Source organism: Massilibacteroides sp., from assembly GCF_028705895.1.
GTDB lineage: Bacteria > Bacteroidota > Bacteroidia > Bacteroidales > Tannerellaceae > Massilibacteroides.
In genome coordinates this window covers 1-48,828 of sequence record NZ_JAQWCQ010000025.1, presented here as the reverse complement: position 1 = coordinate 48,828, position 48,828 = coordinate 1, and the positions used below count along the sequence as shown (strand labels likewise).

At 39.4% G+C, this 48,828-nt stretch carries 38 protein-coding genes and 1 pseudogene; 23 read left to right on the top strand and 16 right to left on the bottom strand.

The genetic code is table 11. The annotated features are described in order from the left end of the window. Positions 1-208 precede the first annotated feature (208 nt). From rseP to PHT93_RS08115, 6 genes are all read right to left on the bottom strand, one after another. Positions 209-1,537: an RIP metalloprotease RseP gene (gene rseP, locus PHT93_RS08140; RefSeq protein ID WP_300241623.1), complete on the bottom strand. Its 1,329-nt coding sequence runs from the start codon at positions 1,535-1,537 to the stop codon at positions 209-211. A 29-nt stretch (positions 1,538-1,566) separates the two neighbouring features. Next, positions 1,567-2,715, bottom strand: coding sequence for a 1-deoxy-D-xylulose-5-phosphate reductoisomerase (locus PHT93_RS08135; RefSeq protein WP_300241620.1), 1,149 nt, complete (start codon positions 2,713-2,715; stop codon positions 1,567-1,569). A 5-nt stretch (positions 2,716-2,720) separates the two neighbouring features. Further along, positions 2,721-3,593, bottom strand: coding sequence for a M23 family metallopeptidase (locus PHT93_RS08130; protein ID WP_300241618.1), 873 nt, complete (start codon positions 3,591-3,593; stop codon positions 2,721-2,723). Between the two features lie 71 nt (positions 3,594-3,664). Next, positions 3,665-4,186 carry a ribosome maturation factor RimM gene (gene rimM, locus PHT93_RS08125; RefSeq protein ID WP_300241617.1) on the bottom strand — a complete coding sequence of 174 codons (522 nt, stop codon included), beginning with the start codon at positions 4,184-4,186 and terminating at the stop codon, positions 3,665-3,667. Next, entirely contained in the window at positions 4,186-5,490 is a 1,305-nt protein-coding gene (murA, locus tag PHT93_RS08120; RefSeq protein WP_300241615.1) for a UDP-N-acetylglucosamine 1-carboxyvinyltransferase, read from the bottom strand. The genes rimM and murA overlap by 1 nt, the downstream gene beginning before the upstream one ends. Next, positions 5,487-6,092, bottom strand: a complete 606-nt coding sequence (locus tag PHT93_RS08115) for a DUF4290 domain-containing protein (protein WP_300241612.1) — start codon at positions 6,090-6,092, stop codon at positions 5,487-5,489. Before PHT93_RS08115 ends, murA begins: the two co-directional genes overlap by 4 nt. 174 nt (positions 6,093-6,266) lie before the next feature. Between PHT93_RS08115 and ahpC the strand changes: the two genes are divergently transcribed. Continuing rightward, positions 6,267-6,833 (top strand): alkyl hydroperoxide reductase subunit C, encoded by a 567-nt coding sequence (gene ahpC, locus PHT93_RS08110; RefSeq protein WP_300241611.1) that lies wholly within the window; start codon positions 6,267-6,269, stop codon positions 6,831-6,833. 81 nt (positions 6,834-6,914) lie between these two features. Next, the gene (gene ahpF / locus PHT93_RS08105) at positions 6,915-8,477 is read left to right on the top strand and encodes an alkyl hydroperoxide reductase subunit F (protein ID WP_300241608.1); all 1,563 of its coding nucleotides are present in this window, start codon (positions 6,915-6,917) and stop codon (positions 8,475-8,477) included. 226 nt (positions 8,478-8,703) lie between these two features. Here ahpF and PHT93_RS08100 read toward each other — a convergent pair whose 3' ends face one another. After that, positions 8,704-10,491, bottom strand: a complete 1,788-nt coding sequence (locus PHT93_RS08100; RefSeq protein ID WP_300241606.1) for a family 20 glycosylhydrolase — start codon at positions 10,489-10,491, stop codon at positions 8,704-8,706. 91 nt (positions 10,492-10,582) lie between these two features. Between PHT93_RS08100 and rluF the strand changes: the two genes are divergently transcribed. The 15 genes from rluF to PHT93_RS08025 all read left to right on the top strand — a co-directional run bounded on the left by rluF (position 10,583) and on the right by PHT93_RS08025 (position 32,633). Beyond that, positions 10,583-11,470, top strand: a complete 888-nt coding sequence (rluF, locus tag PHT93_RS08095; RefSeq protein ID WP_300241604.1) for a 23S rRNA pseudouridine(2604) synthase RluF — start codon at positions 10,583-10,585, stop codon at positions 11,468-11,470. Between the two features lie 142 nt (positions 11,471-11,612). Next, positions 11,613-13,271 (top strand): AMP-binding protein, encoded by a 1,659-nt coding sequence (locus PHT93_RS08090; protein ID WP_300241601.1) that lies wholly within the window; start codon positions 11,613-11,615, stop codon positions 13,269-13,271. Between the two features lie 15 nt (positions 13,272-13,286). Further along, complete coding sequence (locus PHT93_RS08085; protein ID WP_300241599.1) at positions 13,287-14,531, top strand: exonuclease SbcCD subunit D; 1,245 nt, start codon at positions 13,287-13,289, stop codon at positions 14,529-14,531. After that, positions 14,528-17,512 carry an AAA family ATPase gene (locus tag PHT93_RS08080; RefSeq protein WP_300241597.1) on the top strand — a complete coding sequence of 995 codons (2,985 nt, stop codon included), beginning with the start codon at positions 14,528-14,530 and terminating at the stop codon, positions 17,510-17,512. The genes PHT93_RS08085 and PHT93_RS08080 overlap by 4 nt, the downstream gene beginning before the upstream one ends. Before the next feature lie 139 nt (positions 17,513-17,651). Next, a complete protein-coding gene (locus PHT93_RS08075) occupies positions 17,652-20,669 on the top strand; it encodes a TonB-dependent receptor (protein WP_300241595.1) in 3,018 nt (1,005 codons plus the stop codon). Positions 20,670-20,690: 21 nt separating this feature from the next. Beyond that, entirely contained in the window at positions 20,691-22,145 is a 1,455-nt protein-coding gene (locus tag PHT93_RS08070) for a RagB/SusD family nutrient uptake outer membrane protein (RefSeq protein WP_300241593.1), read from the top strand. Positions 22,146-22,310: 165 nt separating this feature from the next. Further along, a complete protein-coding gene (locus PHT93_RS08065) occupies positions 22,311-23,555 on the top strand; it encodes an MFS transporter (protein ID WP_300241591.1) in 1,245 nt (414 codons plus the stop codon). A 13-nt stretch (positions 23,556-23,568) separates the two neighbouring features. After that, a complete protein-coding gene (locus PHT93_RS08060; protein ID WP_300241589.1) occupies positions 23,569-24,972 on the top strand; it encodes an endo-1,4-beta-xylanase in 1,404 nt (467 codons plus the stop codon). Between the two features lie 4 nt (positions 24,973-24,976). After that, positions 24,977-26,527: an endo-1,4-beta-xylanase gene (locus PHT93_RS08055; protein WP_300241587.1), complete on the top strand. Its 1,551-nt coding sequence runs from the start codon at positions 24,977-24,979 to the stop codon at positions 26,525-26,527. Positions 26,528-26,534: 7 nt separating this feature from the next. Beyond that, positions 26,535-27,896, top strand: a complete 1,362-nt coding sequence (locus PHT93_RS08050) for an endo-1,4-beta-xylanase (RefSeq protein ID WP_300241585.1) — start codon at positions 26,535-26,537, stop codon at positions 27,894-27,896. A 29-nt stretch (positions 27,897-27,925) separates the two neighbouring features. Further along, the gene (locus PHT93_RS08045) at positions 27,926-29,116 is read left to right on the top strand and encodes an enolase C-terminal domain-like protein (RefSeq protein WP_300241583.1); all 1,191 of its coding nucleotides are present in this window, start codon (positions 27,926-27,928) and stop codon (positions 29,114-29,116) included. A 57-nt stretch (positions 29,117-29,173) separates the two neighbouring features. After that, positions 29,174-29,932 (top strand): IclR family transcriptional regulator C-terminal domain-containing protein, encoded by a 759-nt coding sequence (locus tag PHT93_RS08040; RefSeq protein ID WP_300241581.1) that lies wholly within the window; start codon positions 29,174-29,176, stop codon positions 29,930-29,932. Between the two features lie 12 nt (positions 29,933-29,944). Further along, positions 29,945-30,718: an SDR family NAD(P)-dependent oxidoreductase gene (locus PHT93_RS08035; RefSeq protein ID WP_300241579.1), complete on the top strand. Its 774-nt coding sequence runs from the start codon at positions 29,945-29,947 to the stop codon at positions 30,716-30,718. Between the two features lie 16 nt (positions 30,719-30,734). Next, positions 30,735-31,478: an RraA family protein gene (locus tag PHT93_RS08030; RefSeq protein ID WP_300241576.1), complete on the top strand. Its 744-nt coding sequence runs from the start codon at positions 30,735-30,737 to the stop codon at positions 31,476-31,478. A gap of 96 nt (positions 31,479-31,574) precedes the next feature. Further along, positions 31,575-32,633, top strand: coding sequence for a lactonase family protein (locus PHT93_RS08025; protein ID WP_300241574.1), 1,059 nt, complete (start codon positions 31,575-31,577; stop codon positions 32,631-32,633). Positions 32,634-32,692: 59 nt separating this feature from the next. On the opposite strand, the gene PHT93_RS08020 is transcribed toward PHT93_RS08025, so the two are convergent. From PHT93_RS08020 to hypF, 9 genes and pseudogenes are all read right to left on the bottom strand, one after another. Continuing rightward, a complete protein-coding gene (locus PHT93_RS08020) occupies positions 32,693-33,901 on the bottom strand; it encodes a class I SAM-dependent methyltransferase (RefSeq protein ID WP_300241572.1) in 1,209 nt (402 codons plus the stop codon). 4 nt (positions 33,902-33,905) lie between these two features. Beyond that, positions 33,906-34,058 carry a hypothetical protein gene (locus tag PHT93_RS08015; protein ID WP_300241570.1) on the bottom strand — a complete coding sequence of 51 codons (153 nt, stop codon included), beginning with the start codon at positions 34,056-34,058 and terminating at the stop codon, positions 33,906-33,908. 21 nt (positions 34,059-34,079) lie between these two features. Next, positions 34,080-34,463, bottom strand: a complete 384-nt coding sequence (locus PHT93_RS08010; RefSeq protein ID WP_300241568.1) for a formylmethanofuran dehydrogenase subunit E family protein — start codon at positions 34,461-34,463, stop codon at positions 34,080-34,082. Further along, positions 34,435-34,941 (bottom strand): ECF transporter S component, encoded by a 507-nt coding sequence (locus PHT93_RS08005; RefSeq protein ID WP_300241566.1) that lies wholly within the window; start codon positions 34,939-34,941, stop codon positions 34,435-34,437. The genes PHT93_RS08010 and PHT93_RS08005 overlap by 29 nt, the downstream gene beginning before the upstream one ends. Positions 34,942-34,944: 3 nt before the next feature. Continuing rightward, positions 34,945-35,687 (bottom strand): annotated as a pseudogene (hypB, locus tag PHT93_RS08000) (hydrogenase nickel incorporation protein HypB). Between the two features lie 65 nt (positions 35,688-35,752). Then, positions 35,753-36,661 carry a CfrBI family restriction endonuclease gene (locus PHT93_RS07995; protein WP_300241560.1) on the bottom strand — a complete coding sequence of 303 codons (909 nt, stop codon included), beginning with the start codon at positions 36,659-36,661 and terminating at the stop codon, positions 35,753-35,755. Continuing rightward, entirely contained in the window at positions 36,658-38,037 is a 1,380-nt protein-coding gene (locus tag PHT93_RS07990; protein WP_300241558.1) for a DNA methyltransferase, read from the bottom strand. The genes PHT93_RS07995 and PHT93_RS07990 overlap by 4 nt, the downstream gene beginning before the upstream one ends. A 251-nt stretch (positions 38,038-38,288) precedes the next feature. Beyond that, entirely contained in the window at positions 38,289-38,630 is a 342-nt protein-coding gene (hypA, locus tag PHT93_RS07985; protein ID WP_300241556.1) for a hydrogenase maturation nickel metallochaperone HypA, read from the bottom strand. A 7-nt stretch (positions 38,631-38,637) separates the two neighbouring features. Next, positions 38,638-40,887: a carbamoyltransferase HypF gene (gene hypF / locus PHT93_RS07980; RefSeq protein ID WP_300241555.1), complete on the bottom strand. Its 2,250-nt coding sequence runs from the start codon at positions 40,885-40,887 to the stop codon at positions 38,638-38,640. Between the two features lie 454 nt (positions 40,888-41,341). On the opposite strand from hypF, the gene PHT93_RS07975 reads away from it, so the two are divergent. The 6 genes from PHT93_RS07975 (at position 41,342) to PHT93_RS07950 (ending at position 48,497) form a co-directional block, all read left to right on the top strand. After that, a complete protein-coding gene (locus PHT93_RS07975; protein WP_300241553.1) occupies positions 41,342-42,439 on the top strand; it encodes an efflux RND transporter periplasmic adaptor subunit in 1,098 nt (365 codons plus the stop codon). Between the two features lie 27 nt (positions 42,440-42,466). Continuing rightward, a complete protein-coding gene (locus PHT93_RS07970; protein WP_300241551.1) occupies positions 42,467-45,643 on the top strand; it encodes an efflux RND transporter permease subunit in 3,177 nt (1,058 codons plus the stop codon). Further along, positions 45,640-47,046: an efflux transporter outer membrane subunit gene (locus tag PHT93_RS07965; RefSeq protein WP_300241549.1), complete on the top strand. Its 1,407-nt coding sequence runs from the start codon at positions 45,640-45,642 to the stop codon at positions 47,044-47,046. The genes PHT93_RS07970 and PHT93_RS07965 overlap by 4 nt, the downstream gene beginning before the upstream one ends. A 98-nt stretch (positions 47,047-47,144) precedes the next feature. Further along, positions 47,145-47,378: a HypC/HybG/HupF family hydrogenase formation chaperone gene (locus PHT93_RS07960; RefSeq protein WP_300241547.1), complete on the top strand. Its 234-nt coding sequence runs from the start codon at positions 47,145-47,147 to the stop codon at positions 47,376-47,378. A gap of 26 nt (positions 47,379-47,404) precedes the next feature. Further along, positions 47,405-48,034 carry a hydrogenase formation protein HypD gene (gene hypD / locus PHT93_RS07955; protein ID WP_300241544.1) on the top strand — a complete coding sequence of 210 codons (630 nt, stop codon included), beginning with the start codon at positions 47,405-47,407 and terminating at the stop codon, positions 48,032-48,034. Next, the gene (locus PHT93_RS07950; RefSeq protein WP_300241542.1) at positions 48,009-48,497 is read left to right on the top strand and encodes a hypothetical protein; all 489 of its coding nucleotides are present in this window, start codon (positions 48,009-48,011) and stop codon (positions 48,495-48,497) included. Before hypD ends, PHT93_RS07950 begins: the two co-directional genes overlap by 26 nt. Positions 48,498-48,828 lie beyond the last annotated feature (331 nt).

The following is a 48,828-nucleotide window of genomic DNA, read 5'->3' as shown; positions in this document are numbered from 1 at the left end:
GTACTACTTTTTGTTGATCATGTAAATCTTTCAAAGAACTTTTTGCAACCCAACCTTCGTCCTGATTGCGGGTGCAAAAGTAGTGCTCTTTAACATACAATCCAAATATTATTACAACTATTTTTGAAGAAATAATCATTCCGAATTTCACAAATTCAAAAACAGTTATGATTTTCTAAGTAAAAAGCACTACCCCCTACTCCTAAAATTATTTTGCAAACATTCGAAGAATATCGTTCCCGTTAGCATAAAGAAGCAAACCTAACAGTAAAAACATTCCTGTAATTTGAGCGTATTCCAAAAACTTATCACTCGGTTTTCTACGCGTAACAACTTCATATAAAAGAAACATAACATGCCCTCCATCCAATGCCGGAATTGGTAAAATATTCATAAAAGCCAATATTATGGAAAGAAAGGCGGTTTGTTCCCAGAATCTTCTCCAATCCCATTTTGCTGGAAACATATTCCCGATCGTACCGAATCCGCCCAGGCTTGTTGCTCCTTCTTTTGAGAAAACATGCTTCATATCAGAAACATATCCTTTCAAAGTATTTACGCCCAGTTTTATTCCTGCCGGAAATGATTCAAGAAAACCATATGTTTGCGTTTCCAAAGGAAAGAAATCAGCCAACGATTTCACATAAACTCCCAACTTTCCTTCCTCCGTTGTAGTTAGCACAACCGTCTGTTTCATTCCGTTACGATAAAAACCAACCTCTACTTCCGCATTCTTATTTTGATCTAAGAATTCATTTGCTTCTACAAATGTCGGCACAGACACCCCATTAAAGGAGACAATACTATCATTAGCCATAAGTCCGGCTACTTTCGCCGGAGATTCTTCTTCATATAAAGAAGAGATCACCATAGGAAATCTATCAGCGGAAGCAAAATAGGTTTTTTCGCGCATCAAACGCTGCATCATGTCTTCCGGAATGGGAATAACAGTTTCGACACCATCTCTCAGCACTGTTACTGTTTTAGCATTAATAACTTTTCGAATCGAGTTTTGCTCATAGCGCTCCAAAACATCGTCATTGGCTTTATAGAGAAGGTCACCATCCTGAAATCCGATATTCTTAGCAGGTTCGCTGTAAGAAAGCCCCATCTTGAGATTTTTCATTGGCATATAGGAATCTCCCCAAGCTAAGAGAATCATCGAATAAATAAACAAGGCCAGTAGAAAATTAAACAGCACCCCTCCGATCATTATCAGCAACCGCTGCCCCGCGGGCTTAGAACGAAACTCATAAGGCTTCGCAGGCTCTGCCATTTGCTCCTTATCCATACTCTCATCAATCATCCCCGAAATCTTACAGTAGCCGCCAAGGGGGAGCCAACCTATTCCATATTCCGTATCACTGTTCTTCGGTTTAAATTTGAATAAAGAAAACCAGGGATCGAAAAACAAATAAAATTTCTCAACCCTTACTTTAAATAAACGTGCAAAAAGAAAATGTCCGAATTCATGAACTATTACTAATATTGATAAGCTAAGGATAAGCTGCAATGCCTTTATTAAAAATGTCTCCATCTGTCTTTATTTCTTTTTTTATTTTTATATCAAATCAATTCCGATGTTATCTTTCTTGTTTCTTCATCGGTCAATACATAATCATCATACGTCGGATTCTGTACAAAATCAACCTTCGTCATTACCTGCTCTATCAGATTACTCATTTGCAAAAAGCCTACTTTATCCTGTAAGAAAGCAGCAACGACCACTTCGTTTGCAGCATTCAGGACACAAGGCACATTTCCTCCGCGACGAACGGCCTCAAAAGCGAATCCAAGATTTCTGAAACGAGCCACGTCAGGTTCTTCAAATGTTAACGAAGCATAGTTCATAAAATCCAACCGGGGCATTTTGCTAAACAAGCGTTTGGGATAAGAAAAGGCATAACTTATAGGCAATTTCATATCCGGCAGACCCAATTGAGCCATTACGGCTCCATCCTCGAACTGCACCATAGAATGAATAATTGATTGAGGATGTACCACGATCTGAATTTGCTCCGGCGAGAGTCCGAACAACCATTTTGCCTCAATCATCTCAAATCCTTTATTCATCATAGAAGCTGAATCAATTGTTATCTTAGCTCCCATCGTCCAATTCGGATGTTTAAGCGCATCAGACTTAGTCACCCGAGCCAGCTCTTCTACAGAAAATGTACGAAAAGGCCCTCCCGAAGCTGTTAAAATTATTTTTTCAGCGGGATTCTGGTATTCACCAACTAAACACTGAAAAATAGCAGAATGTTCGGAATCAACAGGTATTACAGGAACTTTATACTCTGCGGCTAACGCTGTAATCAGTTCTCCGGCGACAACCAATGTTTCTTTATTGGCTAAAGCAATCGCCTTTCCTGCTTTTATCGCTGCAATCGTCGGTTTTAACCCTGAATAACCAACCATCGCTGTCAAAACCATATCTATAGGCTCCAACTGGACAAGTTGGGCGATAGCTTCTGCACCTGCCCAAACCTTAATAGGCAAATCCTCCAAAGCCTCTTTTAGTTCTGGATACTTTTGTTCATTTGCAATGGCGACAACTTCAGGCATAAATTTCCGGGCTTGATTTATCAGCAAATCAACCTGATTATTCCCTGTTATTGCATAAACCTCAAACAAGTCCGCATGTTCACTAACGACTTCAAGCGCCTGCGTTCCTATCGAACCGGTTGAGCCTAATATGGCTAATTTTCTTTTCATGAATTTTAAAAAACAATATATTCTTCCGGATTCACCGGTGTTCCTCTATACCACAATTCAAAGTGCAAGTGAGGTCCGGTAGATAATTTTCCTGTATTACCTACAAGCGCAATCGCCTCTCCGGCAACAACCACATCACCTTGTTGTTTTAAAATCAACTCATTATGTTTATATATAGATAAAAAACCATTTGTATGTTGAATCTGGATCACATTCCCAAAATTGGGATCAAATCCCGTAAACACCACTGTACCATCCAAAGTTGCCATCACACTCTCTTTTAGTTCCGCTGCAATATCCACCCCATAATGCCTGATATCGGCCTCATAATTCGCTGTGATAACTCCATTTACAGGCTTATAAAAAAACAGACCATCAGCAACAGACGCTGCAGGATTTAATACGGTAAGATTATACTTTTCCTCTTCTTCTAAGGATTTAATAAATTCAGTCTCAGTCTTTGAGCGAGGTATATCATAATTTACATCAGTCTGCGCCAGGGAGTCAATCCTTTTAATAGAATCAATAGGAAGAGTACCGGACAGAATACCGGTAACATTATTCAGATACAAAGACTGAATAGCCAACATACGTTCTAAAGAATCAGCACGCAATGCATTGTCGACTATTTCTTTACGGATTTCAACATCTAAATATCCAGGCAGATAATTCCTTATAGGTGTTTTTATGATAATAAATGCCGTCACAGCAATCAACAGAAAAGCAAACAGGGCTAATGATACAAAAGCAGACAACTGAGACAGATGGAAAGACCAAACCTCTTCCAACGTCGTCTCATTAAAAAAAGACAACTTATATTTAAATCGGATTCTGTGCCAGAATGATTTTGTCGTTTTATTCCGCTGTTTTCTTGCCATTCTAATTATTTGAAACGTAAAAGTAGTAAAAAGAGTATATGCCGGACAGCCCTTTTACGCTTATTAACTTGCTATAGCTCAAACAACCCCTCAGGGATTGTCATCGTTATACTTTTTTTATCCTGTTCGAGTTTGACAATAAAGTCTTCCACAGCCGGAACCAACAATGTCATTTGTTCATGAGTAATCTGAAAAATGACGTTTAACGTACTATCGTCGATATCTTCTATTTCTCCCAGATATCCACGTTGCGTATCAAACACTTTATATCCAATAAAATTATCCCACGTGATCCCTGAATCAATCGCTGTATTTTCAACCCAATCTTTAGGACAGTAAACATCCTTGTTTGTAAAAGGCTTTACATCTTCTTCCGAATCTAATGTCTCTAATTTCAACAACACAACCGAATCCGATTTATACCTGGATTCCTCAATAAAAAAAGGGACAAAAATACCGTCTAATTCGCAAATGATATATAAGTCACCATCCGCATCAAACAAATCAAAGGAAGTCACTAAAGCTATCTCACCTTTAATACCATGCGGTTTGGCAAACTGACCTATTTTTACAATATCTTCTTTTCTAATCATCACAGTCGGGTAATACGGGCTCCTAATTGATTCAGACGCTTGTCTATATCCTGATACCCACGATCAATCTGATCTATATTATGAATACAACTTGTCCCTTCCGCACTCATTGCGGCGATCAACAAAGCAATACCTGCCCGAATATCGGGAGATGCCATAGTAGCTCCTCTTAATTTGAACCTGTTCCCCAAGCCAATAACGGTTGCCCGGTGCGGATCACAAAGAATAATTTGCGCTCCCATATCAATCAGTTTGTCAACGAAAAACAGACGGCTCTCAAACATTTTCTGATGGATCAACACACTCCCTACTGCTTGTGTAGCCACAACAAGGAAAACGCTCAATAAGTCAGGTGTCAATCCCGGCCAGGGCGCATCTGCAATAGTCATAATAGAGCCATCTATAAACGTATCAATTTCATATGATTCATGAGTCGGGACATGGATATCATCACCGATTTGCTCTACTGTAATTCCTAAACGACGAAATGAGTCAGGAATAACACCAAGCATGTCATAGCGCGTATTCTTTATTGTTATATCAGAAGCGGTCATAGCAGCCATACCGATAAAACTACCCACTTCAATCATGTCAGGCAGAATCGTATGCATCGCCCCATGCAGTTCATCTACTCCTTCTATTGTAAGAAGATTAGACCCCACCCCCGAAATACGAGCGCCCATTGCATTCAACAGAATAGAGAGCTGTTGCAAATACGGTTCACAGGCCGCATTATAGATAGTTGTAACCCCTTCTGCCAGCACGGCTGCCATTAATATATTGGCAGTTCCCGTCACTGAAGCCTCATCTAAAAGCATGTATGCTCCTTTCAGACGCTTCGCATTTATCTCATAAACTAATCGCTGCGGGTCATATTTAAACTCGGCACCCAATTTTTGAATACCTACAAAATGCGTATCTAATCTTCTTCGCCCTATCTTATCTCCTCCGGGTTTAGGGATCAAAGCGGTTCCAAATCGTGTAATTAAAGGGCCAACTATCATAACCGAGCCTCTCAATGAAGCACTTTTACGGAGGAACTCTTCCGTTTTCAAATAATCCAGATCCACATCATCTGCCTGAAAACTATATGCATCAGAAGAAACACGCTCGACCTTGACCCGCATATCTCTCAGGAGTTGGATAAGATTATTTACATCCAGAATATCGGGAACATTCGCAATCTCCACTTTGGAGGCGGTAAGGAGAGTTGCACAGATCACCTGCAAAGCTTCATTTTTTGCGCCCTGAGGTGTAATCTCTCCCGACATGCGGTATCCACCCTCTATAACAAACGAACTCATCTTCCTTTGCGTGAATGATTTTTACGATTGGTATTCGTATTATTTCTGGCCAGGAGGTCACGGACTTCCGTTAGTTTATATTCGTCCGTAGAAAGTGAGATTTTCCCTTTGGATAATTCGTGTAAATCTTTAAAAATCTTTTCATCATCTACAGATTCTTTATTCCAGGCAAGAAAAGATTTTTTCATCTGATTAGCCAAAAGTTTAATCAATTGATCACGTTCTTCGCCTTCTTGCAATTCTGTTGCTTTCTGGATCATCTGCTCCAGCGTTTTTCCATAGTGGCGATAACGGATACGAGCATTTCCATAAGGAATTTTCGAAGGTCGTGAATGTAAATCTTCCTTTTTCACTATCTCGTAGGGATAATCTATATCCAGTTTGAAATCTGCCATAATGGCAAGATGATCCCACAAAATATGCTTAAAGTCATTCACATCGCGCAAATGGGGAAACATATTACCCATTATATTTATAATTGTATCTGCACAACGCTTGCGTTCCTGACGGTCTTCAATCGTGACACAATAGTCCACCATATTCTGAATATTACGTCCATACTCAGGCAAAGGCAGCGTTTTTTCTGCTGTATTATATTCCATACTAATAACTATATTTAGAATGCAAAACTACACATTATTATTGACTTATGAAAGTAAAGCTCTTCCATCTATCAGGCTATAGAATTTACCGATTGATAATTTTCTTCCTTCCGGATTATTGTGTATATTTTTGTGACAGATAAATCACATAAAAACATATAAAAAATCAAACGTATGGAACCAATTATTAATTCTCAAGTAACAGATTTTAAAGTACAGGCTTATCACAACGGAAGTTTCAAAACAGTAAGCAGCGAAGATATCAAAGGGAAATGGTCTATTTTCTTTTTCTATCCTGCCGACTTCACCTTCGTTTGTCCTACAGAATTGGAAGATATGGCTGACAAATACGCTAAATTCCAGGAGTTGGGTGTTGAAATCTATTCAGTAAGTACGGATACGCACTTTGTACACAAAGCATGGCATGACGCTTCTGAAAGCATTCGTAAAATCAAATACCCTATGCTTGCTGACCCAACAGGGGTTCTGAGTCGTGGATTCGGTGTAATGATTGAAGAAGAAGGCGTTGCTTATCGTGGAACATTCCTTGTAAATCCGGAAGGAAAAATTAAAGTTGCAGAAATACACGATAATAACATCGGACGTAACGCTGACGAATTGCTTCGTAAAACAGAAGCTGCATTATTCGTTGCAAGTCACGATGGTGAGGTATGCCCTGCAAAATGGAAGAAAGGTGATGCTACATTGAAGCCAAGTATTGACTTAGTCGGTAAAATCTAAATAACAGAAAAAAACAGGCCGGCAAACCATTATTGTCGGCCTGTTTTGTATCTTGTCTATAACAAACAAAAAAAACAGTCTATGTTAGAACAAGAATTAAAAGATCAATTGAAAAGCATTTTTGCCACTTTAGGGGCAGAATATATTTTTAATGTGACTGTTTCTCCTACTCATGAAAGCAGAGAAGAACTTGTCGGTCTTTTGAGTGATGTAGCTGATAGCAGTTCCCAGATAAAGCTACAGATAAATGATGGGGAAGGGTTACAATTTTCGATCCTTAAGGATGGAACGGATACAGGAATAAAATTCCGTGGAGTACCAAACGGGCATGAATTTACCTCTTTACTATTGGCTATTCTCAATGCTGATGAGAAGGGGAAAAACCTTCCGGATGAAACTATCAGCAACAGAGTTAAGGCGCTCAAGGGGCAGATTCATCTGACCACTTATGTATCCTTAACCTGCACCAACTGTCCGGACGTTGTTCAGGCATTAAATGCGATGGTGACTTTAAACCATAACATCACGCATGAAATGGTTGATGGAGCAATCAATCAGGCGGAGGTCGATGCGTTGAAATTGCATGGCGTTCCCGCTGTATTTGCTGATGGCGAATTGATTCATTCGGGGCGTTCTGATTTTGGAGAATTATTAGGAAAATTAGAAGCGAAATATGGTATTGACGAAAGCGCTATCGACATAACAGACAACACTGTAAAAGAATACGACGTGCTTGTTGTCGGTGGAGGTCCGGCCGGAGCTGCTTCAGCAATTTACTCTGCACGAAAAGGATTAAAAGTTGCTGTTCTGGCTGAAAGAATCGGAGGGCAGGTGAAAGACACGGTAAGTATTGAAAATCTGATCTCTATTACAGAAACAACCGGTAGTGCTTTAGCTGATAATCTGAAAACGCACATGGCGCAATATCCTATTGACATATTAGAACATCGTCAAGTAGGTAAAGTTGAGTTAGCGGATAATAAAAAAACACTTATCACGGTTAATGGTGAACGCTTTACAGCTCCGGCAGTAATCGTAGCAAGTGGTGCAAGCTGGAGAAAACTGAATATTCCGGGTGAAGCAGAACATATCGGGCATGGCGTTGCCTTTTGTCCTCATTGCGACGGACCATTTTATAAAGGAAAACAGGTTGCCGTTGTAGGAGGAGGTAATTCTGGTATTGAAGCAGCTATCGACTTAGCTGGTATCTGCTCTAAAGTAACGGTTTTAGAATTTTTAGATGAGCTTAAAGCTGATCAGGTCTTACAGGAGAAAGTAAAAAGTCTTCCGAATGTAGAAGTTTTCACAAGTTCGCAGACTCTGCAAGTTGTTGGAAATGGTGAAAAAGTAACAGGAATACAGGTGAAAGACAGAAACACGGAGGCAACACGGACTATAGAATTAGATGGAATCTTTGTACAGATAGGTTTAGCACCTAACAGTAGTCCATTCCGTAATCTGGTTGACACCAACCGTTCGGGAGAAATTGTTATAGACAATCATTGTCGTACCAATATTCCCGGAATTTATGCAGCAGGAGACGTTTCCACAGTACCGTATAAACAAATCATTATCGCAATGGGAGAAGGTGCAAAAGCTGCCTTATCAGCATTTGACGATAGAATCAGGGGAATTTTAGGATAACAAAAAAAATTATCCTACGTTTTAAATGTATTTTACTAACCGTTTTATATTTCCCCTTTATTTTTGACTGCGGTCAAAGATAAAGGGGAAATTTTGTAAACATTAGGGAGCATCGAAATTTAGAGGTAGGTCTAAATCAATTTTAAGGTAGGTCTAAATCAAATTAGAGGTAGGTCTAAATTTAAAAAGATTTCAACCTTGATTTTCAATTAACAAAAGATATACGTTATTCTCCGGATTGTACATGGTACACTCCGCTACTTCTGCCGGAAGGCAATGTTACAATACATTTTATATCCAGACCTTCTAACTTCAAAGGCAAACGAAGAGTACCGGTATAACGTGTACCTCCTGCAGCAGGGTCACTGCCGTCAGTTGTATAGTATATTTCAGCGCCTTCAACCGGGGCAACTAAATTAATCACGGCCTGAGCATTCTCAATCTTTACTTTATCCCATCCAAACGGCTCGGGAATACGGAACATAATACCGGCTTTATCCATTGAAGCAAGGCGTGCAGGAATACGCTTCAGAAAATCCGCATAATCTTTTTTATCAGCAGGCGACCAGCCGATTTCTGCTAAAGCTAAAGCGCGGGGATAAGTCATATATTCGACCATTGCGCCGGAATGTATATACTCCATCCAGATATTACCCTGTACACCCTTTATAAATTTTTGTTGTTCTTTGGTGATCTTTGGAGTATAAGGTTCATAGCTATAGACTTTATCTAAAGGCAAGAAACCTCCGATATTAATTGGCTCGTTTTGTTTATCGCGAGATTGATAATAATCAAAATAAAGATAAGTATTGGGAGTCATAATAACATCGTGATGCATATTCGCTGCAGCAATACCTCCTTCTTCTCCACGCCAACTCATAACTGTTGCATTCGGAGCCAAACCTCCTTCCAGAATTTCATCCCAACCAATAATGCGCTTCCCTTTACTATTCACAAAACGTTCGATACGCTGTATGAAATAGCTCTGCAATTCATGTTCATCTTTCAGTCCTTCAGCTTTAATGCGAGCCTGGCATTTCGGACATTCTTTCCAATGTTTTTTGGGAGCTTCGTCTCCCCCGATATGTATGTATTCACTGGGAAACAACGGTATAATTTCAGACAAGACATCTTCTAAAAAGGAGAACACCGCATCGTTTCCTCCACAGAAAATATCATTTTTAATCCCCCATGGCAAAGGCAATGCTATCGGCTTTCCGGAACAGGATAGTTCAGGATATACCGACAGAGCTGCAGATGCATGTCCGGGCATTTCGATCTCGGGTATAATCTCGACATGACGTTCAGCCGCATATTTCACCAATTCTTTCACATCTTCCTGCGAATAGAATCCGCCATGAGGAACTCTATCCTGCAACCCGCCTTCGCGCGTGTATTGAGAACTACTTCTCCAAGCGCCTTTTTTCGTTAATTCAGGATATTTTTTAATCTCAATACGCCAACCTCCATCTTCGGTCAGGTGCCAGTGAAAAACATTCAGTTTATAGTGTGCCATCTGATCAATAAACGATTTCAGATAATCTACGGTAAAGAAATAACGTCCTACGTCAAGCATCAGACCACGATAAGCAAAACGTGGCTCATCTGCTATTTTAAGACAAGGGATTTTGGTTCCCGTATTAGGAATCAATTGTTGTAAAGTATTGACTGCATAAAACAAACCGGCACCATTTCCTCGTATTGTTATCTCATCTTTAGTTATATCGATGCGATAGGCTTCATTCGGCAGTGATTTATCTGTAATCAGACGGATAGAGTTTTTTCCGGAACCGTTTTTCAATGTAAACCCAAAAGTATCCTTCAAATATTTATTAAGGAACGTCACGTTCTTTTTTGCATCTTCTCCCTGAGCGTTTATTCGGGTAGAAGAAGAAAAATCAAATTCTCCGGATGAAAGTTCCATCGTTTTAGGAGTCGGTATCAACGACGGCGATTGTGCCCATAAAGCACAGGAAAACAGAAATAGGACAGCAACAATAATACAATTTCTCATGTTGATATAGATTTAGTTAGTTAACTGACAAATATAGTGATAGTTTCTATATATTTCTTACTTATCTTTGCGGGCTAATATAAAACGACACATGGAATATAGATTAAACAAATATATCAGTGCTTCAGGATATTGCTCCCGACGTGAAGCAGATAGATTCATCGAGAGTGGCAATGTCACGGTTAACGGTAAACGAGCGGGAATAGGAACAAAGGTATTACCGGGGCATAAAGTGTATGTAAACGGCCATTTGGTCAGCGCTGATATTGAACCTGTCTATATTGCATTCAACAAACCTGTAGGTGTTGTTTCGACAACAGACCGTTCCGACAGAAACAATATTATTGACTTCATCAGTCACGAACAACGTATATTCCCGATAGGCCGTCTGGACAAGGATTCTCAGGGATTGATTCTGCTGACGAATAATGGAGATATCGTGAATAAAATATTACGGGCCGGGAATAACCATAAAAAGGAATATATTGTTTCTGTGGACAGACCTGTCACCAAAGAATTTCTGACGCAAATGGCCAATGGGGTTCCTGTTTTAGACCGGGTTACCCGTAAGTGTGAATTGGAAGAGATCAATCCTTATACGTTTAAGATAACTCTTATACAGGGATTGAATCGTCAGATCCGCAGAATGTGTGAATACTTCAACTATGAAGTAACCAAGCTTGAACGGTGTAAAATAATGAACATTCAATTAGGTAAATTAGGACAAGGCAATTTCCGTGAACTCACCTCAAATGAGCTGGAAGGCCTGTTTGATCTCCTTGATAAATCGGACAATCATGTTGATCCGGAAAAATCAGCCAAAAAGAGCAAATCGAAGTCGCCTCAACCCCGCATGTCGGCAAAAGCATCAGGCCCTCGCATAGGGAAACAGCGTGCAGACAAAGCAAAGAAGAGACAGATGAGTGATTTTGAGAAATATAAATTTAAACGGAATAAGAAAAAAGGAGAAAAGGAATAGCTCTCTCTTGTATTTCTGTTTCGATACAGTATTCAGGTTGTTACATCCAAGTCCTTTAGTACAGAGATATCATAATTTCTAACCTTTTATTATCTTTGTATAGTAAACAACAGTGTTATAGCTGTATAAATACCTATAAATCATGGACAATCGTTTTTTAGCACTGATAGAAAACAGCATAAAGAAACATAGAGACTTACCTGCCTTTTCTAACTATAATGGAGCCACATTTTCATTTACTGATGTAGCAATCAGGATTGAGAAATTCCACATACTCTTGGAGCATGCAGGAATAAAAAAAGGAGATAAAGTTGCGCTGGTAGGAAAAAATTCATCAGAGTGGGCAATCTGTTTTTTTGGAGCACTCTCTTATGGTGCTGTGATTGTACCTATTTTACATGATTTTGTTCCGGAAAATATACACAATATTATAAATCACTCTGAGGCAAAAGCTCTTTTAGTGGCTCAAAGTAATTGGGAAAATCTTCGTATCGAAGAGATGCCGGATGTTAGCCTTTTCATGTTACTCGATGATTCGTCGATTATTTCTGCTACAAATAAGTCTGTTTCGGAAGTTGCTAAAAATATTGATTCTTATTTTGATAAAAAATACGCAGGTGCATTCTCGGTTGATACCATTAAGTATCACGTTGAAGAGCCCGATGAATTGGCTGTGCTTAATTACACATCGGGCACAACCGGTTTTTCGAAAGGTGTAATGATCCCGTACAGAAGTCTTTGGAGCAATACTCAATTTGCGTATGACAAACTTCCTTTCATCTATTCCGGAGATAATGTTGTATGTATGCTGCCAATGGCGCATATGTATGGTCTGGCATTTGAGATATTAAACTCGTTCAACAAAGGTTGCCATGTTCATTTTCTGACGCGCACTCCAAGCCCGAAAATTATTATTGAAGCATTTGCAACGATCCGCCCAGCTCTTATTCTTGCAGTTCCTCTTATAATCGAGAAAATTGTAAAAAACAAAGTATTCCCGGAACTCGAGAAACCACTTATCAAGTTTTTGTGGAACACTCCTGTTCTTAAAGGGATTGTGAAAAAGAAAATTGCGGCTAAACTGAATGATGCGTTCGGAGGAAACTTCGGAGAATTAGTTATCGGAGGTGCTGCGATTAACAAAGAGGTCGAGACATTCCTGCAAACTATTAAGTTTAAATATACCGTAGGTTATGGTATGACTGAATGTGGTCCTCTGATTGCTTACGAACAATGGGATACTTTCAAACAAGGTTCGGTGGGACGTATAGTCGATCGCATGGAAGTCAAGATTGAAGATAAAAACGAGAAGGACGTAGGTGAGATACTAGTTAAGGGGATGAACCTGATGTTGGGGTATTATAAAAACGATGAAGCGACAAAAGCAGTAATGCAATCAGATGGTTGGATGAGAACTGGTGATCTGGGAACTGTTGATGAAGACGGGTTTATTTATATTAAGGGACGAAGCAAAACAATGATTTTAGGTCCGAACGGACAAAACATTTACCCTGAAGAGATTGAAGACCGATTGAACAATATGGATTTTGTTGGCGAGTCGCTCATCGTTTCCAGCCAGAGCAGGTTGTTAGCACTAGTCTATCCGGACTGGGAAGCTATCGACAGTCAAAAAATCAACCATGAACAAGTTGAGTCCCTGATGCAGGAAAATATTGATAAGCTAAATAAAGCGCTCCCTCCTTTTTCTAAAATTACAGGGGTAAATATTCAACAACACGAATTTGAGAAAACACCTAAAAGAAGTATCAAACGTTATCTTTACCAAGCTCCTGAAGCCTGATCCGAAAAGTGATTTATGGCCTTGAGAATATTACATACGGCAGACTGGCATTTAGGACAGACCTTCTTTGGTTTTGACCGGGAAGATGAACATGATTTCTTCCTGAACTGGCTAACGTACAAGTTAAAAGAGCAGCAAGCAGATATCTTGTTGATTGCCGGTGATGTGTTTGATGTAGCAAATCCTTCTGCAACGGCGCAACATCATTTCTTTCGCTTTCTTAAAGAGGTAAACAGTCTATGTCCCAATCTGCAGATTATTATTATCGCGGGGAATCATGACTCGGCAGCCCGATTGGAAGCACCGTCTCCTCTTTTGGAAGAATTGAATACAACTATTTTCGGTTTTGTAAGACGAACGGAAAATGGAGAGATTGATTACGATTCATTAATCTGTCCTTTATATAATAAAGACGGAGAGCGCGAAGGGTTATGCTTGTGTGTGCCTTATTTAAGACAAGGGGATTATCCTCCTGCGGAAAATGACGAAGAAGGCAGCTTTACGGCAGGTGTCTCACGGCTTTATCGAAAACTCACGGAACGGGCTAAAAAACAATTAAAGGCTGACGAGGCTCTTGTTAGTATGGGACATTTACATGCAACCGGAAGTGAACTTTCGGAGAATGACCGTAGTGAACGAGTGATTATCGGTGGCCTTGAATCTATTCCGGCAGATGCTTTCGATAGGGATATTGTTTATACGGCTTTGGGGCATATTCATAAGGCGCAGCGCGTAGGCGGACGTGATAATGTTCGTTATTCGGGAAGTCCGTTGCCTATGTCTTTTTCTGAAACGCGGTATAAACATCAAGTTGTTTCGATCCGTATTGAAAAAGGGAAAACAGTTGAGATTGAATCCATTCCTATCCCGTTAAGTGTTGAATTGTTAACAATTCCTTCTTCCCCTCAACTACCTGATGCAGTTATCGAAGCCTTGAAGGAATTACCGGACAAAGCAGACAGTGCGAATAATACGTTGCCTTATGTAGAAGTACGAGTATTATTAACGGAACCTGATCCCGGATTTCGCCATCGGGTAGAAGAAGTTATAAAAGAAAAAGCCGTCAGGTTGACTTCAATTATCACATCGTATCCTAAAGGAAGTGAGTCGGACAAGATATCTCCTCTTTCGTATGAAGAGTTTCAGCAGATTTCTCCTTTAGCCATGTTAGAACACGCCTTTTCAGCAAAATACGGAAACGAATTGCCGGAAGAGATAAGGAGCCTGTTTAATGATGTAGTACGGGAGGTTGAGCCATGAAGATATTAGCTATTCGCGGGAAGAATATTGCTTCGTTAGAAGGTGAATTTGCGGTTGATTTTACAACAGAGCCTTTAGTTTCTGCTAATATATTTGCCATCTCAGGCCCTACAGGTTCGGGAAAGTCTTCTTTACTTGATACGATGTGTTTAGCTTTATTTGCCAGAACTCCGCGAACGGATCAGGCTAAAGAACTTAATGTTCGATTAAAAGATGTAAGCGATGACGCATTGGTACAAAGTGATCCGCGATTTCTCTTGAGAAGAGGAACGGCAAGTGGATATGCGGAAACAGATTTTGTTGCATTGAGCGGTCAACGTTACCGCGCTCGCTGGTCGGTTAGCCGCGCAAGGGAAAAAGAAAACGGACGTCTTCAAAATCCCCGTGTCAGTCTTTTCAATATAGATAAGGAAGAAGAAGAACAAGGCACGCGTTCGGAACTGCAACAAAAGATAGCAGATTTAATCGGGCTTTCCTTTGAACAGTTCACTCGTTCTGTTTTGTTGGCTCAAAACGATTTTTCCACATTTCTTAAAGCAGAGCAGGGAGAAAAGGCTGCTTTGTTAGAGAAGCTGACGGGTACTGAATTGTATTCCCGCATTTCAAAACGTATTTATGAAAAGAATGCAGAAGCACGTACTGCTTTTGAAATTACACAAACACAAATTGCCGGTATTGAACTTCTCTCGGAAGAGGACGAACGAATATTGAACCGGCAAGCGAAGGAAACAGAGGCTTTATTAAAATTATTGGAGCAGTATAAAAAGGAATGGAATACATTAAATGAGGCAGTAAACAGCACTTCTTTATTGCTGAAGAAGAAAGAAACAGAAAAGAAAGAAGCAGAAGAAAGATGGTCAAAGGCATTGCATTTGCGTGAGAAAACAGAGATCGTGTTGGATGTCGAAACTAAAGCTGCTGCTGCATTAGAACAAAGTCTGAAAGAGTTGCAACCTCAACTGATCGAAGCACGCAAATTAGATACCGAACTCGTAAATGCAACGAAATTGCTGACAGATCATAGTAAACGTCTGGCTGAGTCTGAAAGGAAAAACAATGAGGCACAAAAGAAAGTGCAAACAATTACGTCCTCTCTTAAACAAGGAGAGACTGAAAGAGCATCCATTACAGACTGGTTTGTTAAATTCAAAAGCAAAGAAAAAATAGCGACTCAACTACCTTCTCTTTTACTACACTTAGATGCTGCTGAACGTACCCGCACGGTTATTGAAAAGGCAAGACAAGAAGAGAAAAAGGTCAAACAGGAAATCGAGAGATTAACCAAAGAGGCAGCATCGTTCAGTTCTTTATTAAAGAAAAGAGAAGAAGATATGGAGCAGCTAAATTTGCAACGTATCAAAACGGAAGAAGAATTGAACACTATTGATACGCTTCAGATCGAACAACAAAAAGAGTTAATACTCACTCAACGGGAACAGTTGCTGCAGGAGCAGTTGTTGTTTAGTTCGGTAGGTAATGATGCAAAAGAATTGCGCTCAAAATTAACGGATAACACGCCCTGTCCTGTCTGCGGAAGCATTGACCACCCTTTCGCAACGAAAGAAGTGCATGAAAGAATGCAGGAGATACAACTCCGGATTATTGCACTCACACAACAATCGAATACGATTGATAAGCAGTTAAAGGATATTGCAGAAAGAAGAAAACAATTAGATAAGCTTCGCGAATTATTAGTGAGAGTAACAAAAGAATTATCAGAGACAGAAAAATCACAAAACGACCTGAATAATAACATAACGGTTTTGAGTAATCGTTTACAACAACTCCTCGATGCACAAACAGAACAGAATGAAGAGTTAGACAGGGCACTCTCGGCAACTAATAATCTCTTTGACAATATTCACTGGCAGGAGAAGTGGATGGAAAATCCAGTCGATTTTCGTCAGCGTTTATCCCTTTTTGTTTCTGAATGGCAAAGTAAAGAAAAGAGAGTACGGGAACTTGAACAATTATTAAGTGGATTGAAGTCGGAACTGATTTCTTATACCACGTTCTCGGAGACCTTACAAAAGGAATTGTCTGTTGTTAAAGAAGAATTCAACAAGCAGAATGAGACTTGCCGAAGTTTACAGGAAAAACGCAATTATCTCCTGAACGGTAAAGCTGCAGACCAAGTAGAAACAGAACATCTGAATCTGATTGATGCTAAAAAGACACAAATAAAACAACTCCAACAAACACTGGCCGAGCAATCAGGAATAGCCGAACAATCTCGTGGTCAGAAGGAACAGATCAGCAAGGACTTACTGTCACTTACTGAAACGCTAAAAACTGCACAGACTTCTCTGGAGGACTGGTTGACGCGTTATCACGAGACATCAGAAGGGTTATTGCCGGAAGAACGTTGGTCAAAAACATTAGAATTAAAAACAGGAATCGATTTCCGTCTGAAGGCACAGGAAGCCAATAAGAAACGAATAGCAGGATTAAAAAAGGATGCCGACCAAAAACAAAAAATCAGCGACCAATGGGCAAAGCTCAACGAGCTGGCAGGTTCAGCAGACGGCGCAAAATTTCGAAGAATCGCCCAATCATACACGTTAGACATACTTCTCAGCTATGCCAACGTACAGCTACAATCGCTAACCAACCGTTACCGTTTAGAACGTGTTCCTGACACATTAGCCTTACAGGTGATAGATCGTGATATGTGCGACGAGATCCGTACCGTACACAGTCTATCGGGAGGCGAATCCTTCCTCGTATCACTCGCCCTCGCCTTAGGTCTGTCCTCCCTTTCCTCCAACCGGATGAAAGTAGAAAGCCTCTTCATAGACGAAGGCTTCGGCTCCTTAGACACAGAAACCCTACGTACCGCCATGGACGCCCTCGAAAACCTCCGCACTCAAGGAAGAAAAATCGGCGTCATCTCCCACGTACAAGAAATGACTGAACGTATCCCCACCCAAATACGTATCAACCGACTTGGGAATGGAAGAAGTGGGGTTGAGGTTATGTAGTTTAATCCCCAAAGTACGATCATCCCCTCATAAAACTATTAATAAAAAAAATCATCTTTTACTTGGATATGTAAAAAGCTTTTTCTATTATGCAATGATAAATCTAATTACACATTGTAAAATTAAAAACATGACTATTATGAGAGAATGGTTAACCCAAAAAACTCATTTCATTTTGTGTTTGCTTTTTCTGTTAGTCTTCGGGACATCACCTTCAATTGCCCAGAACAGAACAATTACAGGAACTTTATTTGATAAGCAAACAAACGAACCTCTAATCGGCGCATCAGTTGTTATTAAAGGAACCTCAATAGGTACAGCAGCTGACATCGATGGTAAATTCTCATTAGAAGTAAATGATCCAAACGCAATTTTAGTTTGCCGCTTCATTGGCTACAACTCGTTGGAATATCCTTTAAACGGACAAACGACAGTCTCAATCAGTCTTTCTCCTAATACGGAGGTATTGGATGAGGTGGTTGTTGTTGGATATGGGACGATGAGGAAAAGCGACTTGACGGGATCATTAAGCTCTGTTAAATCAAAAGATGTAACGGCATTTACTGTCGCTAATCCTATACAGGCGCTACAGGGACGAGCTCCCGGTGTCGTAATTACGTCAAACAGCGGATCTCCCGAAGGAAATTTCAGTATACGTATCCGTGGAACCAACTCTATTCGCGGAGACAATACCCCACTCTATATTATTGATGGTATCCCAAGTAATCCATCCTCTATCAACAATCAGGATATCGAATCTATCGAAGTATTGAAAGATGCCTCGGCAACAGCCATTTATGGGTCTCGAGGCGCAAATGGTGTTATCCTAATCACAACAAAAAGAGGTGAAACCGGTGCCACATCTGTTGTCTATGACGGCAGCTATGGGATCCAATCCCAAATAAAAAAATTAGACATGATGGATGCCACAGAATGGGCATTATACAACAACGAACAACAGCTAAACGACACAGGGAAAGAATACTTCACTGCGGAAGAAATTGCTGCTATGGGAAAAGGAACAGATTGGCAATCATTAGTTTTTAAAGATGCTCCTATTCAAAATCACAATTTGACCATTAGTGGAGGTAATGAAAAGACACAAATCCTAATTAGTGCATCCGCCATGCTTAGAGACGGTCTTATCCCGAATAGTTATTATAACAAGTACAATCTAAGATCAAATATAGACCATGCAATAAATGATTATTTTGACGTTGCTTTGACGTCATCGTATGCGAGAACTAATAAAAGTAACAAAAATAGTGGAGGGGGTAACCGAGGCGGTTCATTAATGGGAGGAGCAATCAGTTCACCACCCTCTCTCTCTCCGTATAATGAAGATGGCACATATCAGGATCTCAGATTGGCTTACCCGTTTATGTCTAATGCCTTGTTCAATCCAATCAATTTGATTAATGAGCAAAGCAACAAAACAGAAGCGGATCTATCAAATAACAATATCGCATTAACCTATAAACCAATTAAAGGATTATCAATCAAGTCTTCATTCGGCATTGAAAGTCTTGACTTTAGAGATGATAATTATACAACATCAAAATACCTATATGGTATGGCCAGTGCTAGCGTTGGTAATACAAGGCAAACTTCAATCATAAATGAAAACATTGCCAATTACAATATAACATTAGTAGAAAAGCACAGGATTGACGTAACTGGAGGTTTTACTTATCAGGACTATCTTGAAAAGAAGATGTCGGCGAGCGGCTCTGATTACATCAGTGATGCACCGGAGAGTCATCAACTAGGAGCAGCATCAACGTTTGGAACACCTTCTACTTCTTATACTGACTGGACAATCATGTCATATTTAGGGAGAATTAATTATTCATTTAATAGTAAATATTTAGCGACAGTCAGTTTTCGTGCTGACGGTTCCTCACGATACAGTAAAGGAGATAAATGGGGGTACTTTCCTTCAGTTGCATTAGCATGGAGAATATCCGATGAGAGTTTCCTAAAAAATGTGGAACAAATCTCAGATCTTAAATTAAGAGTAGGCTATGGAGAAACCGGATCAACTGCTATCAGTCCTTACACAACGCTCAATATGCTAAGTCAAGGAAAAACGCCTGTTAACGGAGACCTATACACCTATTATGCCGCAAGCACAACTCTTCCGGCAAATCTAAAATGGGAGACTACCGCACAATACAATATCGGCCTTGATGCCTCTCTTTTTAACCAAAGGTTAAGACTAACAGCTGATTACTATAACAAAACAACCAGAGATTTGCTCAATGCCGTTACTCTACCAGCCTCATCCGGTTATTCTACGACCATCAGGAATATAGGCAAAATGAGTAATAAAGGATTTGAGTTGATGGTTGATGGGGATATTATGAATACAAAAGACTTCTCTTGGACTGCCTCAGCCAATATAGCTGTAAACAAAAATGAAGTGAAAGAACTGTATGGTGGAAAAGACATTTATGGAGGTCGTGTTGGGTTAGCCTACATCGAAGATTTTGTCAATTTAATACGAGAGGGAGAACCATTAGGCGTTTTCTATACATATAAAGAAACAGGCTATGACGAAACAGGTAATTTAGCCTATGAAGACCGTGATGGTAACGAAACTCTCACGAATGATGACAAATACATTACCGGAAATCCACATCCGGACTTCACTTATGGATTTAATTCAGACATTCGTTTCAAAGATTTTGAATTTTCTTTCTTCTTCCAGGGAAGTCAGGGAAATGACATTTTTAACATTGGCGAGACAGCCAATATGGACGTAGGTATCGGATTAAATCTCAAAAGGGATGTATTGTATAGTCATTGGAAAGCTGATAACACAGAAGCCCAAAATATGGCAGCAAAATATCCAAAAGCATCTCGTAGTGTAAAACAAAATTATTCCGACAGATATGTGGAAGACGGTTCATTTCTTCGGCTCAAGAACATTTCTTTAGCATACAATTTACCTGTAGCTAAATGGAGCGTTGGAAATTGGCTTAAAGGAGTGAAGATTTATGTTAGCGCACAGAACATCTTGACGATTACAAACTATTCAGGAATGGATCCGGAAGTAAACTCTTGGGGTGGCGGGAATTCAGTAAATCTAGGCTTAGACTATCTGACTTATCCGAATTCAAAATCAATTACATTTGGAACAAAAGTAGAATTCTAATCTACACTAAAGTTTTAGAAAATGAAAAAAATTATCATTATATTATTAGTTATTCCTGTTCTGAGTTCATGTCAGGATTGGTTAGATGAAGAGCCTAAAGCTGTTGCAACAGAGACCTTTTATAATACAGAACAAGAAGCTGATGCAGCCGTGTTAGCGCCTTTGGCAAAATTAAGAAATGGATATGCAATGTCATATCCTGGATTAATGGAATGTTTTACTGATTACAGCTATGGACGAGGAAGTTGGACATCGAACAGCGACTATAAAGGATTAGACACACAGAATATGACACGTGCAAACGGTATATGGGCGAGTATGTATAATGCAATTAGGGATTGTAATATTGCAATAGAAAAGTTACCGAACGCAACAGCAATGACAGATGAGCAGAAAACACGTTATATAGCAGAATTAAAATTTATCAGAGCTTTGAGCTATTTCGAATTAGTCCGCCTTTGGAAATCCGTACCATTAAGAACTCCTGAGAATATGGCTGAATGGAATTTAGGAAAGACCTCAAGCGAAGATATCTACAATTTCATTATAGAAGATCTGAAATTTGCTATTGACAATTGTCCGGAAAATTCTCGTTTAGTAGGTACTCCTAATCAAAATACAGCAAAAAGTTTACTCGCAAAAGTCTATATGTTTCAAAACAAGCATAATGAGGCTTTACCTCTATTAGAAAGTGTTATTACCAGCAATAAATATACTCTGCTTACAATTGAGAAATCCCGAGATTTCGAAAAAATTTTCGGGCCTACAGTTGTTAGCACACCAGAGGAAATCTTCTACTTGAAAAATGTTCGTCCCGATAGTAAAGGATGGGAGTTTGTTATGTTTTGTGCACACCCAGGAGCAAAAATAGACGGAAAACAAATGCATGGAGCTGGAGGTTGGTATGGACTATACACAACGACTGAGAATGCAATGATTTCAGAATGGGATGTCAAAGATCTAAGAAAAGAATACAATATTTTTCCTCTGGATTTCGGCATGGGAGACAATACCTTCTTAATGGCCAAATACTATGACCCCGAAGCTCCAAACGCTCATGGAGCCGGGAATTCCAACCCATTAATCAGATATACAGACATTCTTCTTTATTATGCAGAGGCTGCAACAATTGTAAACGGAAAACCGACAACCGATGCCATGGAGAAATTAAATATGATTCATAGAAGAGCCTACGGATATTCACCCACAAGTCCATCTGAGATTGATTATAAGTTAAGCGATTATAGCACAAAAGAACAATTTATGGAATTAGTGATGCGTGAACAGGCTTATGAGGCAATGAATGAAGGAAAACGGTGGTTAGAATTAGTTCGTTGGGGTATTGCTAAAGAAGTGATAAAAAAAATAAAAGGGTTAGACATAGCGGATAAACATTTTCTTTTTCCTATTCCAACTACAGAATTTGACTACAACGAAGGTCTTGATCCAACAACAGATCAGAATCCAGGCTACTAAATTATAACTAAGGCTGACGGTTGATAATCATCAACCGCCGGTCTTTTCTAATACGATTAAGAAAGTATGAAACGAAGCGTCATTTTTATGAAAGCACACAAGAAACATGGTATTAAAAATCAGGCGAGTTCCATACGACCTTAATGAAAAAACAATTAATAACGTATGAAAAATTTGAAGTTGGAATATAAATGGCGATTAGTCCTTATCCTATGGGTTGCTTATTTTTTAAACCAAGGTGATCGTCAGATTTTTAATGTTGTTATTCCTTTGATTAAAGAGGATTTACAAATTTCTGATGTTCAGATCGGTTTAGTTGCCACTCTTTTTACATTATTCTATGGGATAATGGTTCCTGTAGCCGGATTTGCTGGAGATTTATTCCGACGTAAATGGATTATATTTTTCAGTTTACTTATATTCAGTATTGGAACAATGTTTACCGGATTTGCAAACGGAATCATTTTATTAGTTTTATTTCGAAGTATAGCCACAGGTGGTGGAGAGGCCTTTTATTATCCCGCAGCAACTTCCCTTTTAGGACAGTTCCACCATAAGACACGGGCTATGGCTATGTCTATACACCAAACATCACTTTATGCCGGTATTGTGGCCAGTGGTTTTATTGCCGGGTATATTGGAGAAAACTATGGTTGGCGAATGGCGTTCTTGTCGTTTGGGATTATCGGTGTTATCTGGGCGTTTGTTGTTCTTTGGGGTATTAGAGATACACCTATGCCAAAAGAAGAGATGAATGAACATGAAGAGAAGCCAAGCTTTATGGAAATTATTAAAGCTATCTTTTCCAGAAAAACAGTTTATTTCTTAAGTCTAGCCTTCGGATGTATGTGTTTTGTTAATGTTGGTTACTTAACATGGATGCCCACTTTTTTGCACGAAAAGTTCAACATGTCTCTTTCAGCAGCCGGCTTGCATTCTACGTTATATCATTTCTTATTCGCCTTTTTCGGAGTAATGATTGGTGCGCGTATTTCCGACAAGCTGGCACTAAAACGTAAACAAATACGTATGGAGATAGAAATACTCGGTTTATTATTAGGTGCTCCTTTTATTTATTGGATAGGCTTTGCAAATGATAAATTATGGTGTTATGTTGCAATGGGTTTATTCGGCATATTCAGAGGGATTTACGACTCCAACTTATTTGCCGCGTTATTTGATGTAATAGAGCCGCGATATCGAGCGTCTTCCATGGGTATCATGCTTGCCTTCGCATTTATTATCGGAGCATTAGCTCCTGTAATACTAGGACAGATTAAAACTATTGCAGGATTGGAATCCGGCTTCATTTTATTAGCAGGAGCTTATTTTTTGGGAGCAATACTCGTATTCCTTGGATTAAAACTGTTCTTCAAAGAGAACTATTATGATGAGGATAATTATAATTAAATATATTAATATCATGAAAACTTTAGTACTCATCTTCTTCTGTGTTCTTTTCAGTGCAAGAACTGAAGCACAACAACCTTTTCCTAAAAGTGCAAATGAAGATAAAGAGAAAATCATGGGGGATAGCTATTGGCAATTGTGGAACCCACAATTACAATTAGAAATAGACAAAAATATAGAAAAGTATAGAAAAGCCAATGGTGAAATATCGCTAACGGATTTGAATCCTGGGACAGATGTTAAGATTGAACAGATATCACATCATTTTCTGTTTGGAGCACATATTTTTAATTTCGATCAATTAGGCGCAGACGATTTAAACAAAAAATATAAGGATTTATATGGGACGTTGTTTAATTCTGCAACAATCGCTTTTTATTGGAAAACATTTGAACCTGAACCGGGTAAGCCTCGCTATAAGACAGAGAATATCGATGAAGCATCTTATTGGAACAAACTCTCTGAACCATGGAAAGAATTTCACTGGAGACGCCCTTCACCAGAGAAGGTTATCGAGTTTTGTGAAGAAAAAGGAATCCAAATGCATGCACATCCTCTGATCTGGGGTAATACAAGATGGAATCATCCTGAATGGATTTCCAAAGAGCCTAACAATGTTAATCAAATGGAACGTTTATTTGAGAAAAGAATCAACGAAATAACAACCTATTATAAAGACAGACTTCCAAGTTGGGATATAGTAAATGAAAGCGTAGACCCTACTCCAGGCAAACCTCGTTATGGAGTAATTCCAGAAGATTACACTTATAAATCTTTCAAATGGGCAGAAAAAGGATTCCCGTCTTCCGTCATGTTCAATATAAATGACTCGTGGAGAACCGTCTATCCGCCATTTATTAAAGGGCTGATTGACAGAGGAGCCAAAATAGATGTAATCGGGCTCCAGATGCATATTTTCTCAAACGCAGAATGCGGACGTATAGCTAAAGGAGAAGATGTTATTGCAAACGGAACATCATGGCAACCTAAGAATGTAATCGGATATTTGGAAGAACTGGATAAATTAGAGCGTCCTATTCATTTAAGCGAAATTACTATTCCCGCACCAGGAAAAGATGATAAATCAGAAAAAATACAAGCGATAATGGCTCAAAATATGTATCGACTTTGGTTTTCGTGGCCAAGCATTTTTCGAATCACTTGGTGGAACGTAGTAGATGATTGTGGAGCTGCAGGTGAACCTACAACTTCGGGTTTATTCAATAGACAGATGCAACCTAAACAAGCTTTTCACGCACTAAATAATCTTATTAATAATGAGTGGAAAACAAACATCACCATTAAAAGTGACAAAACAGGTAAGATAAAATTTCGTGGTTTCAAAGGTAGTTATCGTATTACATGGAAAGACAAAAATGGGAAAACACAAACTACTGATTACTATTTAAACAATTAATATCATGAGAAATACATTAATTACATTATTGGCATTATCGCTCTCAGTGTCATTGCACGCGCAATACTCTTTCCCGAAAAGCATGAAAGAAGATAAAGATAAAATAATGAGTGAGGCATATTGGAAAATATGGAATCCGAAAGTACAGGCTAAGATCGATAATGATATCGAGAAAAACAGAAAAGCGGATGGAGCGATCATATTAACTGATTTTGCTCCTGACACAGAAGTTAAAATAGAACAGGTTTCTCACAATTTTATTTTTGGTGCGCATATCTTTAACTTTAACCAATTAGGCAAGACGGAGTATAATGAAAAATATAAATCTTTATATGGCTCTTTGTTTAATTCCGCAACAATCGCTTTCTATTGGAAAGTATTCGAGATGCAGCCTAACCGTCCGCGCTTTGTGGAAGAGTACTGGGATACGGAAGAGTACTGGAACAATGTAGCTGAACCTAAAAAAGAACCACATTGGCGCCGTCCGGCAACAGATCCGGTCGTGGAGTTTTGTGAAAGTAAAGGAATCCGTATGCATGGACATCCTCTGATTTGGGGAAATAGGAAATGGCACAATCCAAACTGGTTAATTCAAAATCTAATGACAGAAGAAGAGAAAGCTAAAATGGATAAGCTGATTCTCGAATACGGAAATGTAGAAAACTATTTGGACAGTGAGAAATATACGGAAGAATACAAACAGATGACAGCCGCTCAATTAGAACAGACGTTTCCCAATTTCACAAAAACATTAAAAGAGCGCTTCGAAAAGCGTATAGTCGATATCGCGAATTATTATGGGGGACGCATCCATAGCTGGGATGTCGTTAATGAGAGTGCCACAGATCATCAAAGGGGGTTAATGGTTCCTGGTAGCGGCATTTGCAAAAGTCATTATGGTGTTATGCCGGGCGATTATACTTATGAAGCTTTTAAAGTAGCAACAAAAGTTTTTCCGGAAAATGTCCTTCTAAACATCAATGATTATAACCTAAGCCAGAGTTATACGGATCAAACAAAAGATCTACTTGCTAGAAATTGCAAGATAGATATTATGGGGTCTCAGATGCATTTATTCAATCCACAGCAATGTCTTGATATTGCTGCGGGAAAAGATATTCAAACTCCTGATCATATCTGGGGATGGGATAAACGCCTAAGCGAAGCTAAACTGCCGATCCATTTGAGTGAGATTACAATTACAGCGCCGGGAAATGATGCGAAAGGGAAACAAATTCAAGCAATCATCACACAGAATCTATATCGCTTATGGTTCAGTCTGGAATTGATGATGGGAATTACCTGGTGGAATGTTGTAGATGATTGCGGCGCACCGGGAGAACCGTCCATCTCCGGTATATTTACACGCGACATGGTTGCCAAGCCTGCATATTATGCGCTGAATAATCTAATAAATAATGAATGGAAAACAAATTTAAAAGCGAAACCGGATAAGAATGGTGAAGTCAAATTCAGAGGCTTTAAAGGTAATTATCGTATTACATGGACAGATAAAGCAGGAAACACACAGACTAAAGAGTATTATTTAAAATAGTGGTATAATGAACAGAAAACACACATCATTATTCTTTTTGTTTTTATTCTTAGGACATCCAATTTTGATATCCGCACAGGAAATAGTAGAAACAAAAAACGAAGCAAGGTCTATTATGAGTGATCGCTATTGGAATTTATGGAATCCTCAGATTCAGGCTAAAATAGATTCTGGTATTAACCAATATAGAAAAGCTAATGCAACAATTGTTTTCAAAACGATTCCTGTCGGGACAAAAGTTGAAATACAACAAATCGGTCATTCCTTCTTATTTGGTGGTAATATTTTTCTTTTCGGAGATTTAAAAACTCTAGAAAAAAACAAAAAATACGAGGATACTTTTGGCACATTATTCAATGCCGCAACTATCCCTTTTTACTGGAAAACGCTTGAGCCTGAAGAATCGAAGCCTCGATATGAGAAGGATAGTCCTTATGAATACCGAAGGCCTGCTACAGATCCTGTTGTGGAATTTTGTGAATCAAAAGGGATCAACATGAATGGTCATGCTATCATTTATGGGATGAGACGATGGGGACATCCAACCTGGCTACCAGATAATCCGAAAAAGATGGAAGGTTATTTTGAGGAGCATGTGAAAGAACTCGCGAATCGTTATGGAGATAGGATTCAACGCTGGGATGTAGTTAATGAATCCATTGACCAAGCAAATAGAGGAGTAATGCCGGATGATTATGCGTATAAAACATTTTCCTGGGCAATGAAATATTTTCCGAACTCAGTTAAGTTCAATATTAATGATTGCGATATCCATTGGGGACCATCACGACGTTATGTAGAGATTATTCGAGATCTTATTGATCGTGGAATACGCATTGATTATTCAGGGGTTCAAATGCATATTTTCAATCCGAAAGAATCAAAAGAAATTGCAGAGGGAAAAGACATACTAAGTCCTGAAAAGAACTATGCTGTATTGGATTGTTTATCAAATGCAGAACGTCCTATTCATATCAGTGAAGTAACGGTTAGTGCACCCGATGATACACAGATCGGAAAATTAATTCAGGCTGAAATTGTCAAAAATCTTTATAGACTTTGGTTTAGTTATCCTACAGTAATGGGAATCACCTGGTGGAATGTGGTAGATGGAGGGGCAGCTCCAGGTGAGCCGTCTATTTCAGGTTTATTCACTACTGAAATGAAAGAAAAGCCTGTTTATCACGTACTTGACAAATTGATCAATCAAGAATGGAGAACAAACATTCAAGTAAGAGTGGACAAACAAAAAAAAATTAACTATAGAGGATTCAAAGGTAAGTATCTTGTCTCTTGGAAAGACAATAAAGGTAAGACACATACAAAAGAATTTTCTTTGGAAAAAGAGGGAGACAGTTTCGAGTTATAGAATTGTACGATACATAAAATAAAACTAAAATGAAAATTGTTGACATGAAAGTCCGCACCGTTGCAATTCCAATGAATTGTATGTTACGGCATAACACGGGAGTACATCCGGGTTATTTGATGAGAACGATTCTGGAGCTTATTACAGACGAAGGTATTGTTGGATTAGGCGAAGTCGGCGGAGGAGATCAGCGTGGCGCTTTGTTGAAGTTGAAACCGCGGATTATCGGGATGAATCCGTTTGATATGGAAGCCATTAAGTTGAAAGTGTTGAGGAGTATTTATTATTTGTCGAACTCACGACTTTACGGAGCAATAGAGATCGCATGTCTGGATATACAAGGTAAAGCGTGTAATGTTCCGATGCATCAGTTATTAGGCGGGAAACTACGAGATTCTATTCCGATGATCGCATATCTGTTCTGGAGATATGATCGCCCGGGTGGAGGACATGATAAATACGCTGAAGACATGGCAGACCTTTGTGTGGAACTAAACGAAACTTTAGGAGTTCAAGCAATGAAACTAAAAGCAGGCGTTATGGATCCGATGGAAGAAGTACGTGTATTGCAATTATGCCGTGAACGACTTGGTGATGATTTCGGATTACGCATTGATCCGAACGGTGTATGGAGTGTTGCTACCGCTGTAAAGGCCGGACGGAGAATGGAGGAACTCGAACTACAATATTTCGAAGACCCGTCGTGGGGCATTGAAGGAATGAGAGCTGTGCGTCAACAAATCGGAATTCCTTTAGCCACAAATATGTATCCGAACAAATTTGATGACCTTGGCCCATCGATCCGTCAGGATGCGATCGATATTATCCTGACCGACCTACATTATTGGGAAGGACCGAAAGGCGTGAAAGATCTGGTAGCTGTTTGCCGTACGTTCAATCTTGGAGTAGCGATGCACTCAGGCGCAGAGTTTGGTATCGAACTGGCTGCTATGTTACACACAGCTTCTACTATCCCTGCCATGACCATGCCTGGAGACGCACACTACCATTATTTGGAAGATGATATTATTGTGGAGGGAAAACTTAAATATGAAAACGGAGCGATCAAAGTACCTGAAGGTTCCGGATTAGGCGTAGAGCTTGATGAAGAAAAAATGGAAAAATACGAACGTTACTTCGAAGAAAAAGGAGATTATTACGCCCGATTTCATCAAGACCCGTACAATAAAGACTGGTATCCGATAGTTGGAGGGATTTAGTCCTTTCGGAGTTCATCTAACAGTAAGCTATAGTATTTTCGTTAAATCAAAACAGTTATGATACAAGTAATTCACAGAGCTTTGGATATTCTGGAGTTTTGTTCAAAACATCCTGATCAGGTATATTCTTTGACAGAAATAGCTGATTCAATGAAATTAAATCATGCAACCTGCGCAAACATTCTAAAAACACTGGTCAGCAGAAATTATATCGAACAAATGGGGTATAAAAAAGGGTATCGTCTCGGAAGTATGGCTTATTATTTAACAGGTAATTTTTCTTCTCGAACGAGCCTAACAAAAATAGCAAAGCCTATTATTAAAGAGCTTTGTGAATTACTTAATGAGACTGTTATAATAGCTATCTATAACAAACATAATCATAAACGTATTGTTTTGCATACGGAATACACCGATCATGAACTACAGGTTAGATCGAACAAAGAAAAAGATGGTTATGATGCCTCAACCGGACGACTTATTCTAGCTTATTTGGAAAGAGAGGAACAGGAGGCTGTTATAAAAAAATTCGGACTTCCTAATTCGACAATTTGGAGAGAAGCTTCAACAAAAGAGAGTTTTTTTAAAGAATTAAACAAAATTAAAGCACAAGGAATAGCATATCAAACCACACCTTCACATGTAGTTGGTATTGCTGTTCCTGTTTTTTACGACAATAAAATCATTGCGAGTCTGGGAATCTATCTTCCGGATTTTAGATTTGTGGGAGACTTAAAAAATTTGATTGTTGATAAACTGATTGATTCAGCAGTTCAATTAACAGAACAGTTAAATGCAGCCAAAGTGCACCATTAAAATAAAAAAGACATGACTATTCATAATTTATTCGACTTATCCTCTAAGACCGCTTTAGTAACAGGAGGAGGACAAGGAATTGGAAAGGCTATTGCCTTAGCTTTGGCCGAATATGGAGCTAACATCATCATCAATTATCGAAGTAACACGGCATTAGCAGAGGAAACGGCCGTCCAGATCCGTTCATTGGGGGTAAAATGTTGGCTTTGGCCTCTTGATCTGGCAGAGGATAATATCACAGAGAAATTAAACACGTTTATTATTACACATGATTGTCCCGTTGATATTCTGGTGGCCAACGCATCAGTGCAGATTCGCAAACAGTGGGATCAGATAACAGATGAAGAGTTTGCTACACAAGTAAACGTAAACCTACGTTCTACACTTAATCTGATTCAGACCGTGGTTCCCTATATGAAAGAAAAACAATGGGGGAAAATATTAAATATCGGTTCCGTACAACAAACACGTCCACATAAGGATATGTGTATTTATGCGGCATCAAAAGCAGGACTTGTCAATCTGGTTAAAAACCTGTCTGTCCAGTTGGCACCCTTTGGAATCAACGTAAACAATCTGGCTCCTGGTGTGATAACAACAGCACGTAACGAAGAAGTTCTTGCAAATCCCGACTACAATAAGGCAACTATGCAAAAGATTCCATTAGGCTTTGCTGGCAAACCCACTGACTGTGCAGGATTAGCCTTGTTGCTATGTTCAGATGCTGGAAAATATATTACGGGAGGTGATTTTTTTGTGGACGGAGGAATGAGTTTGTTTAACTAATTAAAATCAAAATAAAATGAGTGTAGAGCAATACAAAAAAGAGATTGGAATGATGAATCTGGAAAAACTGATTGAGACCAGAGAGTATATTTCCAAAACAAAATTTCCTATTGATGAAAAAGAACTATTACAACGATTCGAACAATTATATACAGGAGCAGTAAACGATGTATTAAGAGAGTTTTGCTATTTAAATCAAGCTTTACCTCGTCACATTTTACCTTTAAGAGAATATAAAACAATAGCTGGTTTTGCTTTTACTGTAAAGAGTAGTCCAAATGTCTTAATCTCCGGGGAAATGGATTTCCGTTCACAAATGCTTGATGAATTAGGAGAAGATGCTTTTGTTATTTGGGATACCACCAAAGATGAGAAAGCAACTCTTTGGGGTGGTGTAATGACCGCCACAGCAAAAGGGAAAAAGGTAAAAGCAGCTTGTATTGATGGTGGCATACGTGACACGCACCAAATATTATCGGCCGACTTCCCTGTATTTTACAAATACCGTATTTCCAACGGCAGTCTTGGCAGATGTTTGATTACCCATTATCAAATTCCTATTTTAATTGGAGATGCGTTGATACGTCCGGGTGATATCATTATGGGAGACATTGATGGCGTATTAGTTGTACCACGGGATATTGCTTATGATGTTCTTCTACGTGCAGAAGAAATCAGAGAAAATGAGAAGAAAATATTCAGTTGGGTCCACGAAGGACAGACCATTCAGGAGATCAAAGAAAAAGGAGGATATTTTTAAAAGCTAATGTATTATTAAATTTTATCCATTAATAAACATATCTTATAACTGCTTTATGCTTATTTTCACCGAGAAAAAATTTAAAGCGGTTATAAGATGAAAGAAGCAATTATGATTTATCTATTGATAGGAACGTATAGTCCGGAGAATGCGGACGGAATTTTTGTTTATGATTTGAATACGGAGAGCGGGAAGACGGAATATGTCAGCAGTGTCTCCGGCCTGGCTAATCCTTCTTATCTGGCGGTCTCTGAAGATGAGCAGTTTGTTTATGCGGCGAGTGAAAGTGGTGAAGACGGATCGGCAGCGGGGGCTTTTTCTTTTGATAAGGAAACAGGGAGACTTACAAGTATCAACAAAGAAGCTACTAAGGGGGCAGGGCCATGTTATGTTCTGACAGACTCAGAGAAAGGGTTCGTTATGACAGCAAATTATCGCGGAGGGAATATCAGCGTATTTCCTATAACTGAGGATGGTTCTCTTAAGGCGGCTTCTCAGGTTTTCGACTTCTTCCCTGAATCGCACATGCACATGGGTATTATTTCGCCGGACAAGCGTTATCTTTTTGCTACTGATTTAGGTAAAGATCGTATATATAAGTTTATTATTAATGATACATCCGGCAATGATGGTCGGTTCTTGAGAAAAGGGAGTCCTGAATTTTTCTCCGTTCATAAAGGAGCCGGACCTCGACACATGGTATTTCATCCTAACGGAAAGTATTTTTATTGTATCAACGAATTAGATGGAACTGTTTCATGTTTTAACTATAACGACGGAGTATTAAGTGAATTTCAAAATATCGCATCCGATACTGTTGAACACGAAAGAACTAAAGGTAGCGCGGATATCCATATTTCTCCAAACGGGAAGTTTCTTTACTCGTCTAATCGGCTAAAAAACGATGGGATTGCCATTTTTCGGATAAATGAAATGAACGGCAAACTAACATCCGTAGGTTATCAGTCAACAGGTGTCCATCCCCGCAGCTTCATTATAACGCCTAATGGTAAGTTTCTGTTGGTCGCCAATCAGCACAGCAATCTGATTCAGGTATTCAGTATTGACCCGACAACAGGATTGCTAACTGATACTAAACAAGATATTACAATAATAGAGAAACCTGTTTGTCTGAAGTTTGTTCAGAAAGAATAACTCTTATAAAGCAAAACTTTATACGATAATCAGACTGGCAGAAATACGTAAATTATCGGCTATATTTCAACCAAGGGATTGTATTTCTTCGTTTTGATCAGGACTTTGCTATCATCAGCAAGGGCGGTTACGAAAAGATAAATTTCTCCTCCGTCTTTTATTTTAGTTTTTTTCCGTAGCGCTTCTACTGTTAAGGGGAAATTACGGATGGTGATATTTGCTTGAGGCACTTCCTTGACTATCTTTTTACATAGGGCGGACGAGAAAGGTATTACTTCTTCTACTGAGAATGTCCGACCGGGGAAATCAGGAACCAATACATCCGATGTATAAAGATGGCTGTTGATATGGAGTTTTTTGACCGGATAGTTGGCTGTGATTATTTTAAAAGCACCGGCCTTCAGCAGGGAGGCATTCGGTTCATAAAGATATCTGCCAGCGGTCTCGGTAAATATTGGCGTTGTACTTCTTTCTTCTTCCATCGAAAAGGTAAAACGTTCCGATTCTCCTTTTGTTGGGAAATTCACACAGACAATATGTACGGGCAACGGCTCTTCTTGTTTTCGCTCGACAACAAACAATAATTCCTTGCATTCATTTCTAACGGAGATTACATGCACTTCGGTTGTTTCGGGAAGCAAAGTCAGGGTATGTAGAATATCCGCCATGGGGGAAATCTTGGCAATTATCTTTGGCGCTCGTTCCAATAAGATTGGATATAAGGATGTCAGATCCGGTTCACAGTCCGACAAGGCAAAGACCCGCTTATTTCCATCTCCACGCCGGGCAGGATCAATAAAAAACACGTCAACATCCTTTATGCCCGTTGCCAGTTCCTCTCCATTGCCGTTAAGGACAGTAATATTATCGGCCTGAAGCGTCTCAAAATTGGAACACGCCGCCTCAGCATAATTCGCGAAACGCTCTATATAAGTAACCTTTTTTGCTTTCAGAGAAAAATAATAACTGTCGATACCCAATCCTCCGGTCAGATCACAAACATGGTCTTCCGCATTTACCAATTGTTGTTTATAACCGGCCGTTTGTTCGGAGGAACATTGTTCGGCGGCGAGTTTAGATGGAAAAACCAACGCCTTATTGGCATACCAACCGGGAAGTTTATCCCTGATCTGTCGTCGGGCAGTGATTTGTTCAACAACAAAAGGGATATCTACATCCGGGAAGCGGGAAGCGTTCAACAGCAAACGGGATGGTTCCGTCTGGCCATGTTCTTCCATAAAATCGATCAATTCCGGTGTCAGTTTCATTCTCTCAATCTATGCCAGAGGTAACTTCTTTGATGTCAAATATTTCTTTCCGGTCTAATTCAGCCCAGAATCGAATTGCCAACTTACGAACATACTCCCAATAAGGCGGTGTATGGGCATATTTTTCAAACGCTTGCTTGATTTCTCTCTTTATCATCTGCTCTATCTCGGATTTGAATCACACCTGAATTGTACGGTCTTTTATGGAGAAATCAGCCATAAGTAAGGGAGAATCCGTCGGAGGAGAGCTAATCAGACCGTGTCCGAAAGTAGCTTCAGTACTCACCTGCAAACCGTCGTTCATACAACTGACAGGCGGTTTTATTCCGGCATAGGAATAAACAGAAACATGCCCCGGCTCAGCACCAAGATACTCAATCGCAGCCAGTCCCATCTTAACTCCCAGAATAGAGTAAATGCCTAAGTGTCCATGCAGTTCGTGAGTTAATATACCGGCTTTCCATTCCTCCAGCCCGAAACGTGCAACCGTCTGCGTAACGATTGGTCGCACGTCGTCACTATACAACTCCGGATCAACGGGTAAGTGTACGCAAGACAGCATATCCACCAAAGATCTGAAGAATAATACCCGGTATTCCGATGCTGAAATCCTGAATCGCCACAAAGAAATCCTTTACAATTGTCCATTCAAGGATTGTCCCTGCAAACTGACAAACAAGCACAGCAGTCCGAACACCCCAAAAGGAAACCTTACCTAAACGGTGTGCGACTAAAGCAGCTGCAACTGCCAGAATAGATGATTTGATCAGTATCGGCAACAACACCGGAGCGGGAGGCATACCAAATAAAAGGTGGTTAGCCAATGGAGAAAGAACGGCTGTCAGCAAACCTACCGTCAATCCATATTTATACGCTGCGATCAACGTAAAGAAATAAATTGGCAGCAAGATTAATCCCCCGTTAGGCACAAGGTGGCACAACTGGGGAAACACGATATTACCGGCGACAAACAAACCAGCAAATGCATAGGTCTTTAGTTGAGTATAAGACAACGAATAGAGTTTTACAGTAGTTTCCATACCTTATAATTTATTTAGCATATTCTTTTTTAGTAACCATTCACACCAGGCATCTAATCCTGTTCCTTTAGTAGCCGAAACGTCAAACAATTCCAGATGATGATTTACTTTCAACGCGTTTTCTTTCAACTTTTCAATATCCGTATCTAAATAAGGAACAAGATCAATTTTATTGATAACACAAACATCCGCCTCCTGAAACATATATGGATATTTCAACGGCTTGTCGTCTCCTTCAGTAGGACTAATGATAACAACCTTCTTTGCCTCACCAAGATCAAACATCGCGGGACAGACTAAATTACCTACATTCTCAATAAAAAGAATCGAACCCTCTTTCGGATTCAGATGTTTAACCGCATGATTAACCATCGCTGCATCCAAATGACATCCCGTCCCTGTATTTACCTGAAATGCCTCTATTTCAAGAGCCGCAATACGATCCGCATCATTGTTTGTTTGCTGGTCGCCTTCAACAACACAGATCGAAGTTTGATCCTTTATCCGCCGGATTGTTTCCTCCAATAAGGCCGTTTTTCCTGCTCCCGGAGAACTCATCAAATTGAGACAAAAAATATTTTCGCCTCAAAATATCCCCTGTTACGTTCAGCAAGTAAATTATTTTGCTGAAGAATATCCTGTTCTATGGATATTACCGTACTCTTTTCGCGATCATGAGAATGACCGTGGCTATGCCCGTGTTCATGATTGCGTCCATGATCGCTACATCCGCAAGTTCCACACATAATTTATTTTCTTTCAATTATTTATATTAATATCGGATTTAATTAATTAGCTAAGAAACGGTCATTTATAACAACTCATCCAAGATTCTTAGCAAATCCTCTTCTAAATTGCCATTATAATCTGTATGAGGAATGCCAAATCTTTCAAGAGCTAATTTAAATCGTTTATACCCTTTTTCATCTCGCAAAGCAACCCAACTAATTTCTAATTCTTCACATTGATTCATATTCTGTTGCGAAAGAGTGTCAGCAACAAAAATATTGCTACTACGAGCAATAATTGCATCTGCACTTTCAGGATTTCCTTTGCCCATTAATTTAACCTCACACAAATATTCTTTGCCATTATTCAACAAATAGAAGTCGATTTCTCTATCCACCTTTTTTCCTTTGTCTTTTACAAAATGTGAAGCGTCATAATATTTCTCATCAACTTGGTATAATTTACACAAAGTTAACATTAGATATTTTTCAGCACTTTTACCTGCAGTACTCCACAAACCGCCACGTAAAGCAGCACGCTTAACTGCTAATGTATTAATCACAATCAAACTTTCGGAAACGTTCAAATCAACACTTACTCCCTTCATTTTAATAGTCAAGGTTAAGTCTATTTCCTTTTCCATTTCCACAAGTGATTGAATACTGTTATAAAGTGATTCAAAGTGTTCGTTTGCGGCTTCAATCACAACAGTTTTCGTAGCTGTTCCGTACATGTTACTGATTGTCTTTTTGTTCAACCCTGAATTTATGGCAATTTCATCCGAAGAAAGAGCATCGTCCATAAATACTTTTTTATACCAACCAATAGTTATTTCTTCAGAATCCAATTTGGCATAAGCGATCTTTTTGAAGAAATCTACGGCAAATTGAAGAAACTCAGCGTTAATAAGGTTGACAATTTCAATACGGTAATCTTGTGATTTTATCAAGCGGATAATAATATTTTTTACAATTTGGTCTGTAAGTGTCATTTTGCAGATTCTTTAAATTGTTCTAATGTTAAAAAAATCGTTTTACGTTCGTTAAACAATGCAGAATCCTTTGTTTTGGATTGCATATATTCAAAATATTTGGGTTCTTGTTCTGTTAGGAAAAATAATCTTTCCAATGCTTTTGCAGTTCGTCCGACTGTACCACTACCACCAAATGGGTCGAAAACCAAATCGCCTTTGTAAGAATAATATTGAATTACACGTTTGCAAAGTTCAACAGGGAAAATAGCTGAATGTACTTTATCAAAGCAAGGGTCAATTCTCCAAACATTTGTTGTTTCGTATCCGTCTGCAACTTTGCTTTCCTCCACTGTTTTTCGATCATAACTCCTTATATTCCAATCCAACAACTTTTCAGTCGCTTTTCGGTAAACCATCAAATATTCAGTAACCGAATTAGGCTTATAACCCAAGGGTTTTCTGTGTTGCATGAAGCCACCAATACGGTTTTTTACACTTGCTTCAGGTTTTAACCATACAATATCATCAATAAACTCCCAACCATTTTTAACTAAATACGGATGTAAATCAAAGGGAATTCCATAACGTTTACTTGAATGAGAGCGACTTACGCGAGGAATAATTATTGGCGAAGTGTTTACAATCAAAAAACGCCCTTCTTTTGTTATTCGGTGTGTTTCTATGAAAACTTTCTCTAGAAACTCTAAATATGCCTGATAGCTAGGATAAATTGAGTAGTCGCGGGCGTTATAATAAGGCGGCGAAGTAAATGTTAAATGCACACTTTCGTCAGGAACAAATTTTAACGCTTTCAAAACATCTGCATTCACAACAACATTTTTAAGAAAATGGAACGTCTCTGCATGAGCTAAAGTGTTTTTTGCTGATTTTTCTTTTGCAAAATATTCCTTGTAAATAATAGTTCGCACCATTTCGTTTTCGTGATTTACAAGCGGTCGCAAATGCTCTTCAACATCTTTATCTTTTTCAAAAACGAACAAAGCTCTAATTGCTTGACAAATAATTTTGGGATCTACATCTTCTAAAAAGCTATATAAAAGTGGTTTGTTCTCACATTTTTTTTGCCTGCCGATAGCTGACACAATCTCACGACGAACTCCAGTGTCTGTTTCATGCTGATAAAGAGTATATAAACTTTTCACATTGGATTTCCCATTGAGTTTTCCAATGTTTTTCACAGCATTTAAACGGACCTGCGCATGGCTATGTTCCAAAAGATCATATAGAAATTCGGAGCTGAAGTCATTTGGGAGTTGCCCTAAATTTTCAAGAATAAAATTAAGGCTTCCAACATCTCGCTGTGCCTCAATAAGCTTTGCAATAGCACCATTCTTATCTTGTTTCAGTTTTGTGATATATTCTTTTGTTAGCATTATTAATTCTTCTTTTATATCTTGTTATGCTGTCTTTTTTAGGCTATCTATGACCGTTACAAAACTACTAAATATTTAAGGAACAGCAATACCGGCCTCCAACCCTTTAATCTTGCTTACCTGCAATTTGGTGGACTGATTCGAGATTTAGGGTTTGCTACAAACGTGCATACTATTCATTAAATCTGTACATAAATACGATATCTACTAGCGACTTACGCACTATTCATTTCAGAAGTTTTGTTAGAAGTCTATTTAACAACAATCGATTTAATTCTTAATTCTTTTCCTTTCAGGATATTCACACAATAAGACCCGCATTGAGGGCAAGGACTAAACAACGTTTCAACAGGAAATACCGCGTCGCAATCGCCACATCTTCCTTCTGCCGGAATATCATGCCGGACAATCCGTGCGCGATGGAGCATCGTATCTTTCACGGCACTTTGTAAGGCAAATTCAAGAGATGAGATTTCTATTCCTGCCAAACTACCTATTTCCAGTTCCAGTTCTTCTATTTCTTCAGCCTGATTGTCTTTTGCATTTTGCTCAGCGAGTCGGACTATACTTTGTGCTATTGCTAATTCATGCATATCTTCCTTATCTTTCGATCTTTGCAGCAGCAATAGTTAATTGACCGGCTGCAATACCTCCATCATTACATGGAATCCGACGGGGAATGTACAAAGAAATTCCTTCCTTAGAAAACAATTTCAATAATAGTTCTGTCAGTCGTTTATTTTGGAAACACCCTCCCGACAGAATCACTTTGTTTACTCCCGTTTCCTTACAATACTTTTTGGCCATCCTAAGAATCAGGTCGGCAAATGTATTATGAATTTTGGCAGCAATATTATGTATAGACGCATTCTTTTCCATATCCGTTAGAATATGTGCAAACATCTCACGGAGACAAATCGGAGACGAACAGTCCACAGGATAAATCTCCGTTATTTCTTCAGAGGCCGATTGTTCCAAAAGTACGGCAGCTTGTGCCTGATGCGTAGCAACATCGCAAAGCCCTAACAAAGAAGCTAAGCCATCAAACAGCCGTCCGGCACTTGAGGTAAGCGGGCAATTCAGATTTTTATCAATCACACTCCTGATCTGTTTAATCTTCTCCTCTCCGATTCGCTTCACAAAAGAATCCGGCAATGTTAGTCCATAATAAAGATAATAGGAAACGGCCATCCGCCAAGGTTCTTTAGAAGCCATATCTCCTCCCGGCATCGGGACGTACTCAAAATGAGAAAGTCGTATATATGTTTTTCTATCACACAAAAAGAACTCTCCTCCCCACACATTGCCGTCATCGCCTAATCCTACTCCATCCCAAACTATAGCAATCACCTTTTCATTCAGATTGTATTCCAACATGCAGGCCGCGGCATGTGCATGGTGATGCTGTACCTGAACAAGGGGGATCTCATTTTCTCTACTAATTGTCCCGGCGTGTTGTGAAGACAAATAATCCGGATGCATGTCGCAAACCAACAATTTCGGTTTGAAACGAAACAGAGACTGAAAACGCGACATAGATTCTTTATAGAAAGAGAACGTTTCCCAATTTTTCAGATCACCGATATACTGACTCAAAACGCAGATATTGTCTTTACCCAAAGCAAAAACGTTCGTCTTTTCTGCTCTAAAAGCAAGAATCCCCTCCATATCCTCATCCGTAAAAAAAGGTTCGGGCACATAACCGCGCGAACGTCTTATAATACAGGACTCCAATCCGATCAATTGTTCGATGGAGTCATCGACACGATTATAGATTGCTCTATTATGATGAAGGAGCAACGCTACTTTTCCACCGAACTGCAGTTCCGCTTCTTCGGGGGTTATCGCAATAGGACATTCACTCAGATTCCCGCTTGTCATAACCAAAGCAGGAGTAGCTACCCGTTCAAACCAATCATAATGAATAGCCATATAGGGCAATATCGCACCAACTGTATTCATCCCCGGATTTATTCCGTGAGACAAGGTTTTCCGTTGTTTAAGCATAATAATCGGTCTTCTGTAAGACGTAAGAACCTCTTCTTCTTTTTCGTGACAATATGCATACTCTTCTAAAGCAGCCAAATCACCAAACATGACAGCAAATGGCTTGCTATCCCTGTATTTTATCGCACGTAATTTCTGTACGGCTTTATCATTCAGCGCATCACAAACCAAGTGATACCCACCTACTCCTTTAACGGCAATAACCTCTCCCGCATGGATCAGATTCACCGTTTTATTTAGCAATTCCTCATAGTTGTCTGAATATTCGCCGTTCAAAATCGCATAATAAACCGGGCCGCAATGATTGCAGGCTACGGGCTGGGCATGAAAACGACGGTCTGTGATATTCTTATATTCTTCCTTGCACGTTTCGCACATCTCAAAAACAGACACGGTGGTGTTGTCGCGATCGTACGGCAAATTCTTCACAATGGAAAAACGAGGGCCACAATGCGTACAATTAATAAAAGGATAGTTGATACGATGTAGTTGCGTTTTCCTGTCTTGCAAACAACCCTCACAAATAGCAATATCAGGAGCCACTTGCGTGATCCGGGCTTCACCGGATTGACTTTTCACAATTTTAAAGTCCGTAAAGCAACCGCTCCGATCCGCTTTTTCTCCAATATCAATGCGATGAATAGTAGCCACCGGAGGACATTCCTTCTTAATCCGATGTATAAACAAACCCAACTGTTGTTCAGTAAGTTCCGCTTGTATAATAACCCCATTGACACAGTTCGACACCTCACCTTTTACTCCCATAGCCTTAGCCAACAAGTAAACAAAAGGTCTGAATCCAACTCCCTGCACCAATCCTTGTATGAGAATCTTAACCACCATATTTTTTCACATAAAGCCAAAGGCATTTTCTTTTTCCATATATGTGGAAAAACTTTTCGACAACTGTCAAACAACTTTACCATAACTGTGAAACAACTTTACCACAGATATGGAAAAAAGGATAAATCACAGCAAACTTAACTAAAGAATATAAAAAACAGGACTTGTATGCCTTTATATATTTCACAATAGTAGAGGAAAACCCATACTTTAATGGTTTAGATTAAATCTTTAAGTGTTTTTTGCAAACGTTTAGGCCAAGAGAACACGAAAAATTCATAATTTTACATTGTTTATTAAAATTCTATCTTAATCAGCGTAATTTAAAGAAAAACATTGCAATAAGTAGATAAACAAGCGCGATAAAGACCAAAACGTTTATTGTTTTTGTTATAATTTTTTATTATAAAACTCAACAGTATATTAGAATTTCACATACAAATAAGTTATAAAAATGAAGATTGGACTTTTTTATTATGTAGTATTTGCCTTATTCCTTTTTTCTTCGTGCAGCAAGAAAGCTTCGGACAACAAGACATCCGCTACCCAGAACTATCCGGAATTAAAACTTTCAAAGCAATCGGCAACGTTAAGCACAACTTATCCTGTAACCTTGCGAGGAAAGGTGGACGTTGAAATCAGACCTCGGGTTGATGGGTTTATTGAAGCTGTTTATATTGACGAAGGAGCAGTTGTAAAGAAAGGACAAGTTCTTTTTAAAATAAATTCACCTTCTTCGGAACAAATGTACCTGTCGGCAAAAGCTTCACTCAACAGTGCACAAGCTCAACTAAATACGAGCAAATTGGATGTAGAACGCATTCGTCCTCTGGCAGAAAAGGGCATAGTAAGTAATGTACAACTGCAAATGTATGAAAATGCGTATCAATCGGCTCTCGCCTCATTAGAACAGGCAAAGGCGACATTGATGCAGGCTGAGGCGACCAAAAACTGGGCAACTGTGACCAGCCCTGTTGATGGCATCGTGGGTACAATTCCTTTTCGGATAGGAAGTTTGGTAAATAGTACCAGTTCACTTACAACAGTGGCTAATACAAGTAATATTTATGCATATTTCTCGATGAATGAAAAGGTGCTTTCCGAGTTTCTGAACACATTGGACGGAGAGACACAGAAAGAAAAGATAAAAAATGCTCCGGAATTAACTCTTCGATTAGCTGACGGAAGCACTTATGCTGAAAAGGGGAAATTAGAAACCATATCGGGCGTTGTGAATGTAACGACCGGATCGGCCAATTTCAGAGCTGTATTTCCGAACCGGCAAGGATTGCTGAAAAGTGGAACAAGTGGGAAAATCGACATTCCGAGAATCATGGATAATGTACTGATTATTCCTCAGGCGGCTACTTTCGCACAACAAGATAAAGTATTAACATTTAAGGTACAGGGAGATTCTGTAGTGCAAAAAAACATATCCGTCATAGCGCTTAATGACGGTAAGAATTATGTTGTGACCGACGGCCTCGCAGATGGGGATGTGATTGTAGAGAGTGGTGTCGCCACTTTATTCAATGGAAAGAAAATAAAATAAGCGTCTAATTAATTTAAGCAAATAAAGATGTTAAAAACATTTATAGGCAGACCTGTATTATCTACTGTTATATCAATTATTATTGTAATTCTGGGGATAATCGGTTTAGCAACATTACCTGTAGAACAATATCCGGACATCGCACCGCCCACAGTTCAGGTATCCGCAACTTATCCGGGAGCGAATGCCGATGTGGTACTTAACAGTGTTGTCATACCACTGGAGGAACAAATAAATGGTGTTGAAGGGATGACGTATATGACTTCTTCGGCAAGTAATAATGGTATGGCACAAATCAGAGTGTTCTTTAAACAAGGAATAGATCCGGATATTGCAGCGGTGAATGTACAGAATATGGCGGCCCGCGCTCAGCCTTTATTGCCGTCGGAAGTTGTTCAATCGGGGGTGACCGTAAAGAAGCAACAAAGTAGTACAATACTGATGATTTCATTATCTTCAGACAATCCGGATTATGATGGTTCTTTTATACAGAATTATGCGAACATAAATATTCTGCCGCAGATAAAACGTGTTTTTGGAGTAGGAGAAGCCACGGTTTACGGGGCAAGAGATTATTCTATGCGTATCTGGTTTAGACCGGACGTTATGGCCTCTTACAAAATTAATCCGTCAGAAGTCATTGCCGCATTGAAAGATCAGAATATCGAAGCTGCTCCGGGCGAGTTAGGTCAGGATGGTGATCAATCTTTTCAATACACCTTAAAATACACCGGCCGTCTGAAAACTGCCGAAGAATTTGAGAACGTTATTATCCGATCTGAAGACGGATATATCCTGCGTGTAAAAGATATAGCCGATGTTGAATTAGGGTCATTGAATTACACGGTAGTTTCAGCTCTTGACGGAAAAGAATCTGTAGCAATGGCTATAAGTCAGACCGCAGGTTCTAACGCGCAGGAAGTAATCGCCAATGTGAAAAAAGTAATGAACGATGCTTCCGCCAGTTTTCCTCCGGGAATAAAATACACGTTTGTTTCAGATTCCAGCGAGTTTCTTAGCGCTTCTATCAGTAAAGTAATATCCACATTGATTGAAGCCTTTATCCTTGTGTTTTTAGTTGTGTTCATCTTCCTGCAAGACTGGCGTTCGACTATTATTCCGGGAATCGCAGTTCCTGTTGCAATTATTGGAACATTCTTTTTCCTGCAATTGATGGGGTTCTCAATAAACTTGCTCACCCTGTTTGCTCTGGTACTGGCTATCGGAATTGTGGTTGATGATGCGATAGTCGTCGTCGAAGCCGTCCATGCCCAAATGGATAACGGTGAAAAAGATGCCAAACAGGCAACGCTAAACGCGCTGAAAGAAATTGCTCCTGCTATCGTATCCATTACTCTCGTTATGTCTGCTGTTTTTATTCCGGTAAGTTTTATCGGAGGAACAAGCGGTGTGTTTTACAAACAATTCGGACTTACATTAGCGGTGGCTATTTTACTATCTGCTGTAAATGCGTTAACTCTTAGTCCGGCTCTTTGCGCCCTATTCCTCAAGTCGCACGACGGGGAAGATAAGAAACGAGGATTCCTTCAGCGTTTCTTTTATACATTTAATATATGGTTTGACTTAGGAACTCAGAAATATAAGAACTCCCTTCTCTTCTTAGGAAAGAAGAAACATAGATGGATAACAGGCACCATTATAGGAGTGGCCGTCTTTATCTTTGCTTTGTTGATGAAAACAACACCTTCGGGCTTTGTGCCTCATGAGGATAGCGGAGGTGTTATGGGAATGATCACATTATCTCCCGGAGCATCACTTGAACGCACGGATTCCATCGTTCAGGAAGTTCTCAAAATAGCCCATGAGATGCCCAACGTAGCCCATGTCTTAAACATTACCGGGGTAAACTTCATGAGCGGTGTAGGTAGTTCGTATGCCACAGTTATGATGAAGATGGAACCCTGGAGTGAACGAAGTATTACTGCCGACCAGATTGCCGGCATGATGACGCAGAGAACGAAATCTATCACAGATGCCACCTTCATGTTTATGGGAACTCCTACCTTACAAGGTTTTGGTATAAGCAGTGGGGTTGAGCTGCAGCTACAGGATAAAATGGGAGGAGACATTAATAAATTCTATGAAGTAGCACAAAATTTCATCCACGAGTTAAATAGTCGTGATGAGGTATTGATGGCGATGACAACATTTAATCCTAATTTTCCTCAGAAACAAATAGATGCCGACCTTGCCAAAATCAAAGAGTCCGGTCTGACATTAGGGGAGGTTATGTCCGTACTTCAGGCTTATATCGGTAGTATGTATATTTCCAACTTTAATATCTACGGAAAACAATTCAGGGTAATGGTACAGGCAGCGCCTGAATACAGAAAAATGATGGATGATCTGGACGGTCTGTTCATTCGCACATCTTCCGGAGAGATGGCTCCTATTACTGAGTTTATCACAGTAACTGATATCATGGGTCCTCAAAGTCTGGCTCGTTTCAACATGTATTCTTCGATGAGCCTGAATATTGTTCCGAATTCTTCAGCTGATTATAGTACCGGAGATGTTATTAAAATTATAGAAGAAGAATTAGCTCAAAAACTTCCGGCAGGTTATGGGTATGAATATTCCGGCATGACAAGGGAAGAGGTGAGAAGCGGCAGCCAGACATTATTGATCTTTGCCCTATGTCTGATCTTTGTATATCTCCTGTTAGCAGCTTTGTATGAAAGTTACATACTTCCTTTAGCCGTTATTTTCTCTCTCCCCGTCGGATTAGCAGGGGTATTTGTCTTCTTGTTCATATTCGGTTCTTCGCAAGGTATAACGAACAATATTTATGTGCAGATATCCATTATTATGTTGATCGGGCTGCTCGCCAAGAATGCCATATTGATTGTGGAATATGCTATTCAACGACGGCAACAGGGCATGAATATTATTGATGCAGCAGTTAATGGAGCAGTAGCCCGTCTTCGTCCGATCCTTATGACTTCTTTCGCGTTCATCGTAGGTCTTTTACCTTTGGCGTTAGCATCAGGTGCGGGAGCCATCGGCAACAAGTCGATCGGTATTAGCGCCATCGGAGGTATGTTAATCGGGACATTAATAGGTATCTTAGTAATCCCTTCACTTTATATCATTTTCCAGACTATACAAGATAAGTTCAGTGATTCGGGATTGATCAATTCTAATGATGAATTTATACAACATCAACACGATAATAATAAATGATGAAACATAACTATATAAAAGGGGTAGTTCTATTGAGTGTAATTCTCTCAATAGGACTATCCTCCTGCCAGGTTTTAAATAAATACAAAACACCGGAAATAGACGTTGAAGCTCTTTATCGCGACAAGTTTTCAACGGATACAACGACCATTGCAAACCTCCCGTGGCGGGAATTCTTCAATGATCCTTTCTTGGTCGCATTAATTGATGAAGGAATTAAACAGAATTTTGATTTACAAATAGCGTACACGCGTATTCAACAAGCGGAAGCAAGTTTAGGAATGGCTAAAGCGGCTTATTTCCCTGACCTTGCTCTTATTGGTCAGGTATCTCACAACAGAGTAAGCACTGGAACCAACGGCAAAGATGTATTAGGATATGGTTCTACAGGCTATAATCTGGGAATTGCCGTTTCCTGGGAAGCTGATATCTGGGGTAAACTAAACCGTCAGCACAGAGCTAAATATGCGCAGTTCCTGAACAGTCACGCGTATAAAAATCTGGTTCAAACGTCATTGATTGCGAATATTGCTACGTCTTATTATACGCTTCTTGCATTAGATGAGCAATTAAAAGTGACAAACGAAACGATTGAATTATTGAAAGAAAGTGTCACCACCGTCGAAGCATTAAAAGAGGCCGGTATGCAGAATGGTGCAGCAGTAGAACAAAGCAAGGCTCTTTTATATAGCACCCAGATCACCGTTCCTGATTTAGAAAGTCAGATCAGAGAATTGGAGAATACGATCTGCCTTTTGGTTGGTAAGAAATCCGGAACGATCCTGCGCTCTCATATTTATCAGCAGGAAATGATTTCCGATTTACAACATGGTATGCCCATGCAGATGCTGGCTAAACGTCCGGATGTACAACAAGCGGAACTCTCATTCCGTGCTGCTTTTGAATTAACCAATGCTGCACAAGCCAGTTTCTATCCGTCAATTGTCTTGAATTCATCTACAATTGGATATAACGCTTCTACATTATCAAACTTTTTCAGACCTGAAAATCTTTTTGCCAGTATCGTAGGAGGATTAACGCAGCCTATTTTTGCCAAGAAGCAATTAATAGCGAACTATAAAATAGCGAAAGCGCAACAGAAGGAAACGTTGTTGACTTTTGAAAAGACAGTTCTTACGGCCGGGAAGGAGGTCTCGGATATTTTGTTTTCGTTGGAATCATCTTTAAAGAAAAACGAGATCAGAGCAAAACAGGTAGAAGCTTCACTAAATTCGGTTAATTACACAAAAGAATTACTTAAAGCAGCAGAGGCAAACTATATTGAAGTATTAAGTGCCGAACAGAATTTGTTATCAGCGCAACTAAGTCAAGTAAATGATAAACTGGAACAACTTCAATTGAGTGTAAACCTCTACCGTGCTTTAGGTGGAGGTACGGAATAAGAAGTTTCCTTTTTTTATTTTATTTTTCCGGCACAAGTAATTAAAAAATTATACATTTGGGACGGTTCAAGCTGATGTATTAATTAAAAGGTAAAATTATGTGCTTAGCTATACCGGGGAAAATTATAAGTATAGACAACTCTGTTCCCGACCTAAAAATGGCAAAGGTAGATTTCGGAGGGATGATGAAAAACGTTTGCATACAATGGATTGATGCCAATATCGGAGATTATATTCTGGCTCATGCCGGCATGGCAATATCCACGGTGAACGAAGAATATGCAAAAGAAACGCTAATGGACTTTGAGAAATTAGCAGATTCGGACGAGTAAATTGTGAGGTTTTAGTCTATCTTAAAATGAAGTATATTGATGAATACCGAGATAATGATCAGGTTCAACGGTTAATAGAAGCAATCAATAATGCCGTTGTCAATTCCTGGAGCATTATGGAGATATGCGGAGGTCAGACTCACTCCATAGCCCGTTACGGTATTGACAACATGCTGCCGGATAAAATTTCTTTATTACATGGTCCCGGATGTCCCGTTTGCGTTACTCCCACCTATATTATTGACAGCGCAATTGAAATTGCCCTGCAACCCCATGTTATCATGACCTCATTCGGAGACATGATGCGAGTACCGGGCAGTAAACTCGATCTTTTAGGAGCAAAAGCGAAAGGAGCAGATGTCCGGATTCTTTATTCGACATTAGATGCCGTAGATCTTGCCGAGAAAAACCCGGACAAGGAAGTTGTTTTCTTTGCTGTAGGATTTGAGACGACAACCCCCTTGCATCTGACAGCTATCAAGGAAGCTTCGCGAAGAAAAGTAAATAACTTCTCGATCATAACATCGCTTTTTACTGTTCCGGCCGCAATAGATGCAATTCTCTCAGAAGCGGATTGTAAAGTAGATGGATTTCTGGCCGCCGGACATGTTTGCGCAGTAATGGTTTATCATGAATATCATGATATTAGCCGATAAATTCAAAAAAACTATAATCGTTACCGGTTTTGAACCGATAGACTTGCTATATGGTATTTATCAATGTATATTGCGGTTAGAAAGAAAAGAAGGCAAAGTAGAGAATGCTTACAAAAGAATTGTTTCTGAAACAGGAAACATTCAAATGCAGGAACTAATAAAGGAAATGCTTGAACCCGTTGATCAGGAATGGAGAGGCATCGGTAAAATAGCCCAAAGCGGACTGAAACTGTCCGAGAAGTATAGTCGGTATGACGCTGTGAAAAAGTTTGGTATTTTGTCTGTTAGGCAAGATATCGACAGAAGTAAAGAAATGAATTGTATCGCAGGAGACATAATGAGGGGAAATAAACAAGTAGCGGATTGTCCGTTCTTCGGGATAACCTGTACGCCGGAACATCCGGTCGGAGCCCCGATGGTATCGACAGAAGGTGTCTGTGCTGCGTATTATAATTATAAATAAGAATAAGATGAAGTTAAATTGTCCGTTACCGGTTAATGATTCAGAGTGCATACTATTAGGTCATGGTAGTGGTGGCAGACTTACACATAAGTTAATTGCAGACGTTTTTCCTGACTTTGACGGTTTATTTTCGAAAACGAATGATTTTCAGTGTCTTTTGTTTTTGTTTAGACACTACACCTAATTTCTACTATCCAGTTTAAATGTAAGCCTCCGGTAAACCACGTATTGCAGTTCTTTACAAATTGATATAACTAGCCTCGAGTAGGATCAAGTCTTATCCTATTTGGGGTTAGTTGGTACAAGTTTGGCCTATTCTTAACGAGTAGGA

Excerpts from the sequence above, each read along its gene's own strand:
- PHT93_RS08010 (WP_300241568.1), bottom strand. The coding sequence starts at position 34,463 with ATGCTGTCTTGCGTACACTTACCCGTTGATCCGGAGTTGTATAGTGAC.
- PHT93_RS08080 (WP_300241597.1), top strand. The coding sequence starts at position 14,528 with ATGAAGATATTAGCTATTCGCGGGAAGAATATTGCTTCGTTAGAAGGT.
- PHT93_RS08005 (WP_300241566.1), bottom strand. The coding sequence starts at position 34,941 with ATGGAAACTACTGTAAAACTCTATTCGTTGTCTTATACTCAACTAAAG.
- hypF (WP_300241555.1), bottom strand. The coding sequence starts at position 40,887 with ATGGTGGTTAAGATTCTCATACAAGGATTGGTGCAGGGAGTTGGATTC.
- PHT93_RS08020 (WP_300241572.1), bottom strand. The coding sequence starts at position 33,901 with ATGAAACTGACACCGGAATTGATCGATTTTATGGAAGAACATGGCCAG.
- PHT93_RS08085 (WP_300241599.1), top strand. The coding sequence starts at position 13,287 with ATGGCCTTGAGAATATTACATACGGCAGACTGGCATTTAGGACAGACC.
- PHT93_RS07960 (WP_300241547.1), top strand. The coding sequence starts at position 47,145 with ATGTGCTTAGCTATACCGGGGAAAATTATAAGTATAGACAACTCTGTT.
- PHT93_RS08100 (WP_300241606.1), bottom strand. The coding sequence starts at position 10,491 with ATGAGAAATTGTATTATTGTTGCTGTCCTATTTCTGTTTTCCTGTGCT.
- PHT93_RS07965 (WP_300241549.1), top strand. The coding sequence starts at position 45,640 with ATGATGAAACATAACTATATAAAAGGGGTAGTTCTATTGAGTGTAATT.
- PHT93_RS07975 (WP_300241553.1), top strand. The coding sequence starts at position 41,342 with ATGAAGATTGGACTTTTTTATTATGTAGTATTTGCCTTATTCCTTTTT.
- PHT93_RS07990 (WP_300241558.1), bottom strand. The coding sequence starts at position 38,037 with ATGCTAACAAAAGAATATATCACAAAACTGAAACAAGATAAGAATGGT.
- PHT93_RS08025 (WP_300241574.1), top strand. The coding sequence starts at position 31,575 with ATGAAAGAAGCAATTATGATTTATCTATTGATAGGAACGTATAGTCCG.
- PHT93_RS07995 (WP_300241560.1), bottom strand. The coding sequence starts at position 36,661 with ATGACACTTACAGACCAAATTGTAAAAAATATTATTATCCGCTTGATA.
- hypD (WP_300241544.1), top strand. The coding sequence starts at position 47,405 with ATGAAGTATATTGATGAATACCGAGATAATGATCAGGTTCAACGGTTA.
- PHT93_RS08035 (WP_300241579.1), top strand. The coding sequence starts at position 29,945 with ATGACTATTCATAATTTATTCGACTTATCCTCTAAGACCGCTTTAGTA.
- PHT93_RS08055 (WP_300241587.1), top strand. The coding sequence starts at position 24,977 with ATGAGAAATACATTAATTACATTATTGGCATTATCGCTCTCAGTGTCA.
- PHT93_RS08050 (WP_300241585.1), top strand. The coding sequence starts at position 26,535 with ATGAACAGAAAACACACATCATTATTCTTTTTGTTTTTATTCTTAGGA.
- rimM (WP_300241617.1), bottom strand. The coding sequence starts at position 4,186 with ATGATTAGAAAAGAAGATATTGTAAAAATAGGTCAGTTTGCCAAACCG.
- PHT93_RS07950 (WP_300241542.1), top strand. The coding sequence starts at position 48,009 with ATGAATATCATGATATTAGCCGATAAATTCAAAAAAACTATAATCGTT.
- PHT93_RS08040 (WP_300241581.1), top strand. The coding sequence starts at position 29,174 with ATGATACAAGTAATTCACAGAGCTTTGGATATTCTGGAGTTTTGTTCA.
- PHT93_RS08090 (WP_300241601.1), top strand. The coding sequence starts at position 11,613 with ATGGACAATCGTTTTTTAGCACTGATAGAAAACAGCATAAAGAAACAT.
- PHT93_RS08130 (WP_300241618.1), bottom strand. The coding sequence starts at position 3,593 with ATGGCAAGAAAACAGCGGAATAAAACGACAAAATCATTCTGGCACAGA.
- PHT93_RS08070 (WP_300241593.1), top strand. The coding sequence starts at position 20,691 with ATGAAAAAAATTATCATTATATTATTAGTTATTCCTGTTCTGAGTTCA.
- PHT93_RS08030 (WP_300241576.1), top strand. The coding sequence starts at position 30,735 with ATGAGTGTAGAGCAATACAAAAAAGAGATTGGAATGATGAATCTGGAA.
- ahpC (WP_300241611.1), top strand. The coding sequence starts at position 6,267 with ATGGAACCAATTATTAATTCTCAAGTAACAGATTTTAAAGTACAGGCT.
- PHT93_RS08045 (WP_300241583.1), top strand. The coding sequence starts at position 27,926 with ATGAAAATTGTTGACATGAAAGTCCGCACCGTTGCAATTCCAATGAAT.
- PHT93_RS08015 (WP_300241570.1), bottom strand. The coding sequence starts at position 34,058 with ATGATAAAGAGAGAAATCAAGCAAGCGTTTGAAAAATATGCCCATACA.
- PHT93_RS07970 (WP_300241551.1), top strand. The coding sequence starts at position 42,467 with ATGTTAAAAACATTTATAGGCAGACCTGTATTATCTACTGTTATATCA.
- murA (WP_300241615.1), bottom strand. The coding sequence starts at position 5,490 with ATGAGTTCGTTTGTTATAGAGGGTGGATACCGCATGTCGGGAGAGATT.
- PHT93_RS08115 (WP_300241612.1), bottom strand. The coding sequence starts at position 6,092 with ATGGAATATAATACAGCAGAAAAAACGCTGCCTTTGCCTGAGTATGGA.
- PHT93_RS08075 (WP_300241595.1), top strand. The coding sequence starts at position 17,652 with ATGAGAGAATGGTTAACCCAAAAAACTCATTTCATTTTGTGTTTGCTT.
- ahpF (WP_300241608.1), top strand. The coding sequence starts at position 6,915 with ATGTTAGAACAAGAATTAAAAGATCAATTGAAAAGCATTTTTGCCACT.
- PHT93_RS08135 (WP_300241620.1), bottom strand. The coding sequence starts at position 2,715 with ATGAAAAGAAAATTAGCCATATTAGGCTCAACCGGTTCGATAGGAACG.
- PHT93_RS08065 (WP_300241591.1), top strand. The coding sequence starts at position 22,311 with ATGAAAAATTTGAAGTTGGAATATAAATGGCGATTAGTCCTTATCCTA.
- PHT93_RS08060 (WP_300241589.1), top strand. The coding sequence starts at position 23,569 with ATGAAAACTTTAGTACTCATCTTCTTCTGTGTTCTTTTCAGTGCAAGA.
- rluF (WP_300241604.1), top strand. The coding sequence starts at position 10,583 with ATGGAATATAGATTAAACAAATATATCAGTGCTTCAGGATATTGCTCC.
- rseP (WP_300241623.1), bottom strand. The coding sequence starts at position 1,537 with ATGGAGACATTTTTAATAAAGGCATTGCAGCTTATCCTTAGCTTATCA.
- hypA (WP_300241556.1), bottom strand. The coding sequence starts at position 38,630 with ATGCATGAATTAGCAATAGCACAAAGTATAGTCCGACTCGCTGAGCAA.